Raw genomic sequence first — 54,558 nt, 5'->3', positions numbered from 1 at the left:
GCACCCAAACCCACACAACAGATCCGAAAGACCCAGGAAGATTCAGTGCCCGAAGGGCGAGACCCCCAATCCTAACGCTTCATACCGAAGTGCTTCAACCGTGAGGAGTTGGGGCGGTTCGCTGCTTGAGGGGGCGGGGCCTTCCGGCCGCTCCGCTCTCCCCTTTGGGGCGAACAACAAGAACACTACGTCCCCACCCACCCCCACGCAAAACCACACCACACCCCGGGCGTGTCGTGAGCGTTCAGGCCTCGATGAAGAGACCCGCGAGCGTCTTCTTGCCGCGACGCAGCACCGCCAGCCCGCCCGGCAGATCGCCGGAGACACCGGCTGAATCGTCGGCCACCTTGACGCCGTTCATCGCAACACCGCCCTGGGCGATGGCGCGACGCGCCTCCGACAGGCTGGAGACCAGTCCGGTCGCGACCAGCGCGTCGACGACGGGGCTGCCGGGCTCGACCGACGCGTGCGGCAACTCCCGAAGAGCCTGACGCAGGGCTACGGGGTCGAGTGCCGTCAGATCCCCCTTGCCGAAGAGCGCGTCCGACGCAGCGACCACCGCATCCGTGGTCTCGACACCGTGCACGAGCGCAGAAACCTCGAGTGCGAGTCGGCGCTGTGCGGCACGGCGGAACGGCTCCTTCTCGACGAGCTCCTCGTACTGTGCGATCTCTGCGCGGGTGAGGAACGTGAAGACCTTCAGACGTTCGATCACATCACGGTCATCGGTATTGAGCCAGAACTGGTAGAAGGCGTACGGGCTCGTGAGTTCTGCGTCGATCCAGATCGCGTTGCCCTCGCTCTTGCCGAACTTCGTCCCGTCGCTGTTCGTGATCAACGGCGTTCCGATCGCGTGCACGGAGACGCCCTCGACGCGATGGACCAGGTCGGTGCCGCTGGTGAGATTGCCCCACTGGTCACTGCCCCCGGTCTGCAGCAGGCAGCCGTACTGGCGGTAGAGCTCGAGGAAGTCCAGCCCCTGCAGGATCTGGTAGCTGAACTCGGTGTAGCTGATGCCGGCGTCGGAGTTCAGACGCGCGCTCACCGCATCCTTCTTGATCATCGTGCCGACGCGGTAGTGCTTGCCGATCTCGCGCAGGAAGTCGATGGCTGACAGCGGGGCCGTCCAGTCGAGATTGTTCACCATGCGCGCGGCATTCGCACCCTCGAAGCTCAGGTAGCGCTCGACCTGTGCCCGAAGCCTCTCGACCCACTCCGCGACGGTCTCGCGCGTGTTGAGCGTGCGCTCCGCGGTGGGACGAGGGTCTCCGATGAGCCCGGTCGAGCCACCGACGAGGCCGAGGGGACGGTGGCCGGCCAACTGAAGACGGCGCATGGTCAGCAGCTGCACGAGATGACCGAGATGGAGGCTCGGAGCAGTCGGGTCGAAGCCGCAGTAGTACGTGATCGGATCCCCGGCGAGCAGCGCGCGAAGCGCATCCTGATCGGTGGACACCTGCACGAGACCCCGCCACACCAGTTCGTCCCAGACGTTCTCGAACGTCGGGTCGTTCGTGGGGGTCACCGCTTTCACAACGGTTTCAGACACCGTGAAAGGCTATCAGCGAGCGTATCGGCTCCAGACTCACGTCCGGGACTCTTTAGCTTATAGACTATATATGATCTTGATTATGCTTTTTAGCTAAACTGCTTCGCATGTTCGTCCTGACGATCGACCAGCGAGACAGCCGCCGCGGCGCTGATCTCGTGCCCGCCGCCCTCGACGACCTCACCGAACTCGGGGGCGACGGCTGGGCGGCGAGACCCGAACGTACCGCGGGTGACGAGATGCAGATGGCGACGACCGACGCGGCGCTGGCGCTTCGTGTTCTCCTGACGAGCACGAGGAGCGGAGCCTGGAGCGTCGGCGTCGGCGTCGGCGCGGTGGAGGCGCCGCTCCCCCGCAGCGTGCGTGCCGGCCGGGGAGCGGCGTTCATCGCCGCTCGTGACGCGGTCGACCGCGCCAAGACCACGGCCCTGCGGTGTGCGGTCTCCGGCGGCGCCGCTGCCCAGGACGGCGAGGCCCTCGTGCACCTCCTCGTCGACGTGCGGGACCGGCGCAGCGACGAGGGATGGGAGGTCTACGACCTGCTCGCCGAGGGACTCACCCAGCGCGAGGCCGCCGAGCGGCTGGGCATCAGCGCCGGAGCAGTGAGCCTGCGGGCGAAGGCCGCTGCGCTCCGCCTCGAAGAAGCCGCTGTCCCCGCACTCGTCCACGTGTTGGAACGCGCCGACAGCAGCGCCGAGGACGAGCCCGCATGACAGACTGACGCCATGATGCTGCCGGAGTCGCTTGCGACCGCTACCGTATCGGCGGGCCTCCTGCTCGGCATGGCGATGGCGCTCATCGCCGTGATCGTGACGACGCGTCGCTCGTCGGCGGTGTTCGTCATGATCGCCGCGGCCATCGTCGCGGCGATGCTCATCACCGTCGTCGTCGTCCCGACCGACGTGCCGCTCCCGATCGCGCTGCCCCTCGCTCTCCTCGGCGCGTCGGTCGCCGTCGTCGGAGGAAATCCGCTGACTCGCGAGGTGCTCCGTCTCGCCACCAAGGGCACCGTCCGCGACGGCGAGCACGGCGGAATCCTTCTGCGTTCCGCACGGGAGGATGACGCCGCCGCGGTCCGCGAGGTGCTCCTCGGGGGGACGACGATCGGGTATCTGGAGCGCGTCGCGACGACACTCACGATTCTCGTCGGCTTTCCGGAAGGTCTCGCCGTCGTCGTCGCCCTCAAGGGCATCGGACGCTTCTCGGAACTCGCGTCTGCGGAGGCGCGGGAACGGTTCATCATCGGAACGCTCGCGAGCCTCGTGTGGGCGAGCGCCGTCGCGGCCACCGTGCGCCTCGCGATCTGGTAGGCCGCGCCGCGCGGGTCAGATTCCCAGGGCGTGAGCCGCGGTCTGCGAACGCTCGATGAGTTCCACGCGCTGCTCAGCGACCCGCACCGGCGCCGTGCCGCCGACCCCGAGGCGGCTGCCGACCGAACCCTCGACCGTCAGCACGTCGCGAACCTCCGGCGTCAGATGGGGCGAGACGGCGGCCAGCACCTCGTCCGAGGCCTCGTGCAGCTCGATCTCACGATCCTCGCACGCACGCACGAGGCTGCCCGAGATCTCATGCGCCTCGCGGAAGGGCACCCCCTGCTTGACGAGCCATTCCGCGACGTCGGTGGCCAGCGAGAAGCCGGCAGGGGCCAGTTCGGCCATCCGCGACGTATCGAAGCGCAGCGTGGCGACCATGCCCGCGAAAGCCGGCAGGACGAGCTCGAGGGTGGCGACCGAGTCGAAGACGGGCTCCTTGTCTTCCTGAAGGTCGCGGTTGTACGCGATCGGCAGCCCCTTGAGGGTCGCGAGCAGGCCGGTCAGATTGCCGATCAGGCGCCCAGACTTGCCGCGGGCCAACTCGGCGATGTCGGGGTTCTTCTTCTGGGGCATGATGCTCGACCCGGTCGAGTATCCGTCGTCGAGCGTCACGAATCCGAACTCGCGGGTGTTCCAGAGGATGATCTCCTCCGACAGCCTCGACAGATCGACGCCGATCATCGCCGCGATGAAAGCGAATTCCGCCACGACGTCACGGGACGACGTGCCGTCGAGGGAGTTCTCCGCCGGGCGCGCCAGGCCGAGTTCGTCGGCGACGAGCTGCGGGTCGAGCCCGAGCGTCGATCCGGCGAGCGCGCCGCCCCCGTACGGCGAGACGGAGGCGCGGACGGACCAGTCGCGCAGGCGCTCAAGATCGCGCACGAGAGGCCAGGCGTGCGCCTGGAGGTGATGCGCCAGCAGGACCGGCTGCGCGTGCTGAAGGTGTGTTCGCCCGGGCATGATGGCATCCGGGTGCGCCTCGGCCTGCGAAGTGAGCGCATCGATGACACGGAGGATGTCGCGCGCGATCGTGCGTGAGTGATCCAGCAGGTAAAGCCGCACGAGGGTGGCGATCTGGTCGTTGCGACTGCGACCGGCACGGAGCTTCCCGCCGAGGTGAGCACCGACCTCCGCGATCAGCGCCGCTTCGAGGGCGCCGTGCACATCTTCGTCGTGCGGAGCCGGAAGCAACGTGCCGTCGGCCACACGTCGAGCGAGAGCATCCAACCCCGCGTGCATCGCAACTTCCTCGTCCGCCGTGAGATACCCCGCAGCGGCGAGCGCCTTGGCGTGGGCATGGGAACCGGCGAGGTCATACGGCGCCATCGCCCAGTCGAAGTGGGTGGAACGGCTCAAGGCCTCCAGCTCGGGCGACGGACCCGTCGCGAAGCGTGCTCCCCAGAGGGCGCCCTCGTTCGTGCCTTCGGTCTTGCTCTCACTCACCGTGTCAGCCTAGCGAGGTCCGAGACGGGTCTCCGCCGCCGTGTCCGCACGACCGGGCACGAGCACTCGCGTGACCCGGTCGGTCGCCGCCTCCAGCGGTCCGCGTCCGATCGTCAGCGCCCAGACGGTCGCGGCGACGATCAGGACCGCCGTGATCGGCCAGAACGGGTCGAGGTCGCGGAAGCCCTGAAGGTCGGACGGATCCCCCAGGATCACCGCCGCTGCGATCGCCCAGATCACGAGCTGCGCGGTGTACGCACTCAGCGGCATCGCTCCGACGGCGCGCACGGGCAGGACGATCCACCCCGCCGGGCTCATCACGCTCCCCCGCCACCAGGGACCGCACACCAGCACGCACCCGCCGATGACGGCGAGCGCGAAACCTCCGGAACCGATGACCTCCAGCAGCCCGCTCGAATGCGGTCGAGCAGTCCACACCGCGCCGCCGAAGGAGGTCCACTCGTCGGCCGCGGCGAGCCCGCTCGCAGCATTCAGCCCGTAGCCGAGGGCAGCGAGAGCTCCGCCGGCGAGCACAGCGCCGACCTGGACGCTCCTGCGCTGCAGACCCGCGCGCGCGATGCCGAGGCCAGCCAGCACGAAGGCCATCCACACGGGGAACGGATACTGCCATCCGATCATGAGCGCGGCGGATTCGCCGATCGGCGTGCCCCAGAACGGGAGGGCATCCAGCAGGACCTGTGCGAACGGCATCACCACGGCGAGCACGGCTGCCAGGACGAGCACGACGCGGGCGGACAGGGTGAGAGCGGGCAGCGCGAGCAGGAACAGCACCGCATATGCCGGGAGGATGACGTAGACGGGCACGCCGGTTCCGATCAGGAGAACCCCGAGCACCCACAGCAGCGCTGCACGCAGCGCGATCCGGCGTCGTGCAACACCCATGGCTGCGCCGCGGGCCGGATGACGCCCTCCCGTCATGAGGCCGAGCGACACGCCGGCAAGCGTCGCGAAGAGAATCGATGACCGTCCGGCTGCGATGTTCGACCAGGTCGACGGATCGGCGAGGACCACGTCGTCCCCCAGCCAGAGCAGGTGCGCCGCCAGCATCCCGATGATCGCCAGCCCGCGGGCGAAGTCGAGGCCGGCGATGCGGCCCGCACCGTTCAGCTGGATCCCGTTGCGCGACAGGCGCGGACGAACCGCTCCGGTCGCATCCGATGCCGGATCGGTCACCTGTCCTCCATCCCGCCCCGTCAGCCCTGACGCAGAAGCCAGACCAGCAGGGCCTTCTGCGCGTGCAGGCGATTCTCCGCCTCGTCCCATACGACGCTCTGGGGGCCGTCGATCACCTCGGCGTCGACCTCGTATCCGCGATCGGCGGGAAGACAGTGGATGAAGATCGCATCGTCCTTCGCGAGGCGCATGAGTTCGGTGGTGACCTTGTACTCGCCCAGATCGTGCAGACGCGCGAGCTTCTCCTCCTCCTTGCCCATCGACACCCAGGTGTCGGTCACGACGACGTCGGCACCGGCCGCGGCCTCGTTCGCGTCGGTGTACAGCGTCACCGAACCACCGGTCTCCGCGGCGCGACGATCGGCGTCGGCGATCACATCGTCGCGCGGGGCGTAGTGCTCCGGGGATGCGACGCGCACGTGCATGCCGGCGGTGACGCCCGCGAGCACATACGAGTGCGCCATGTTGCTGCGACCGTCTCCGAAGAAGGCGAGCGTGAGACCGTCGAGATCTCCCTTGTGCTCGCGGATCGTCAGCAGATCGGCGAGCAGCTGACACGGGTGGAAGTCGTCGCTGAGCGCATTGACGACCGGCACCCGGGTTCCCGCGGCCATCTGCTCAAGTCCCGCCTGGGCGTACGTGCGCCAGACGATGGCGGCCACCTGTCGCTCGAGCACCCGGGCCGTGTCGGCGGGAGTCTCCTTGCCGCCGAGCTGGCTGCTTGCGGTCGAGATGATCAGGGGCGAGCCGCCGAGGTCGGCTATTCCCACCGCGAACGAGACCCTGGTGCGCGTGGACGACTTGTCGAAGATGACCGCGACCGTCTGCGGACCTTCGAGGGGCTTGAGCTTCCAGCGGTCCTTCTTCAACGCGACGGCGAGGTCGAGGATCTCGGTCTGCTCGTCCGTGGTCAGGTCGTCGTCGCGCAGCAGGTGGCGGGTCATGCGGGTACCTCCGTCGTGGCCGATTCATCGGCGTCCAGCAGAACGGACGTCTCCACCGTGGCGAGGGCGCGGGCGAACAGTCCGATGAAGTCATCGATCTCGACGTCGCCGATGTTCAGCGGCGGTGCGACGCGAACGGTCGACGGGTTCGCCGCGTTCACGATCAGGCCGTGCTCCTGCGCCGCGGCGACGACGGCACCGGCGACCGGATGCTTCAGGGCGACCCCGATCAGGAGTCCGCGGCCACGCGTTCCCGCGACGAGGGGCGAGCCGATGGCGGAGATCCGCTCGCGCAGCTGCGTGCCGCGCGTCGCGGCGTTCTCGACCAGGTCGGCCCGCTCGATCTCGCACAGCACCGCGAGGGAGACCGCGGTCCCGAGGGCGTTGCCACCGAAGGTCGACCCGTGGGTTCCCGGGTAGAAGAGCTCGCTGCTGTCGCCGAAGGTCACCAGAGCGCCGATCGGGAAGCCGCCTCCGATCCCCTTCGCGACGGTGATCGCGTCGGGGGTGATCCCGGCATGCTGGTAGCCGAACCACTCCCCCGTGCGGCCGGCACCGGTCTGGATCTCATCGACGATGAGAAGAGCACCGTGGCGAGCCGTGAGCTCGCGTGCGGCCGCCAGATATCCCTCCGGCAGGTCGACGACACCCGCCTCGCCCTGGATCGGCTCCACCACGAGCGCCGCGACGTCGTCACCCATCGCATGCTCGAGCGCTTCGATCGTCGGGGCGATGTGCTCGACGCCCGCCACCATGGGCAGGAACGGCTCCTGCATCGCGGGCTTCCCGGTGAGCGCGAGCGTTCCCATCGTGCGCCCGTGGAAGGCGTTCTCCAGGGTGAGGATGCGCAGCCGTGCGGGACGTCCATCTCGCGCCGCACCGTGGAGCCGCGCCAGCTTGAAGGCGGCCTCGTTCGCCTCCGCACCGGAATTGGCGAAGTAGACGCGTCCGCTCGGCCCGGTCCCCGCGAGATCCTTGAGCTTGGCGGCCAGGGCGAGCTGAGGCGGCGTGGCGAAGTAATTCGACACATGAGCGAGCGTCGCCGCCTGAGTGGCGACGGCATCCACGAAGACGGGATGCGCGTGCCCGAGGGAGTTGACGGCGATCCCCGCCAGGAAGTCGAGATATCGCGTACCGTGCTCGTCCCAGACGTACGCCCCCTCCCCTCGGACGAAGAGCGCGAAGCGATCTCCCGCGTTCCGGATCAGATCGCGTCCCGCGTCATCCCGCCACGTCGCCGTCCCGGTCATCCGTCCACCACCTCGGTTCCGATTCCCTTGTTCGTGAAGATCTCCACCAGCACCGAATGCGGCACCCGGCCGTCGATGATCGCCGCCGTCTCGACGCCGCCCTGCACTGCGTGCAGACACGCCGTCATCTTCGGGATCATCCCCGACTCGAGGGTGGGCAGCAGTTCGGTGAGCTCGGTCGAGGTCAGGTGCGACACGAGGGAGTCGCGGTTCGGCCAGTCGGCGTAGAGCCCGGCGACATCGGTGAGCACGACCAGCTTCGCCGCCCCGAGCGCCACGGCGAGGGCGGACGCTGCCGCATCCGCATTGACGTTGAGCGAATGCCCGGGGTTGTCGCTGTCCGGGGCGATGCTCGAGACCACCGGGATCCGGCCGGCCTCGAGCTGGTCGAGCACCGGCTGCGGGTCCACGCTCACCACGTCGCCGACGCGCCCGAGGTCGTGTTCCACCCCGTCGAGCATCACGCCGCGACGTCGCCCGGTGAACAGGCCCGCGTCCTCTCCGGACAGGCCGGTGGCGAGGGGCCCGTGGGCGTTGATCTTGGCCACCAGCTGAGGGTTGATCTGGCCGGTCAGCACCATCCGCACCACCGAGATCGCTTCGGTCGTCGTGACGCGATAGCCGCCCTTGAACTCGCTCGGGATCGCGAGGCGGTCGAGCATCGAGGAGATCTGCGGGCCTCCGCCGTGCACGATCACCGGCTTCACGCCGACGTAGCGCAGATAGGCGACGTCGGCGGCGAAGGCCTCCTGCAACTCGTCGGAGACCATGGCATTCCCGCCGTACTTGATGACCACCGTCTGGTCGCGGAAGCGCTGCAGCCACGGCAGCGACTCGATCATCGCCTCCACGCGCGCGCTGGCAGCGGTCGGGTCGGTGTCCTGGATGTCGGTCATGAGGAGTACGCGCTGTTCTCGTGGACGTAATCGTGGGTGAGGTCGTTGGTGTAGATCGTCGCGAAGGCGTCGCCGACCTTCAGATCGATCAGGACATGGGTGGCGCGCGGCGACAGGTCGACGTCTTCACGCGGCCGGTCGGGGCCGCCGGAGGTGCATACGCGCACACCGTTCATCGACACGTCCACGTCGTAGGGGTCGAACGCGGCATCGGTGGTGCCGATCGCGGCGAGCACGCGCCCCCAGTTCGGGTCCTTGCCGAAGACGGCGGCCTTGAACAGGTTGTTGCGAGCGACCGAGCGACCCACCTCGACGGCGTCGTCTTCGGAGACGGCACCGACGACCTCGATCGTGATGTCGTGGCTCGCCCCCTCCGCATCGGACTGCAGCTGGATCGCGAGGTCGGTGCACACGTCGATGAGCGCGGCGCGGAACGCATCGGGCTCCGGCGTGATCCCGGATGCGCCGCTCGCCATGAGGGTCACCTGGTCGTTGGTGGACATGCAGCCGTCGGAATCGAGCCGATCGAAGCTCACTCGGGTGGCCGCGCGCAGGTGCGCATCCGCCTCGGCCGGGGTCACGATGGCGTCGGTCGTCACGACGACGAGCATCGTCGCCAGGCCCGGTGCGAGCATCCCCGCCCCTTTCGCCATGGCACCGATCGTCCAGCCGTCGACGGAGCGGACCGACCGCTTCGCCCGCGAGTCCGTCGTCATGATCGCAAGCGCGGCGTCTTCTCCGCCGTCTGTGGACAGCGCGGCGATCGCCTTCTCGGTCCCTTCGAGCACTTTGCCGCGGAAGACGGCGTCGCCGGTGCCGATTAGCCCGGTCGAGCACACCACCACGTCGCCGGCGCCGATCTCGAGCAGTTCCGCGGCCTTCTCGGCGGTCTGATGCGTGGTCTGGAACCCGAAGCTGCCGGTGAAGCAGTTCGCCCCGCCGGAGTTGAGAACGATCGCCGCGATCGCCCCGTCCTTCACGACCTGCTCGGACCACAGGATCGGGTTGGCCTTCGCGCGATTGGACGTGAAGACGGCCGCGCCCGCGGTGAGCGGGCCACGATTGACGACCACCGCGACGTCCGGCTTGCCGGTGGACTTCAGACCGACCGCGACGCCGGCCGCTTCGAATCCCTGGGGGGCGGTGACGCTCACGGTGCCACTCCGTTCACGGTGAGGGCTCGGTCCTCGGGGAGTCCGAGCGCGATGTTCATGGACTGGACAGCGGCACCGGCGGTGCCCTTGACGAGGTTGTCCACCGCGGTGATGACCACCACGCGGTTGGCCGCGCGATCGACCGCGAGGCCGATCAGCGCCGTGTTCGCGCCGATGACATCGGCCGTGCGGGGGAAGGAGCCGGCGGGCAGCAGCTGGACGAAGGTCTCGTCCGCGTAGGCCTCTTCCCACGCGTCGCGGATCCGCGCATCCGTCACGCCCGGCGCGATCGGCGCCGTCGAGGTGGCGAGGATCCCGCGCGCCATCGGCACGAGGACGGGCGTGAAGGAGATGCCGACGGCGCGATCGTCGGAGATCGAGCCCGATGTCGGAGAATTCGGCGCGATCCCTCCGACATCAGCGCGATTCTCCGACATCGCCGCGGTCAGCGCCTGCCGGATCTCCGGGATGTGGCGGTGCGTGCCGCCGACGGCATACGGGTTCGCCGTGCCCAGGATCTCCGCCGCCAGCAGATTCGTCTTCATCGCCTTGCCCGCTCCCGACGGTCCGACGGCGAGCACGCTCACGATGTCGGACGGATCGATGACCCCGGCCGCGACACCCGGCGCGAGGCTCAGGCTCACGGTCGACGCGTTGCAGCCGGGTGCGGCGATGCGGGTCGCGTCGACGAGCCGGTCGCGCTGCTTTCCGCCGTCGACGATCAGCTCCGGCACGCCATAGGTCCACGGCTCATGGAAATCGCCCCCGTAGAAGGCGTTCCACGCATCCCTCGAGGCGAGTCGATGGTCAGCGCCCGCGTCGATCACCAGCGGCGTCTCCGCGAGCGCATCCGTGTACTGTCCCGACTGCCCATGGGGCAATGCCAGGACGACGACGTCATGCCCGGCGAGCACCTCGGGGGTCGTCTGCTGGATCGTCAGATGCGCCAGCGAGCGCAGGTGCGGCTGGTGCTGGACCAGAGGCTGCCCCGCGGTCGAATGCGCCGTCACGGTGCGGATCTCCACGTCGGGATGGGCGGCCAGGAGCCGGAGGATCTCACCGCCGGCATAGCCGGATGCGCCGGAGACGGCGACCGAATAGGTCATGCGTTCCACCTTAGTTTCGAAGGAGTCGGAGCCTGAAGGCGGCGACACCCGCCGGCCCAACCGGACCGCGTGCGGGGTCGCCTAGAGTCGGCGGCCGCGACGGAGCGAACCGAGGTGGCGTCGGTGCGACGCGGTGCCCGCGACGAGCACCGGGCCCGTGAGGGGCGCCGTCGGGACCGAGGCTGCCGGAAGCATGGGGCTGACGATAGTCGCAGCCTCGCGCGACCCGCAAATCGTGTCGCCGCGGCGGCATGCGGACTCAGTCGCGGATGACGGCGCCGTGACGGCGGCCTGCCATCGTCACTCCGGCGAGCTTCGCCTCGGTCGCCTCCGCCGCCGTCAGGGTGCGGTCGGCCGCCCGGAAGCGCATCGCGAAGGTCAGGCTCTTGCGTCCGTGCTCGATTCCCGCGCCCCGGTAGTCGTCGACGAGGTGGAGGTGCTCGAGAAGCTCCCCTGCCCCTTCCCTCAGCGCCGAGGCCACATCCGCCGCCGGCACATCGGCGGAGACGACGAGGGAGACATCCTGCGTGGCAGCGGGATACGTCGACAGCGACCCGACGACCACACGATCGCCCGCGAGTTCGAGCACGAGGTCGAGGTCGACCTCGGCGACCACCACACGGCCGGGCAGATCCGCGGCTGCGGCGACGTCCGGCAGCAGCTCGCCGACATAGCCGACGGTCTCCCCTCGCACGTCGAGCGTTCCGGTGCGTCCGGGATGCAACGCCGCGCGCGTTCCCTGCGTCACGCGGATGTCGACACCGGCCGCCAGCCCTACCGTTCGCACGGCGTCGAGGGCGTCGGCGAGGTCAGCGGCACGTGCCGGCTCCCCCGGCTGCTTGGCGATCAGAGAGCCGGTGAGCAGCACCGCGACGTGACGGCGCTGCGGCGGGATCGCGTCATCGAGTTCCGCGAGGGTCGCCGCCGACGGACGCACCGCGGGAGGCGGAACGTGCGGCGTGCCGTAGACCACCCCGGAACGAGGGAGGAAGACGGTCCCGGACTCGTAGAGCGCGAGGTCGGTGAGTCCGCGCGACACGTTCCGGTGCGCGACCTGCACGAGGCCCGGAACGAGCGAACGTCGCAGGAACGGCGCCTGACCGTCCAGCGGATTCGCCAGGCGGATGCTGGGCAGGTGCTCACCGCTCGCCGAGCCGTGCAGGTCGTTCTGCTCCTCTGTGGTGAAGGGGAAGGAGGGCGTCTCGACGTAGCCGGCCGCGGCGAGCGCGTTCGAGACGCGGCGACGACCGCGCTGCGCCCCCGTGAGGCCCCGGCCGGACGGCGGCACCGGCACCTCCGACGGGATCCGGTCGTACCCGGTGATCCGCGCGACCTCCTCGGCGAGCGTCCAGGTGTCGGTGAGGTCGGGACGCCACGTGGGCGCGACGACGGTCCACCCCTGCTCGGTGGCGGCGACGGCGCATCCGATCATCTCCAGCGAGGCGACGATCTCGTCGTCCGAGTACTCGACCCCGATGAGGCCCGCGACGAAGCCGCTCGGCAGGTCGATGGAGGTGCGGACCGGGTCCGAGCCGACCGCCCCGCCCACGCGCTCGTCGGTTCCGCCCGCGAGTTCGACCATGAGGTCCACCACCCGCTGGGCTGCCACATAGGGCAGGCCGGGGTCGACGCCGCGCTCGAAGCGACGCGACGCCTCGCTGGGAAGCTTGTGCCGTCGCGCCGTCCGCGCGATCGTGATCGGCTCGAACACGGCGGCCTCGACGAGAACGTTGCGCGTCGACGCACCCATCTCCGTCGTCCCGCCGCCCATGACGCCGGCGAGGCCGATGGGTCCGGACTCATCGGTGATGAGGAGGTCCTCGACATCGAGGTCACGCAGCTTGCCGTCGAGGGTCTGCAGCTTCTCCCCCGCTGTCGCACGGCGCACGGTGATGCCGCCGGTGAGCGCATCGAGGTCGTAGCCGTGGATCGGCGTGCCGAGCTCCAGCATCACGTAGTTGGTGATGTCGATGAGGATGCCGAGCGAACGCACTCCCGCAAGCGTCAGACGGGCGATCATCCACGACGGGGTGGGCTTGGTGGGGTCGACGTCGCGCACCACACGAGCGACGAATTCCGTCGCTCCCACGCGCCCCCGGATCGGTGCGCGGTCGTCGACGGCCACGGAGAACTCGTGTCGATCGATGCGCACGTCGGCGGCATCGCGTGCCGCCGGGTCGCGGAACACCGCGCCGGTCGCGTGCGAATACTCCCGCGCCACGCCGCGAAGGGACAGCGCGTAGCCGCGGTCGGGGGTGACGTTGATCTCCACGGCGACGTCGTCGAGGCCGAGCAGACCGATCGCGTCGGTGCCTGCGGGCGCGTCGATGCCGATCTCGACCAGGCGCAGGATGCCGTCGCTCTCCTCGCCGAGGCCGAGCTCCTTCGCCGACGCGATCATGCCGTCCGACACGTGACCGTAGGTCTTGCGCGCGGCGATCGGGAAGGGGCCAGGCAGGACGGATCCGGGGAGGGTCACGACGACCTTGTCACCGGCGAAGAAGTTGCCCGCACCGCACACGATCCCGCGCACGCCGTCGCCGACGTCGACCTGGCACCAGCGGATGGTCTTGCCGTTCTTCTGCGGCTCCTCGACGAACTCCAGCACCTCGCCGACGACGATGGGTCCGGAGAGCTCGAACCGATGCACGTCCTCCTCCTCGAACCCGACGGCGACCAGAGCCGCGAGAACGTCCTCGGGCGTGGACTCGGCGGCGACGTCGACGTACTCACGCAGCCATGACAGGGGGACGCGCATCAGACCACCATTCCGAACTGCTCGCTGAAGCGCACATCGCCCTCGGCCATGTCGCGCATGTCCTTCACGTCGCTGCGGAACATGAGGGTCCGCTCGAAGCCCATGCCGAAGGCGAAGCCCGAGTACTCCTCCGGGTCGATCCCGGCCGCACGCAGCACGTTCGGGTTGACCATTCCGCATCCCCCCCATTCGATCCATCGGGCGCCGCCGGTGAAGGTCGGGTGCCAGAGGTCGAACTCGGCGGACGGTTCGGTGAACGGGAAGTAGTTGGCGCGCATGCGCGTCTTGGCCTCACTGCCGAACAGCACGCGTGCGATGTGGTCGAGCGTTCCCTTGAGGTGCGCCATCGTGATGCCGCGGTCGATGACCAGTCCCTCGAACTGCGAGAAGACGGGAAGGTGCGTGGCATCGAACTCGTCGGCACGGTAGACGCGCCCCGGGGAGAGCACGTAGATCGGGATGTCGCGTTCGAGCATCGACCGCATCTGCACCGGGCTGGTGTGGGTTCGCATCACGAGGTGCCGCTCGAGGGGGTCGACGTAGAAGGAGTCCTGCATCTGCCGCGACGGGTGATCCGGTGCGATGTTCAGCGCGTCGAAGTTGAACCACTCGTGCTCGAGCTCGGGTCCTTCGGCGATCTCCCACCCCATGCCCACGAAGATGTCGGAGATCTCCTCCTGGAGCAGGGTCAGCGGATGGCGCGCGCCGATGCGCGCGCGATGCGCGAGGGCCGTGATGTCGACGCGCTCGGCCTCCAGGCGCGCCGCGGTCTCGGCTTCGACGATCTCGGTCTCTCGTGCGGCGAGCGCCTGCGAGACCTGTCCGCGAGCCTGACCGACGAGCTTGCCGAACTCCGCCTTCTTGTCCTTGGGCACATCGCGCATTCGTGCGTTCAGCCGCGCCAGGGGCGAGCCTTCGCCCGCGTGCGCGGCGCGCACCGCCTTCAGCTCTGCGGAGTCGGGAGCCTCGGCGATGGCGGACAGCGCGGCGGTCACCGCGGCCTCCACCGCCTCGGGGGTGATCTCGGGGGCAACCTCGTCGGACACGAGAGACGAGTCTACCGACGTGGCGCCTCACCCCCGACCCGCAGGACCCTTCGCATACGCGACGCATTCACTTCGGCGTCTGCGACTCCGACAACCGCGCCTTGGCGTTGGCCTCGGCGACCAGGAGTGCCTGATCGGGATCCTCCGGCGTGGATGCTCCCTTCCGCGCCCTGCCGCCCCCGGACGCCGTGCGCCGCGACAGCCATCGCGCGAACCACGACAGGCTCAGGTTGATGGCCAGGTAGAGCACGAGGGTCACCACGAACAGCGAGAACATGTACCGATTGCCGTAGAAGCTGCCCAGATTGTTCATCGTGGTGCGGATGAGCTCGTTGTATCCCACGATGTATCCGAGAGACGTGTCCTTCAGCAGCACGACCAGTTGCGCCACGATGATCGGGAGCATCTGCCGGAACGCCTGCGGGAACTCCACGAGCATCTTCGATTGGAAGTAGCGCATGCCGACGGAGAGCGCCGCCTCACGCTGACCGCGTGGCAGCGCGGCGAGTCCCGCTCGCAGCGCCTCGCCGATGAGGGTGCCGTTGTAGATGATCAGGGCGATCACGACCGCCCAGAACGCACCGGTGGATGCGACGAGGAGGATGAACAGCATCATCAGCAGCACCGGCATGCCGCGGAAGAACTCCAGCAGCCACGCGGTCGGCACGCGGATCCACGCGTGCTCCGAGCTCCGCAGGAGCGAGAAGACGACTCCGAGGGCCACGGCACCGACAGCCGCCACCGCCGCGGCTTGCAGCGTCGCCAGCACCCCTCGCCCGATGAACTGCCACACCTCGGGATCGGTGAAGATGTCCCATCGACTCCCGTCGAACATGCCCGGAAGGGTGATGCCGCCGGATTGACGGGGCGCGGCGAGGATCAGGAAGACCCAGACGGCGAGCGCGATCAGCACCGCCCCCGCGACGACGGAGGCGATCAGCGAGTTGCGACGAGCCTTCGGGCCCGGCGCGTCGAAGAGGACGCTCGATCCGCTCATCGTGACACCACCCATCGCTTCTCGAGCTGGCCGGCCGCGAAGCCGAGCGGCACCGTGATGACGAGGTACAGGGCCGCGGCCACCAGCAGGATCGGGATGACGATGTTGCCGTTGTCGTTCGCGAGCTGCCGGGTCGTGGCGAACAGTTCCACCACGAAGAATCCGCCCGCCACCGAGGTGTTCTTGGTGAGGGCGATGAAGACGTTGATCAGCGGCGGCACCGTCATCCGGAACGCCTGCGGAAGCACCACGAGCGAGACCGTCTGCCGGAATCCGAGCCCGATGCTGCGCGCCGCCTCGGCCTGACCGACGGGCACGCCGTTGATGCCCGAGCGAAGGGCTTCAGCCACGAAGGGCGACGTGTAGTAGGTGAGCGCGACGAAGGCGAGCAGCACGTAGGGGGCACGCACGCCGAGCATCGGCATGACGAAGGCCGTGAAGAAGAACACCAGCGTCAGCGGGGTGTTTCGCGCGATCTCGGTCCACGCCGCGGCGAATCCGCGCAGCACCGGAACCGGCGAGATGCGCATCGCCGCGATCGCGGTGCCGAGCACGAGGGCCAGCACACCCGAGACGACCAGCAGCAGCAGGGTGACGCGGAATCCCTCCCAGAACTCGGGCATGAGCGACCAGAGCTGCTCCATCGGCCCTCCTCTCGATCGGTGGGATGAGGGTGTCCCGCAGGCGAGTGCGGGACACCCTCATCGGGTCAGTAGCGGTCCGGTGTCGGCGGCTCGACGTAGGGCAGCACGGCACCGGCGGTGTCGTTCCACGCCTGCTCGTAGCTGCCGTCGGCGTACGACTCCTCCAGCACGTCGTTGATCCACATGCGGAAGTCCGTGTCATCCAGCGCCAGGCCGATGCCGTAGGGCTCGTCGGTGAACGGCTCGCCCACGACCTTGAACTCGCCCTCGTTCTGCGCGGCGAGGCCGGCCAGGATGACGTTGTCGGTCGACACCGCGACGACCTGACCGTTCCGCAGGGGCTCCAGGCAGTTCGAGTAGGTGTCCGTGAGGACCGGCTCCGCACCGATCTCCTCCAGCATGGCCGCCGGAGTCGACCCCGTCACCGAGCACACCGGCTGCCCGACGAGGTCCTCTTCGCTGGTGATGTCCTCGTTGTCGGCGAGAACGAGGATGGACTGCCCGGCCATGTAGTAGGGCCCGGCGAAAGAGACGACCTCCTTGCGGGCGTCGTTGATCGTGTACGTCGCGACCACGATGTCGACCTGGCCGTTCTCGATGAACGGCTCACGGTTTGCCGACACGGTCTCGACCCACTCGATGTCTTCTTCGGCGATGCCCAGCTGGGCGGCGATGATCTTGCCGATCTCGACGTCGAAGCCCTCGGGTTCGCCGCTGGGACCGACCAGGCCGAACAGCGGCTGGTCGAACTTCGTGCCGATCGTGATGGTGCCGGCCTCGTTGAGCGCCGCCATCGTCGTGCCCTCGTCGAAGGTGACGTCTTCGGCCGGCTCGGGAGCGGCATCGTCACCGGCGGTGTCCCCGCCACCGCAGGCCGTCAGCGCCAAGGCGCCGGCGGCGGCCAGCGCGATGAGCGGGAGTCTCGCTCGCTTCATGTCTCGTCCTTTGCTGTGTGCGGTCGCCGAAGCGACCTCTTCTCGATTCCCGCCCCGCGTCGCGGAGCGGTCCTTTCAGTGCTCGAGGATCTTGGACAGGAAGTCCTTGGCCCTCTCGCTCTGCGGGTTCGTGAAGAACTGCTCGGGTGCGGCTTCTTCGACGATGGCTCCATCGGCCATGAACAGCACGCGGTCTGCGGCCTTGCGTGCGAATCCCATCTCGTGTGTGACGACGATCATGGTCATGCCCTCCTGGGCGAGACCGACCATGACGTCGAGGACCTCGTTGATCATCTCAGGGTCGAGTGCGCTGGTGGGTTCGTCGAGGAGGATGAGCTTGGGATTCATCGCCAGCGAACGGGCGATGGCGACACGCTGCTGCTGGCCACCCGAGAGCTGACTGGGCATCTTGGCCGCCTGATTGGCGACACCCACGCGATCCAGGAGCTCCATCGCCTTCTTCTCGGCATCCTTCTTCTTGAGGCCCCGCACGCGCATCGGACCGAGAGTGACGTTCTCGAGCACCGTCTTGTGGGCGAAGAGATTGAACGACTGGAACACCATGCCGACGTCGGCACGCAGCTTCGCGAGCGCGCGCCCCTCTTCGGGCAGCGGTACGCCGTCGATGGTGATGGTGCCCGAATCGATCGTCTCGAGACGGTTGACGGCGCGACACAGCGTTGACTTCCCGGACCCGCTGGGCCCGATCACGACCACGACCTCGCCGCGGTTGACCACGGTGTTGATGTCGCGCAGCACATGGAGGTCGCCGAAGTGCTTGTCGACGTGGTCGATGACGACGAGCGGCTCACCGCGTCGCACGGTGATGTTCGACGTTCGGGCCGCCGGTGAGGCATCGGATGTCGTCATGGCCTGAACATAGCCCCGGGCGCACCCCCGCTCCAGGGGTGACGCGCGACCTTAACCGAGCTGTAATCGACCCGCGCTGGTCAGATGGCTCAATCGGCGCGCTGCGCGAACGCCGTTTCGTAGAGGCAGACGCTGGCAGCGGTAGCCAGATTGAGCGACTCGGCGCGTCCGTAGATCGGCAGCCGCATCGACATGTCGACCAGCGAGACGGCCTCGTCATGAAGGCCCCGCGCCTCGTTGCCGAAGACCCAGGCGGTCGGTTCGGCGAGGATCTCACGTCGAGCGAGGAAGTCCTCTCCTCCGACGTCGGCGGCGACCACCCGCACGCCGGCGGCGTGAGCGAGCCCGACGACGGTCTCGAGGTCGGTGCCGATGGCGATCGGGAGGTGGAACAGCGAACCGGTCGTCGAACGCACCACCTTCGGGTGGTAAGGATCGACGGTGTTGCCGGTGAGGATGACGGCGTCGGCGCCGACCGCGTCGGCGGCACGGATGATCGTGCCGAGATTGCCAGGGTCGCGCACCTCTTCGCACACCGCCACCAGCCGAGGCGAGCCGGCGAAGATCTCACGGACCGGCGTGGGAGCCTGCCGCGCGACCGCGACGATCCCCTGGGGTGTCACCGTGTCGGCCATCGCGTCGAGCACGGGCTCGGTCGTGTAGACCGGCTCGATTCCGGCGGACGCGGCCGCATCGCGGATGTCGGTGTGCTTCTCCAATGCGGCCGGTGTCGCGAACAGTTCGACGACCGTTCCGGGTTGGAAGGCGAGCGCCTCCCGTGCGGCCTGCGGACCCTCGAGGAGATAGAGCCCCGTCTCTTTGCGTGCGCTGCGCTTGGTGAGCTTCGCCACGGCGCGCACGCGCGGCGACCGGGGGTTCTCGAGCACGCGACCAGTCTAGGGGCGGCGCCCCGCGGCGCCCCGCATCCACCTGCCCGCCCGATGTCGGAGAATCGTGTCGATGTCGGAGGATTCCGACGCGATCATCCGACATCGGGCTGAATCTCCGACGATGCGGCCGCGCGGGGCGGGGCACGGGATGCCGAAAGGGCGCCCTCCCGGGGGAGGACGCCCTTTCGAGATAGAGAGCCTTACGCCGTCTTCTTGGCGTTGACGTTCTCGGGCAGCGCCTTCTTGGCGGTCTCGACGAGCGACGCGAACGCGGTCGGCTCGTTCACGGCGAGCTCGGCCAGCATGCGACGGTCGACCTGCACACCCGCGAGGCCGAGACCCTGGATGAAGCGGTTGTAGGTCATGCCGTGCTGACGGCTGGCTGCGTTGATGCGCTGGATCCACAGACGACGGAAGTCGCCCTTGCGCTTGCGACGGTCGCGGTACGCGTAGACGAGCGAGTGGGTGACCTGCTCCTTCGCCTTGCGGTACAGACGCGAGCGCTGACCCCGGTAACCGGAGGCGCGCTCGAGGATGACGCGACGCTTCTTGTGGGCGTTGACGGCCCGCTTGACTCTAGCCATTTCGTTTCGTTCCTATTCGTGCACGGGCCGCGTCAGCGACCGAGAAGCTTCTTGGCCTGCTTGGTGTCGGCCGTCGACAGCACCTGGTCCTGGTTCAGACGGCGGGTGCGACGGCTCGACTTTCCCTCGAGGTTGTGGCGCATTCCGGCCTGCTGCTTCTTGAGCTTGCCGCTGCCGGTGATCTTGAAGCGCTTCTTGGCACCCGAGTGGGTCTTCTGCTTCGGCATGTTTCTTCCTTCGTGTCTCTTCCCGCTCGGGCGGGAACGGGGTCCCGACGGAGCGGGAGTCTGGGCAGCGTTACTGCGCCGGGGCGGTGTCGCCGTCGGCGCTGGTGCGCGATGCGCGCGAGGCTTCCTTGTTCGCGGCGCGCTGAGCGTTCTGCTCCGCCTTCGCCTCGGACTTGTTCTTGTGCGGGGCGATCACCATCGTCATGTTGCGGCCGTCCTGCGTCGGGTTGACCTCGACGGTGCCGAACTCGGCGACGTCTTCGGCGAACTTGCGGAGCAGTCGCACGCCCTGCTCCGGACGCGACTGCTCGCGCCCGCGGAACAGGATCATGGCCTTCACCTTGTCACCGGCCTGGAGGAAGCCCTCGGCGCGCTTGAGCTTGGTGATGTAGTCGTGCGCCTCGATCTTCAGTCGGAACCGGACCTCCTTGAGGACCGTGTTCGCCTGATTGCGACGCGCCTCCTTGGCCTTCTGCGCAGCCTCGTACTTGAACTTGCCGTAGTCCATGATCTTGACCACGGGCGGCTTGGAGTTGGGCGCGACCTCGACCAGGTCGAGATCCGCCTCCTGAGCCAGACGCTGCGCAACCTCGATGCGGACGACGCCGACCTGCTCGCCGTTGGGGCCGACGAGACGGACCTCAGGCACGCGGATGCGCTCGTTGGTGCGGGGATCGCTGATGCGGAACTCCTCTTCGTGCGGGTGGTGGCCACCGCGACACGGTATGTCGCGGGCGGAAGAGTCCCCATTCCACCCGACGCGGCGTCCGAACGCCGACATCGCGCACCCGTACCTCGGCCGACATGCATGTCTCCGGGTCGACTCCGACATGGTGTCGCCGGAGCGGAGTGCGTGGACCCGGTAGCCTGGAGCGGCAAGCGCGGGTGGGATGTGATCCTCTTTCGTTCCAGAGCACAGTGCTCTGAAGCCCGCTGAAGTCTACCAGAAAGCACCACGTGTCCACGATTCCCCCCGACCACGGCCACGCAGAAGACGAACGTCACGCTCGGTGGGCCTCTCAGGAAGCCGCCGCCGAGTCGGCGACCCGCGACATCGCGGATGTCCCCGCGGTCGAGGTGATCACCACCGCCGCGGTGCATCTGATGAGCGCGGCCGCCGTGAAGGTCGGACTCGCCGACGACCCCGACACGCAGAAGGATCTGGACGAGGCCCGCAAGCTCATCAACGCCCTCGCCGGGCTCATCACCGCCGGCGCCCCCGAGATCAGCGACATGCACGCGCGGTCCCTCCGCGACGGACTGCGCTCGGTGCAACTCGCCTTCCGCGAGGCATCGACGATTCCCGACCCCATCGGCAAGGGGCCGGGCGAGAAATGGACCGGACCGGTCAGCTGAGCGGCTCCGAGCGCACGAGCTTCACGGCGAGCGAGTCCACCAGCACGGCGACGCGGTCATCCGCGGCCCATCGTCTCGCCAGGCGTGCGAGGACGGCATCGAGCTGCGACTGATCGAGTCCGGCAGCCACGTGCAGGCGCACGATCAGCTCGGGCCCCCGTCCACGTGCCTCGGGGTCGCCGGGTTCGAGTGCGAGGTCGATGATGGCCAGCTCCCCGCCGACGCTCTCGTTGAGTCCGGCCGCCACCTCGGGCGAGCGATGACTCGGCTCCCACTGCTGCGACTGGGCGATCGCCCAGACCGCCGGACGACGGATGACGAACTCGGTCTCCGAGCCGGGATCGATGACGATGAGGTCGGTGTCGTCCGCCGATGCCGCCAGTGCGGTCCTGATGCCCTCCGCGGGCACCGGACGCGCCTGCGCATCCCACACCCGCATGGTGTCGACCGACGTGAAGACCGGAAGCACGTGTCGCCCGTCCGGTGCGGCGACCGTGACGATCGACAGCTCCTGCGTCTTGTCGACCGCGAGTCCGTGTGCACCGACCGCGTCGCCGTCACCGTCGCCCTTCTGCGCGATGAGGGGGATCAGCAGACGGGCTCTCCGGTACGCGTCGACGACCTGCACCTCGGAGCCTTCGCCCGCCCGGAAGTCCCGCAGCGCCCGCTCGAGAGCAGGATCAGCACGGCCGTCGTCAGCGGCGTGGGGATTGTCGGAGAAGCGGCGTCCCTCCCACGGGACTCCCGCCGAGTCCGAGCCGCCGTCGGGCTGCGCGGGATCAGCGCCCGGCGACATCCAGCGCCTCAGCGAGGGTGAAGTTCCCCGCATAGAGGGCCTTGCCGACGATCGCACCCTCGACGCCGAGGGGCACGAGCTCTCGGAGAGCGGCGATGTCGTCGAGGCTCGAGATGCCTCCCGACGCCACGACGGGCTTCGGGGTGCGCGTCACCATTTCGCGAAGCAGCTCGGTGTTCGGGCCCTGCAGGGTGCCGTCCTTCGTGACGTCCGTCACGACGTAGCGACTGCATCCGGCTGACTCGAGGCGATCGAGCACCGTCCACAGGTCACCGCCTTCGCGGGTCCAGCCCCGCGCGGCGAGCGTCGTACCACGCACATCCAGGCCGACGGCGATGAGGTCGCCGTAGCGGCCGATCACGTCAGCCGCCCACTCGGGGTTCTCCAGCGCGGCGGTCCCGAGGTTCACGCGCGAGGCGCCGCTTTCGAGAGCCGCCTCCAGCGAGGCATCGTCGCGGATGCCGCCGGACAGCTCGACCTGAACACCGCGCACCGACTTGATCACCTTGCGCATGATGCCGGCATTGCTGCCCCGGCCGAAGGCCGCATCCAGGTCGACGAGATGGATCCACTGCGCCCCCTGGCGCGCCCAGTCGGTCGCGGCGTCGACGGGGTCGCCGTAGTTCGTCTCCGAACCGGCCTCACCCTGCGTGAGTCGAACGGCCTTTCCCCCGGCGACGTCCACCGCGGGAAGCAGAACAAGCTGGGGCGTTGATGCGAAATCGTTCATAGCTCCTCGTGCGTCTCGGCACCGGATCCGGGCGGCCGGGCGCAGGCACGGATTCAGAGGTTAGTCGGCGCCAGCCCGTCGATCCAATTGGCGAGCAGCCGGATGCCGGCCTCCCCCGACTTCTCGGGGTGGAACTGCGTCGCCGAGAGCGGCCCGTTCTCCACGGCGGCAAGGAAGGGCACGCCGTGTTCGCTCCAGGTCAAGACCGGTTCAGCGAGGGGGCGCTGCGTCTGCATCGTCCAGTGCTGGGCGGCGAACGAGTGCACGAAGTAGAACCGCTCGTTCTCGATTCCGCGGAACAGGCGACTGCCGGCCCCCGACGCGACGGTGTTCCATCCCATGTGCGGAAGGACAGGAGCATCCAACTCGGTGACCGCGCCCGGCCACTCGCCCAGTCCCGGAGTGTCCGCGCCCCGCTCCACACCGTGTTCGAAGAGGACCTGCATCCCCACGCAGATCCCCAGCACGGGCCTACCGCCGGCCAGACGTCGTCCGATGAGCTCGTCGCCGCAGCGCGAGCGCAGTGCGGCGACGACCGCCTCGAAGGCGCCGACGCCGGGCACCACGAGTCCGTCCGCGTCTTGGATCAGCCCGCGGTCGGCCGTCAGCCGCGCGTCGGCTCCGGCAGCGACGAGAGCCTTGACCGCGGAATGGACGTTCCCGGATCCGTAGTCGAGAACGGCGACGAGGGGCCGGTCGGTCACAGGGCGCCCTTCGTGCTCGGCACGCCGTCGACGAGTGGATCGAGCGCTTTCGCCTGGCGGAAGGCACGCGCGAATGCCTTGTATTCCGCCTCGGCGATGTGGTGAGGGTCCCGGCCGCCCAGCACCCTTACGTGGACGGTCAGCGCCGCCTGGAAGGACAGCGCCTCGAAGGTGTGGCGCACCAACGACCCCGTGAAGTGGCCGCCGATGAGGTGGTGTTCGAAACCGGCCGGCTCGCCCGTGTGCACGAGGTAGGGCCGCCCACTGATGTCGACCACTGCCTGGGCGAGGGCTTCGTCGAGCGGGACGAGCGCATCCCCGTAGCGGCTGATGCCGGCCTTGTCGCCGAGAGCCTGCCGGATCGCCTGCCCGAGCACGATCGCGACGTCTTCGACCGTGTGGTGTGCGTCGATGTCGGTGTCGCCCGACGCGCGAACCGTGAGGTCGGTGAGCGAGTGCTTCGCGAACGCGGTCAGCATGTGGTCGTAGAACGGCACCGACGTGTCGATGCTGCTGCGCCCCGTGCCGTCGAGGTCGAGCTGGAGCTCGACCGTCGACTCGCTGGTCGATCGGGTGAGCGAGGCGGTGCGGGTCATGACGTCGATCCTAACGACGCCAGCGCATCCAGGAACGCGGTCGTCTCCGCCTCTGTTCCTGCCGTGACGCGGAGGTGGTGCGGGATGCCCACGTCCCTGATGAGGATGCCGCGGTCGTAGAGGGCACCGAACGTCGCCGCCGGGTCCTCGACTCCCCCGAACAGGACGAAGTTCGTCCACGACGGGTGCGGCTGGTAGCCGAGCGCCTCGAGGGTGGCGGAGATGCGGTCGCGCTGCGCGACGATCTCGTCGACCATGCCGAGCATGACCGGCGCGTGACGCAGCGCCGCGAGCGCGGCGGCCTGCGTGATGGCACTCAGGTGGTACGGCAGGCGCACCAGACGCAGAGCGTCCACGACCGCGGGGTCGGCAGCGAGGTAACCCACGCGAGCTCCGGCGAAGGCGAATGCCTTCGACATCGTGCGCGACACGATCAGTCGCTCGCGCCCGGGGAGCAGGGTGATCGCTGATGGCTCGTCGTGAGGCGCGAACTCCTGGTACGCCTCGTCGACCACGACCATCGCCCGGCTCGCGTCGTAGACCGCTGCGATCACGTCAAGTGGCAGCGGCGTGCCCGTCGGGTTGTTCGGGGCGCACAGGAACACCACATCCGGATCGGCTGCTGCGACCTGGTCGGCCGCCGAATCGGCGGTCACCGAGAAGTCGTCTTCGCGCGTTCCCGCGACCCAGGCAGCACCGGTCGCTCGCGTCAGCAGCGGGTACATCGAGTAGGTGGGCGCGAAGCCGAACGCCGTCCTCCCCGGTCCAGCGAAGGCCTGGAGCACGTGCTGAAGCACCTCGTTGGAACCGTTGGCGGCCCACATCTGCTCAGGAAGCAGCCCTTCACCCAGGTAATCCGCGAACGCCTCGCGAAGCGGCAGGAACTCGCGATCGGGGTATCGGTTGACGTCCCGAAGCGCCAATGCGATCGCATCGAGGATGTCGGCGGCGATCTCATCCGGCACGGGATGGGTGTTCTCGTTCACGTTCAGCGCAACCGGAAGCGGTGCCTGAGGCGCACCGTACGGAGTCATTCCGCGCAGATCGTCACGGAGAGGAAGGTCGTCGAGGCGAGCGGTCACCCCTCCCATGGTACGGGCGCGCTTCGCCCGGCGGTCTACGGTGCCGTGTCGTAGCGCGCAGGGATGGCCAGCTCCTGACCAGCCGAGACATCGACACCGTCGAGAGCATTCAGGCGCGCGATGTCGTCAACGACGTCTCGAGGATCGCTCTCCGGTGCCACGCGCTCCGCGATCGCCCAGAGCGATTCACCTGCACTCACGACGACCGTGGAGAACGAGGCAGCGTCGCCGGCGTCATCGCGCGACGCGAGCGCGCTGCCGCCACTGATGACCGCGACCGCCACGCATGCGGCGGCGGGCAGTGCCGCCGCGGCGGCAAGAACGCGACGGCCGCGCACGGTCATGCGCAGGCGGGTGCGGTGGTGCGGCGTGATGCTGATCGCGGTCATCTCTCCTCCTTCTCGGCGAGAGGTTCGCATCGCTGAACTCGGCCGGGAGCCGGCGATGCGAACCTCTCTTCCGAAGCTATCTTCGATCTCGTAAGCTGTCAAGCGGGCCGACCGGTGGACTTCTCTCGAACACGACACGCGGAGCGCTTGCAGACCGTGTCGGACGAGGGCGGATACCGTTTCGATGAGCAGAGCCCATCACCGACCTCCGACATTCGAAGGCCGGTGCCCCTCGGACGACGAGGGGTGAGGAGACAGGAGCACGAGATGACCGAGCCGACGAGCCGCGCGCGACCCCAGACACGGCGGCGCCGCAGCCTCAGCGACAAGCAGCTCGCGATCCTCGAAGTGATCCAGCGATCGATCGCACGGCACGGGTACCCGCCGAGCATGCGTGAGATCGGCGACGCGGTCGGGCTGAAGTCGTTGTCGAGCGTGACGCATCAGCTGAATCAGCTGGAGCTGAGCGGCTACCTGCGCCGCGATGCCGGCAAGACTCGCGCGATGGAGGTCCTCATCGACCTCCCCGGCGCGAGCACGGAAAGCCCCGCCGACGCGGCGCCCCCCGTGGGCGATGCCGCGATGGTCCCCCTCGTCGGGCGCATCGCCGCCGGGGTGCCGATCACCGCCGATCAGCAGATCGACGAGGTCTTCCCGCTGCCGAGGCAGCTGGTCGGCAAGGGCGACCTGTTCATGCTCAAGGTGTCCGGCGAGTCGATGATCGACGCGGCCATCTGCGACGGCGACTGGGTCGTAGTGCGCTCGCAGCCGACGGCCGAGAACGGCGACATCGTCGCCGCGATGCTCGACGGGGAGGCGACCGTCAAGACCTTCCGCCAGCGCGACGGTCACGTGTGGCTGCTGCCGCGGAACTCCGCGTTCGAGCCGATCCTCGGGGACGAGGCCGTCGTGCTCGGCAAAGTCGTGGCGGTGATGCGCGCCGTCTGACGGCCGTCTCCTCAGCCGGCCAGCGCACCGCGCGTGCAACAACTCAGGCTGTGCTGGCGATTCTGGTGCCGTGGCGGCATCCCGATGGTGTCTCAGCCTGAGTCGGGTCCGCAGGAGGCCGAGTAGGACGGAACTCGCACCCCGACGCCTCACCTCGCACGAGGCCAGGATCCAGAGAACGGGCGCCAGAATTCGGGGACGAAGGTGTCCGACCGCTTGAGGGCGTCGGAGAACCTGATCTGGGGCACACGTGCGAACGGGGCGGCGTTCCCGCCACAATGGGGCTGACCCGACAAGAGGGAGCCCTCGCCATGGCCACGACAGACATCACCGATCTCCGCGCGGAGATCGAACGGCTGAAAGCGGAGAACGCCGATCTTCGTTCCCAGGCGTCCTCGGATCTCAGCGGAGAAAGACCTGTCTCAGACCGCGCTGGTCACACCGGATGGTGGCGTGCCCTCATCTCGGCCGTCTGCATCGTGCTCGCCGGCATCCTCGTGCCCGTCTCCGTCCTCGGCACGTGGGCGCGCGCGGAACTCGTGAGCGAGGACGCGTTCGTGCAGACCTTCGGTCCCCTCGCGGACGATCCCGATGTGCAGCAGCTGGTGATCGACCAGGCGTCCACCGCCGTGAACGCGGCCGTCGACGTCGAGGGCATCACGAACGACGTCATCGACGGCGTGCAGAGCCTCGATCTTCCGCCCGCCGCGTCGTCGGCGCTCGACCTCCTCCGGCAGCCCGCCGTCCAGGGCGTGCAGGGCCTCATCGACTCGGCGATCACCGGAGTGGTCCAGTCCGACGCCTTTCCCGAGGTGTGGCGAACGGCTCTCGTCGCCAGCCATCGTGCGCTCGTCGCCGCAGCGACGGGCGACGACTCCACCGCGATCGCGATCGACGACACCGGCGCCCTCGGCATCCAGCTCGGCCCCATCATCGAGGAGCTGAAGTCACGACTGGCCGCGCAGGGTTTCGGCTTCGTCACCTCCATCCCGGCGATCGATCAGACCATCGTCATCGTCCAGGCCGATGGCCTGCTTCTGGTGGGCACCGTCTACAACCTCGCCGTCACAGCGGGCTACTGGATCCCCTTCGTAGCCCTCGGCCTCGCCGCCGTCGGGGTGCTGATCGCGCGCCGACGGTCGACGGCCGTGCTCGGGGTCGGCGTCGCCATCACGATCGGCGCAGGTCTGCTCGCGGTAGCCCTCGCGAGCGCGGGAGCCGTCCTCAGCCTCAACGCACCCGGTCTGGGCATCCCCGCTCGCACTCTGGAGTCGATCTACGACACGGTGATCGGCGCCGTCCGCGATACGGCGGTCGTCCTGACCTTCCTCGGCATCGTCGTCGCCGTGGCGGCGTGGCTGAGCGGCCGTTGGGCGCCGGCGCGGCGCATCCGCTCCGTGGCCGGCTCGCTCACCGCGTCGGCGCGATCGGGACTGCGCAGTCGAGGGCTCGACACGGGCGCCTTCGGGGACGCGATGCATCGCCAGCGCGTGCTCGTGCGCGTCGTCATCCTCGTGCTCGCCGTGCTCGTGCTGTTCGCGCTGCGGCCCCTGACTTTCGGCGACATCGCCCTGGTCATCGTGCTCGCCCTCGCCGTGTGGCTCGTCACCGCCCTGCTCGAGAGATCACCGTCTGATGGCCAGGCGGCCATCGACGCCGACGACGTCCTCGAGGCGGAACCGACGGCCGACGTGGACACGGCGGCCGATGTGGAAAGCGACACGGCGGTCCTTCCCGGCAACGCACCCACACAGCCGTTGCGCTGAGCCCGCAGGGAGGTCACCGCGTCGTACGGTGGGACGGTGACCTCCGAACTCCCCTACGGCTCCTGGCCCTCTCCCATCACCGCCGAGGCGGCCTCCGCGGCGTCGCCCCGGATCGACGGAGCTCGTTTCGTCGGGGAGGACGTGTGGTGGGGCGAGCCCGTTCCGGCCGAAGCCGGTCGCGTCGCCGTACGCCACCGCGGCGACGACGGCGACGTTGAGGATGTGTTGCCCACCCCCTGGAACGCGCGAAGCACCGTGCACGAGTACGGCGGCGGCGCGTGGACCGCCGACGAAGCCGGAACGCTGTTCTTCGTCGAGAAGACGGATCAGCGCGTGTACTCCGTCGTCGACGGGACCGTGCGTCCTCTCACTCCCGTGGCAGGCCACGCGCGCCACGGCGGCCTGGAGTGGCGCGACGGCGTTCTGCTCGCCGTCCGCGAGGAGCACGATCCCGGGCTGACCGTCCCCCGCCGCGCGATCGTCCGCATTCCGGTGGACGGATCAGCCGCGGACGACGACGCCGCGATCGTCGTGCTGGTGAGAGGGAGCGACTTCGTCGCACAGCCCGCGCTCTCCCCCGACGGAACCCACCTCGCGTGGGTGGCCTGGAACCATCCGAACATGCCCTGGGAACGCGCCGAGGTGCGCGTCGGACGCATCGAGGACGGCACTGTAGGCGAATGGACGGCTCCCGTCACCGGCGACCGCTCCGTCCTTCAGCCGCGCTGGCTGGACGAGCAGACCCTGCTGTACCTCGACGACGCGTCCGGTCGGTGGAATCTCATGCGGTGGCGGCTCGGGGACGAGGCCCCGGTCGCTTCGTTCGCCCCCGCCGACGCCGACACCGGAGGCGGACTGTGGGTGCTCGGCCTGTCCTGGTACACCGTTGCGGGTGATCACGTCGTGGCGGTTCGCACGGACGGCGCAGATCACGTGGTGGCGGTCGATCCCGAGACCGGGGCGACCGCGCCGCTGCCGGTCCCTGTCGTCTCGGGGGTCGTGATCGAGGACGCTCGGGGGACGCGGGCGCTCGTCTCCGGCGCGGTGCCCGGAGGTGGGACAGGCGTCTGGAGCGTCGACGCGTCGGACGGGACGATCACCGCGGTGCGCGAATCATCCGCGCCGTGGGCGGACGAATGGACGCCGCGGGCCACGGCTGTCACGGTGGACGGTCCGTCGGGCCCCGTTCACGCGTTCGCGTACCCGCCCACCAACCCGGATGTCACCGCTGCCGACGGTGAACGGCCCCCCTACGTCGTCTTCGTCCACGGTGGCCCCACTTCGCATGTCGGTCCGGTCGCCTCCTCGCGGGCCGCGTACCTCACCAGCCGCGGCATCGGCGTCCTGGATGTGAACTACGGCGGCTCGACCGGGTACGGGCGCGCCTACCGCGAGCGCCTGCGCGGGCAGTGGGGCGTCGTCGACGTGGCCGACGTGGTGGCCGCTGCCCGGGGACTCATCGACGGCGGACTCGCGGACCCGGATCGCGTCGCGATCGCCGGCGGTTCGGCCGGAGGGTGGACGGTGCTCGGTGCCCTGGTCACGGGAGACGTCTTCAGCGCCGGCATCTCCCGCTATGGCGTCGGCGATGCCCGCGCCCTCGCCGAAGACACGCATGACTTCGAAGCCCGCTACCTCGACGGTCTGATCGGGCCGCTGCCGGAGGCCGAGCAGCTCTACATCCAGCGATCCCCGCTGACCCACGCCGAGCGCTTCTCGGCGCCCCTGCTCCTTCTGCAGGGCAGCGAGGACGCGGTCGTGCCTCCCGCCCAGTCCGAAGCCATTCGCGATGCGCTATCGGCGCGCGGCGTGCCGCACGCATACGTGCTGTACGAGGGCGAGGGACACGGATTCCGTCGTGCGGAGACCATCGTCCACGCGCTGGAGTCTGAGTACGCCTTCCTCGGCGCCGTCTTCGGGTTCGACACCCCGGGGGTCGCGCCGATCGAGCTGCAGCGGTGAGCAGCGCCGCCTGCCGACGGTTCGGCGATCGGCCGGTCAGGCGGTGAGGAACGGTGCGAGTCGCGCGCCCAGGATCGCCGGCACATGAGCATGGATGGCGGTGCCGTCCGCGACGTGCTCCTGCGTCAGGATGATGCCCGTCTCGTGCACGGCCGAGACGAGGTCGCCGCGGTCGTACGGCACGAGCACGCGAACCTCGACCGGAGGAAGCGGCAGCATCCGCTCGATCCGGGCACGGATCTCGTCCACGCCCTCGCCGGTCCGCGACGAGGCGAACACCGCATCGGGCTCGAGTCCGCGCAGCACCAGCCGCGTGTCGTCATCGATGAGGTCGGCCTTGTTGAACACGACCAGCTCGGGCAGCTCACGCGCACCGACGTCACCGATCACATCCCGTACCGTCGCGAGCTGCGCGGCGGGGTCCGGATGAGCTCCGTCGACCACGTGCAACACGACGTCGGCCTCACCGACCTCTTCGAGCGTCGAGCGGAAAGCCTCGACGAGCTGATGCGGCAGATTGCGCACGAAGCCGACCGTGTCGGTGAACGTGTAGACGCGCCCGTCGGAGGTCTGGGTGCGCCGCACCGTCGCGTCGAGAGTTGCGAAAAGGGCGTTCTCGACCAGCACGCCAGCGCTCGTCAGGCGGTTGAGAAGACTCGACTTTCCGGCATTGGTGTATCCGGCGATCGCCACCGACGGCACGGTGTGACGGTCTCGCTCGGCCCGTTTGGCGGCCCGTGCGGGGGCGAACGACGCGATCTGGCGACGCAATTGCGCCATGCGGGTGCGGATGCGGCGGCGATCCAGCTCGATCTTGGTCTCACCCGGTCCGCGGGAGCCCATCCCGGCGCCCGCGGCTCCGACCTGACCTCCGGCCTGGCGGCTCATCGAGTCACCCCATCCACGAAGGCGCGGAAGCAGGTACTCGAGCTGCGCCAGCTCGACCTGCGCCTTTCCCTCGCGGCTCTTGGCATGTTGGCTGAAGATGTCGAGGATCACCGTCGTGCGGTCGATGACCTTCACCTTCACGACGTCTTCGAGCGCGCGCCGCTGGCTGGGGGCCAGCTCCGTGTCGGCGATCACCGTGTCGGCGCCGACAGCGGCGACGAGGTCGCGCAGCTCCTCGGCCTTGCCTCGACCCAGGTAGGTCGCGGGGTCGGGATGCGGCCGGCGCTGGAGCACGCCGTCGAGGACGACCGCCCCGGCGGTCTCAGCGAGCGCCGCCAGCTCGCGCAGCGAGTTCTCGGCGTCTTCCTGCTCCCCCTGGGGGTGCACCCCGGCGAGGACGACGTTCTCCAGGCGCAACTGGCGGTACTCGACCTCCGTGACGTCTTCGAGTTCGGTCGACAGCCCCGGGACGCGTCGCAGCGCCGCGCGGTCTTCGCGATCCCATTGGTCGCCATCGTCGTCGCCGCGGCCGGCGGTGCGCACATCCTGCAGCGCCTGCGCTCCCGAGAACACCGTGACACCCGACCGCCCGTTCGCTCGCGCCAGCACGCGTTCGACGGGGTCGAGCGGTGCGTCGTCGGCCCCGTGCGTCGTGGTGGTATCGGTCATCCTCGCCTTTCATCATCGTGGCCGGCGGCATCGCAGCGGCCTCTCGTCACACCCGGGGAGCGCTTTCGCGCGCCGAGCGGGCATCGGTGAATTCTAGCTCCCCCTGAGGCTGTCCGCTCCGCTACGCTCGTGCTCCATGGGGAGCGACCACTACTTCACCGCGACTCCCGCAAGTCCCGAGAACCTCCGCACGATCCGCGTGACCCTGGCGGGCCGCGATGTGGATGTCGTGACCGCCGGCGGGGTGTTCAGCCCAGACCACGTCGACGCCGGAACGGCGGTTCTGCTCGCCAACACGCCGATGCCGCCGCAGGGCGGCCATCTGCTGGACATCGGCTGCGGGTGGGGGCCGATCTCCCTCAGCATGGCCATGGAAGCCCCGCACGCGACGGTCTGGGCCGTCGACGTCAACGAGCGCGCGCTCGATCTGACACGCCGGAACGCCGCATCCCTGGGCCTGGAGAATGTGAACGCCGTTACACCCCAGGATATTCCCGCCGATATCGCGTTCCGGGCGATCCGATCGAATCCGCCGATCAGGGTCGGCAAGGATCAGCTCCACGGGCTGCTCGAGACGTGGATCCCCCGCCTCGACGAGCGCTCCGACGCGCATCTCGTGGTCTCCCGCAACCTCGGATCGGACTCGCTCCAGCGCTGGCTCGCAGCGACGTTCGAACGGGGCTACAGCGTGCACCGGGTGGCCACCGGCCGCGGGTTCCGGGTGATCAAGGTACGGCGGCGCGGCGCGGCGGCGACCGGCGTCATCCCCCTGCCCTGAGGTCCGAAGCACCGGTGGGCACACGTGGGCACGCGTGTGCAGGCGTGGGCACCAACTCAGGCTGAGCCTCGCCCGGCCGCCGTGATTCGGCGGCAACGTGCGGGGCACGCCCTCCTCAGCCTGAGTCAGGGCACGGCGAGCAGACTGAACCAGGGCACCGCAGGCAGCGGGTCAGGGCACGGCGAGCAGCCTGAGTCAGGGCACGGCAGGCAGCGGATCAGGCGAGGGTGATCTCGCCGGTGTAGACGAGGGCGGCCGGACCCGAGAGCAGCACGTGCGAGCCGTCGGCGTGCGGCACGAGGCGCACGCCGAGACGACCGCCGGGGACATCCACGCTCCACTGCTCGGGCGCGCCGGCTCCGGCCCAGTGACGCACGGCGAGGGCGGCGGCGGCGACGCCCGTTCCACAGCTGAGGGTCTCCCCCACGCCCCGCTCGAACACGCGCATCCGGATGCGGCCGACACCGTCGTGGACGAGAGGGTCTTCGGGCACGACGAACTCGACGTTCGCTCCCGCCGGCGGCGCGGGATCGAGGATCGGAGCCACGGTGAGGTCGAGGTCCTGCAGCTCCTCCACCGACGACAGCGCGACGACCACATGGGGGTTGCCGAGGTCGGCATGCTGACCCGGTCGCGGGACGCTCAGCCCGCGGGCACGCACGAGCACGTCGTCGTCCACGACATCCCACCGGCCGAGGTCGACCTCGAATCCGAGGGTGCTGCGCGTCAGGGTCTTCACGCCCGCGCGCGTGCCGATGCGCAGCGGCTCTTCCAGGGACGCCAGGCCGGTGTCGACGAGGTACTTCGCGAACACCCGCGTGCCGTTGCCGCACATCTCGGCCACCGAGCCGTCGGCGTTGCGATAGTCCATGAACCATTCCGCTCCGGAGGCGGCGGCGGTGGCGCCCTCCTCGATCGACGTCGAGCGGATGACGCGCAGCAGGCCGTCTCCTCCGATGCCGAAGCGTCGATCGCACAGGATGGCGACATGGTCGTCGGTGAGATCGAGCGCACCGTCGGGGTCGGCGATCACGACGAAGTCGTTCCCCGTGCCGTGGCCCTTGGTGAACGCGACGGTCTGCGGCATCCTGTCAGTCTACGGGCGCGGCGCCCCGCACGCGTGCGACGGCGTCGCGGGCAGCATCGGGCGCCGGCTCTACCCACGTCAGCGCGTCATAGCGCCGGAACCACGAGACCTGGCGACGGGCGTAGCGCCGCGTGAGGGCCTGGGTCTGCGCGATCGCGTCGCTCTCAGCGATGCGGCCGTCCACCTGCGCGAGCGCCTGGGCGTAGCCGATCGCGCGACGTGCCGTCACCCCGTCTTCGAGGCCACGCGCCCGCAGCCGCTCCGCCTCCGCCACCAGCCCCTCCGCCCACATCGCCTCCACACGGCGATCGAGCCGTTCGACCAGCTCGGCACGGTCGACGTGCACGCCGAGGAGCGTCGTCTCCGGATGCCACAGCGACGGCGTCTCCGGCAGCGCGGCACCGTGGGTGCTCTCGCCCTGCATGACGATCTCCAGCGCCCGGACGACCCGACGACCGTTGCGTGGATCGATGCGCGCGGCGGTGGCGGGGTCGAGCTCACGCAGCCGCGCGAAAAGGATGCCAGCTCCGTACCGGTCGAGGTCGGCCTCCAACTCGGCACGCACGGCGTCGTCGTGGGGCGGAAAACGGAAGTCGAAGACCACGCTCGAGACGTACAGTCCCGATCCGCCGACCAGCACCGCATCCGCACCACGCGCGAAGATGTCGGAGATGGTCTCACGCGCGGTCGGCTGATACCAGGCGACCGCAGCCTCCTGGGTGACATCCAGCACGTCGAAGAGATGATGCGGGATGCCGCGACGCGCCGACTCGGCGAGCTTCGCCGTCCCGATGTCCATGCCGCGATACAGCTGCATGGCATCGGCGTTGACGATCTCCGCCGGGCGCCCCCGTCCGATCAGCTCCTCGGCGAGAGCGAGCGAGAGCGACGTCTTGCCGGTGCCCGTCGCGCCGGCGATCACCCACAGCCGCGCGGCGCTCACCCGCCGATGCGCAGGCTCGGGAGCCCGAGGGAGACCGCCCGGATACCGTCGGCGGCGGACGTCGCCGTCACACCGCACGATTCGGCCTGCGAACGATCCCAGGCATCCCCTGCGCGCGTTCGGCGGATGCGCAGCGGCTGCCCGTCCGGAGCGTCCGCCAGCAGGTGGAACGGCGCGGCATGGGTCACCGTCACCGACACGACATCGCCGGGCCGCGGAGCCTCGGACCCGCGTGGAACCTCGAAGTGCACGAGGCGGTTGTCCTCGGCGCGGCCGGTGAGCCGGTGCGTCTCCGCGTCCTTCTTGCCCTCACCGGTGGAGACGAGGACCTCGAGCTCGCGACCGAGCTGGGCGTGGTTCTCCTCCAGACTGATGCGTTCCTGCAGGGCGACGAGACGCTCGTAGCGCTCCTGCACGATGGCCTTCGGCAGCTGGTCGGGCATGGTCGCCGCGGGCGTGCCCTCACGGATCGAGTACTGGAAGGTGAAGGCCGACGCAAACCTGGACTGCTCGACGACGCGCATCGTGTCCTCGAAGTCCTCGTCGCTCTCCCCCGGGAAGCCGACGATGATGTCGGTGGAGATGGCCGCGTGCGGGATGCGCTCGCGCACACGGTCGAGGATGCCGAGGAACTTCGAACTGCGATACGAGCGTCGCATCGCCTTGAGGATCCGATCGCTTCCGGACTGCAGTGGCATGTGAAGCTGCGGCATGACCTGCGGCGTCTCGGCCATCGCGTCGATGACGTCGTCGGTGAAGGCCGCCGGGTGCGGGCTGGTGAAACGGATCCGCTCGAGGCCCTCGATCTCCCCCGCGGCGCGGAGCAGCTTGCCGAACGCCTGGCGATCCCCGAACTCGACGCCGTAGGAATTGACGTTCTGTCCGAGCAGGGTGACTTCGATGGCCCCGTCGTCGACGAGCATCCGGATCTCGTTCAGGATGTCGCCGGGGCGTCGATCCTTCTCCTTGCCCCGCAGACTCGGCACGATGCAGAAGGTGCAGGTGTTGTTGCACCCGACGGAGATCGACACCCATCCGCTGTGAACGGCGTCACGCTTGGTCGGGAGCGTCGACGGGAAGACGTCGAGGGATTCGAGGATCTCGAGCTCGGCCTCGCCGTTGTGACGAGCTCGCTCGAGCAGATTCGGCAGCGAGCCCATGTTGTGGGTTCCGAAGACGACATCCACCCACGGCGCCTTGTCGATCACCGCCTGCTTGTCCATCTGCGCCATGCAGCCGCCCACGGCGATCTGCATGCCCTCGTGACGATCTTTCCGGGACTTCAGATGCCCGAGCGTGCCGTACAGCTTGCCGGCGGCGTTGTCACGCACCGCGCAGGTGTTGATGACGATCACGTCAGCCTCGTCGCCTTGTTGCGCTTTGACGTACCCAGCGCTCTCGAGGGAGCCGGAGAGACGCTCGGAGTCGTGCACGTTCATCTGGCATCCGAACGTTCGCACCTCGTAGGTGCGGGCTCGACCGTCGGCGGTCGTGGCGGCAGGAGAGGGTGCGATCAGCGTCGGCGCGGAGGAGGGCATGGACATGATCTGCTCAGTCTACGATCGCCCATCGTGACCTGCCGAGCACACGCTCGGCATCAAGCCCCACCAAGGCAACCATGGCACTCCCGGGGCGGCGGCGATCAGGAGAACCTGACGCCTCGCGCGCCACGATGCTCGTCAAGCGCACGCCGCGCGGCCTCCATGGCGACCGAACCGGCGTATCCCCGGCGCGAAAGCTGGCCGACGAGCCGCCGCAGCGCGACGTCCTGTTCGACACGGTCCAGCTGCCGAGCCTTCGTGCGCGCGAACTCGAGCGCGCGATCGCCGTCGTCGTCGGGCAGGCCCGCGAGCGCCGCGTCGACGACGTCACGGGGAATGCGACGCTTCTGCAGCGCCATGGCGATCGCGGTACGCCCCTGACCCTTGCGATCGACGGCGACATGGATCAGGTGCTCGGCGAGCGACGAATCGTCGAGGTAGCCACGGCGACACGCATGGTCGATGATCGACGCAGCGAGACCGTCGTCGAGTTCGTGAGTCGCGAGGAACGCGCGGGCCTCCGCGATCGACAGAGGCTTGCTCCGAAGCTTGCGCAGAAGCTGCTTCTCCGCGGCGTCACGGGCCTCGTCGGCGTCGGCATGACCGACGACCTCGGTTTCGTCGGCTTCTCGAGAAAGACCCAGATCCGACGTCCAGGTGCGATCCCATCCACCGGCCCGGTCGGGCGGAAGCTCATCCGCGGCCGCCGATGCGGCCATACGCGTCGTGTCTGCGCCACTGCCACGCGGGCCGAAGAGGGGCGTGACGGGGGCGAGGCGCTCATCCGCCTCCTCGCCCCCGTCATCGGCGAACCGGACCATCAGGCCGGTCGGCGGGCGGCCAACTCGTCGGCCGAGGCTTCAACGCGGGGCTGGCCGATCCCGAGCTTCTCTTTGATCTTCGTCTCGATGTCCGCCGCGATATCCGCGTTCTTGATCAGGAAGTTCCGGGCGTTCTCCTTGCCCTGGCCGAGCTGCTCACCGTCGTAGGTGTACCAGGCTCCCGACTTCTTGACGATGCCGTGCTCCACACCGAAGTCGATCAGGCTTCCCTCCCGAGAGATACCGACTCCGTAGAGGATGTCGAACTCGGCCTGCTTGAACGGCGGGGCCATCTTGTTCTTGACGATCTTCACCCTCGTGCGGTTTCCGACCGCGTCGGAGCCGTCCTTCAGCGTCTCGATGCGACGGATGTCCAGGCGCACGGAGGCGTAGAACTTCAGCGCTTTTCCACCGGCTGTCGTCTCGGGCGAGCCGAAGAAGACGCCGATCTTCTCACGCAGCTGGTTGATGAAGATCGCGGTGGTCTTGGTGGTGTTGAGCCCACCGGTCAGTTTGCGCAGCGCCTGCGACATCAGGCGCGCCTGCAGACCCACGTGCGAATCGCCCATCTCTCCTTCGATCTCGGCCTTCGGCACGAGAGCCGCGACGGAGTCGATGACGACGAGGTCGATGGCACCGGAACGGATAAGCATGTCGGCGATCTCGAGCGCCTGCTCGCCCGTGTCGGGCTGCGACACGAGGAGCGCATCGATGTCGACGCCGAGTTTCTGCGCGTAGTCGGGGTCGAGGGCGTGCTCCGCGTCGATGAACGCGGCGATCCCGCCGGCGCGTTGGCAGTTCGCGATGGCGTGCAGGGTCAGCGTCGTCTTACCCGACGACTCCGGCCCGTAGATCTCGATGATGCGCCCGCGAGGAAGCCCGCCGACGCCGAGCGCCACGTCGAGCGCGATCGATCCGGTCGGGATGATCTCGACCGGGGCGCGTTCGTCGCTGCCCAGGCGCATGACCGACCCCTTGCCGAACTGGCGGTCGATCTGGGCGAGAGCCGATTCGAGGGCCTTCTCGCGGTCAGCGGGTGATGGCATGGCGTGCTCCTTATGCTCGCAATCCGTCGCCTGTAGGCTGTCGCGCTCCTCTCCGGCGGATCGGATGCTGCGACAAGGCGTGGGTCGTCTCGATGACGTGATCCACGGTAGGAGGGGGCTCCGACATCGCGTCGGAGATCCGGCGCCGGCCGGGGATCACCGGGTCGAAACGGCCCGTGTGCAGCACATTACGCCACGATTCGAACACATCTTCGAGGCGCGCGGCGTGTCGTCAGCGACGAGGTTCGAGTCGGCCGACACCGTGACGTCGCTCCGGCGGAACATCCATCTCGATGCAGAGGGCGATCCACACCTCACGCGGCGGCACGCCGGCATCCAGCGCATCCGTCGCCGTGCGGTCGCCGATCCCCGGGATGACCAGATCGTCGAGGAGCGCACCGCCACGGGGGCCGAACTCATCGTCGACGGCGCGACGGAATTCACTGCGCCGCATGGACTCTCCCGTGAGGGAGGGCGGTCACCGCAGCGTCAGCTCGGCGTCGACGGAAGCGACGAGGTCGTCCGGGACCACGTCGGGGAACGTCTGCAGACCTTCGAGCACGGACAGGCGATCGCCCACCTCGCGCATGATCGTGGAGATCGGCACGTCGAGAGCCTCGGCCAGGGACGCGAGGATCTCGCTCGAGGCCTCCTTCTGGCCGCGCTCCACCTCGCTGAGGTAGCCGAGCGCGACACTGGCGCGACTCGCGACCTGACGGAGGGTCTGCCCCTTCTGCTGACGGAAGTCCCGCAGGACTTCCCCGATCTCCTGACGCACAAGGATCATGTCGGGCCCCTCCTCACTCGTGATTCCGATCGCCGGGTGCACCACAGTACAACACCGTGATGTCCAATCTAATCCCGGCCCCTTTGCATGAGGTGGGAATCACCGAATGTAACCGAAGGGAAACACCAGGCATTCCCGAACACCCTCGGCGAGCGTCGAATTCGGTCAGATCATCGACGTCGCGAGCGCGAGCGCGCGGACGACGCTTTGCCGACGGATCTGATCGCGCTCGCCCTGCAGCGAGAGCTCCTCGACACGGCGGCCGTTCGGCGACGCGACCGCGACATAGACCCGGCCTACGGGAGATTCGCCCTGTCGAGCGGGACCGGCGACGCCCGTCGTGGCCACGCCCACGTCGGCACCGAGCCGTCGACGCACTCCCTCGGCCATCGCGGCCGCCACCTCCGGATGAACCGGACCGTGCGCGGCGAGGAGATCACCGGCGACATCGAGGAGTTCCGCCTTGAGTTCGGTCGCATAGGCCACGACGCCACCGCGCACGACCTCTGATGCTCCCGGCACGGCGGTCAGCTCCGCGCACACCAGCCCGCCGGTGAGCGATTCAGCGGTGGCGAGGGACCACCCCCTCCGCCGCAGCGCCTCGACGAGCGTCGCCGCGTCGTTCATCGGCGGGGTCGGCGCGCTCCGCGCACCTCGGACACCACGTAGTCGACGCCGCTGGCGATCGTGAGGACGAGGGCAATCGCCATCGCGACGCCGTTGACCCAGAAGATCCCGTCGCCGACCACGGTCCACAGCGGCAGCAGAGCGAGCGCCAGCGCGACGCCCTGTGCCACCGTCTTGAGCTTTCCCATCCAGGCGGCGGCGAGAACATGGTCGCTCACGACGACGAAGCGATAGACCGTGATGCCGATCTCGCGGACCAGGATGACGATCGTCACCCACCACGGAAGCTCACCGAGAATCGAGAGCCCCACGAAGGCGAAGCCGGTCAGCACCTTGTCGGCGATGGGGTCGAGCAGCTTGCCGAGATCGGTCACGATGTCGTTCGCCCGCGCGAGGTGTCCGTCCAGACCGTCGGTCGCGATCGCGACGACGAAGAGGACCGCGGCCGCCCAGCGCAGACCACCGTCGGCGCCATCGTCGGCGAGGAGCATCCACAGGAAGACCGGCGCGCAGAGGATGCGCACGATCGTGATGGCATTGGGGAGCTGACGAGGAACGGCCATGGTCATCATTCTCGCCCGGTCAGGCCCCAGGCATCCTCATCCTCATCCACCTGGACCACCGGCTTGCCCTCGTACTGAGCCTCCAGCGGATCGGCCTCGTAGGGGTCAGCCGGCGCAGCGGAGGGCTTGGGGGTCTCTGCGGGTCCGTCCTCGCCCCGCAGGCGCGCGAGCACCCCCGGGAGCTGCTCGTTGGTGACGAGAACATCGCGGGCCTTCGAGCCCTCAGAGGGCCCGACGATCTCCCGTGACTCGAGCAGGTCCATCAGCCTCCCGGCCTTGGCGAAGCCGACACGCAGCTTGCGCTGGAGCATCGAGGTCGAACCGAACTGGGTCGACACGACCAGCTCGGCTGCGGCCAGGAGGAGCTCGAGGTCGTCGCCGATGTCGGCATCGACTTCCTTCTTCTCCACGGCCGCTTCGACGTCCGAGCGGTACTCGGGGCGAGCCTGATTGGTCACGTGCGAGACGACCTTCTCGATCTCGCTCTCGCTGACCCACGCGCCCTGCACACGGAGGGACTTCGAGGCTCCCATCGGCAGGAAGAGCCCGTCGCCCTGGCCGATGAGCCGATCGGCCCCCGGCTGGTCGAGGATGACGCGCGAATCGGTCACGCTCGTGACGGCGAAGGCGAGGCGCGACGGCACGTTGGCCTTGATGAGGCCCGTCACGACATCGACGCTCGGTCGCTGCGTCGCGAGCACGAGGTGGATGCCGCTCGCGCGGGCCAGCTGCGTGATGCGGACGATGGAGTCCTCGACGTCGCGCGGTGCGACCATCATGAGATCGGCGAGCTCATCGACGACGACCAGCAGATAGGGATAGGGCTTCAGCACGCGCTCGCTGCCCTCGGGCAGTTTCACCTCACCGGCGACGACGGCCTTGTTGAAATCGTCGATGTGGCGGAAGCCGAAGGAGGCGAGGTCGTCGTAACGCATGTCCATCTCCTTCACGACCCACTGCAGCGCCTCGGCCGCCTTCTTGGGATTCGTGATGATGGGCGTGATCAGGTGGGGAACCCCGGTGTAGGAGGTCAGCTCGACCCGTTTCGGGTCGATCAGCACCATGCGCACATCGCTGGGCTTCGCACGCATCAGCAGGCTCGTGATCATGGAGTTCACGAAGCTCGACTTGCCCGAGCCGGTGGATCCGGCGACCAGCAGGTGAGGCATCTTCGCGAGGTTGGCCACCACGAAGCCGCCCCCGACGTCCTTGCCGACGCCGATGGTCATCGGATGCGTCGATTGGACGGCCGTCTGCGAACGCAGCACGTCACCGAGGGTGACGATCTCCCGGTCGGTGTTCGGGATCTCGACACCGATCGCTCTCTTGCCCGGGATCGGCGCCAGGATGCGCACCTCGTTCGAGGCGACGGCATAGGCGATGTTGTTGGTGAGCGCGGTGATGCGCTCGACCTTCACGCCCGGCCCGAGCTCGATCTCGTACTGCGTGACGGTCGGGCCGCGCGAGAAGCCGGTGACGGTCGCGTCGACCTTGAACTGTTCGAAAACGCCCGTGATGGCGGCGACGACCGCATCGTTCGCCTCGGACCGCGACTTGTGGGGCGTCCCCTGGGCGAGTGCGGTGACGGACGGCAGGCGATACGGCGCGCTCGGCTGGTCCCGCGGCGCGTCGCCGCCGATGCCGGACAGGCCGGGCAGATCATCATCCGACTCGCTGTCGGCGTCGTCGCGCAGCGACGTCTGCGAGCCCGACGCGGACAGTCCGGCCAGCGACACCGGATCGATGACCTCGGTGACCGCGTCGTCGGCGGGGCGGGGCATCGTCGTCGGCTCCGGTGCCGGCGGCTGGATCGCCTTCTCGAAGCCGCCCTCGGGCGCGCCCGGCGCGAGCAGCTCGGTGAGGTCCTGGGATCCGAGCTCTCCGTCGGCGTCCTTCTCACGGCCGCTCTTGTTCCGCCGCCACCAGGGCACACCATCGTCGGAGCCGTCGCCGTCGCCGTCGGCGGCGTCGCCGTCGTCTGTGAACCGCGGCGATCCCGCCTCGGTGCGCTCGGCGCCGAACATCCACGCATAGAGGTCGCCGAGACGTCGGCCAATGCGGTTCGGCGGGGTCTTGGTCAGGATGAGCACGCTCAGCAGCGTCAGAACGCCGAGCACGATGCATCCGCCGACGTCGGTGAGCAGCATCGCGAGCGGCTCGCCGATCATCCACCCGAAGACGCCGCCGGCGCCGCTCAGGGCCGGGAGCCCCTCACGCGGCTGCGGCCGTCCGCCGGCGATATGGCAGAAACCGGCGATGGTGACCACGAAGAGGCCGAAGCCGATGCCGATACGGCCGTTGTCGTGCACCGAGGACGGGTGGCGGAACATCCACCCCGCGAGGAACACCAGGAGCACCGGCATGACGAACGCGACGCGCCCGACGAGGCCGCCGACGGAGTAGGCGCTGATGGCGGCGCCCGCCTCGGTGCCGATGAAGAACCACTCCACGACCGCACCGATCACCGCGAGGAGGACGAGCAGGAGCGGCAGGCCGTCACGGCGCTGGTCCTTCTCGAGCGTCTCCGGACCGAACGCCCGGAACAGGCCTCCGACCCCGTGGGCGAGTCCCATCCACGCGCGCACGGTCAGAGCCGGCTTGTCCTCGTCTCCCACGTAGCGCGTGGGCGTCGGGTCGGGCTTGCGGGCGCGCGTCGAGGAGCCCTTCCCGGGCGCCCGCCCGCGCGAGGTGGAGGTGGAGCTCTTGGCCATGCGATCCACGGTAGGCGAGGGCGCCGACGTTCCCCGGGAGCGACTCGGCGGTGCACAGGCACCGCGCCGCGCGGGCGATTAGGCTCTGCGGGGAGAGTTTCCCGTCCCGCCCATCGAGAGAGAACGAATGGCATCGCGCAGTCTCGGCCTCCGGTCGCATGTGAACTACCTCGTCTACCGCGTCCGCAACCTCAACGCCGGATCCGTCGTCGAGCGTGCGCGCGAGGTCTCTCGACAGTTCGGCAAGCCCGTCGCGACGGTGGTCGCGGACATGTACTGGCAGGCGGCGTTCCACAAGGTCGGCTTCCAGGACTACGTCGACTACGACTTCGCCATGCTCACCCGCGCCGAGCGCAAGACGTTCATGACGCATCCGATCTCGAACGCGATCTCCCAGAAGTACGACCACCCGGACTACCGGCACCTCTTCCACGACAAGTTCGCGTTCGTGCGCGAGTTCTCCGATCTTCTCGGCCGCGACTGGATGATGCTCGACGCCGGCAACGCCGACGAGCTCGCGGCGTTCATGGCGACGCACCCCACGATCATCACCAAGCGCCAGACCGGCCAGGCGGGCTCGGCCATCACCCGCTACACGATCGACGACGTCGACGACGCTGCGGCCTTCCACCGCGGACTCCTCGAGCGCGGTGAGCTGCTCATCGAGGAGAACATCGTGCAGCACCCCGACCTGGCCGCCGTCTGTCCCGGCACCGTCAACTCGACGCGCATCGCGGCCTTCTTCGACGGTGAGAAGACCCACATCCTCGCCATGGCGCAGAAGTTCGGGCGCGGACAGGCCGCCGACCAGATGGACTTCGGCGGCTTCTACACGATGCTCGACGAGCACGGCAAGGCGATGGGCGACGGATACGACTCGCACGGCCACGTGTGGGAACGACACCCCGACACCGGATTCCCGATCGCCGAGTTCCGCCTGCCGATGCTCGAGGAGGCGCTCGACCTCATCGATCGCGCCGCGCGCGTCGTTCCGCAGGTGCAGTACGTCGGATGGGATGTCGCGATCACCGAGAAGGGTCCCGTGCTCATCGAGGGCAACTGGGGCACGGGTGTCTACGAGATCAAGCCCTCGGTCCTCGGCCGCCGCACCGGTCACCGCCCGCGCTACCGTGAGGTGATCGGCTTTTGACGCCGGCCGGGCTCTCGGTCGAGGTCTCCGACGGGGCCCTCGTCACCGGCGCCCGAGCCGCGGCCGCCGCCGGCATCGTCGTCGACCTCCGTCGCGACGCCTGGGGCCATGGCATCGACGCCGGAGTGCGGGCCCTGCTGGCCGCGGGGGTCGACCGGGCGTGTGTGGAGCCCGCCGACGCCCCCCGCCTGCGAGCGGCCGGGCTCCACGGGGTCGCGCCGCACGGGGATTCCGCGGTCTTCTATGGGCTCTCCGCGGGCGCCGACCCCGCGATGCACGCTTCATCGTGCATCCTCTCGACGAAACCGCTCCGGGCGGGCGAAGGCGTCTCGTACGGGTACACCCACCGTGCAGCCGCCGACACCTGGATCGGGCTCGTCGCCGGCGGCTACGGGCAGGGCGTGGCCCGAGCGCTCGGAAACCGCATCTCGGTCTGCGTCGAGGGCCGGATGTGCCCGGTCGTCGGTCGCATCGCCATGGACGTATGCGTGGTCGACCTCGGGCCCGACGGCTCGTCCGTCGTCCCCGGAGCGCCCGTCTCGCTGTTCGGAGGCGACGGCCCGGCTCGGCGCAGCCTCGACAGCTGGGCCGAGGCGACGGGGTGGACGCGGGCGGAGCTGGCCGGGGTGATCGGCGCGTGCGTGCCGCGACGGAGCGTGGCCTGATGCCCGCGCGCCTCGCGGTCGATCTCGACCGCCTCCGCGAGAATCTGGCCACGGTGCGCCGCACCGTCTCCCCCGCCGAGACGCTCTTCGTGGTCAAGAACGATGCCTACGGGCACGGTCTCGAGCCCGTCGCGGAAGCGGCCTCGGCGGCCGGGATCGACTGGTTCGGATCCTTCGACATCGACAGTGGACTGCGCGTGCGCCGCGTGGTCGGCGGCGGTTCGCGCATCTTCGCGTGGACGACGATCCTCGACGCCGACTCGCTGCAGGGTGCCGCCGACGCCGACCTGGATCTCGGCGTCGGCGACGCCGCCTACCTGGAACGGATCATCGCCGCGGATCGGCACCTGCGTGTGCATCTGAAGGTCGACACCGGCCTGCATCGCAACGGCGTGCGCCCGGAGGAGTGGTCGGATGTCGTCGCACGCGCCGCACGGGCGGAAGCCGACGGACGCATCCGCGTCGTGGGCCTGTGGACCCACATCGCCGAGACCAGTGACGCCGACGACGACGCCTCGCGTGCCCTGTTCCTCGATGCGGTCGCGATCGCTCGCGCGGCCGGCCTCACCCCGGACGTGCGGCACCTTGCGGCGAGCGCGGCCGCGTTCGCCCGTCCGGAGTTCCGCGATGATCTGGTGCGTGTCGGCGCCTTCGGATACGGCATCCGCTCCGCGGGCGGCCCGGATCTGCCGGGCATCTCGCCGGCCGCGACGCTCGTCGCCGACGTGATCGACGTGGCCGGGGACCGGGTGGTGATCGACATCGGATCGCTCGACGGCGTCCCGTCGGCCCTCGGCGGCCGCGTGACCGTCGGCACCGACGCCGGCGCGCGCCGCCTGCTGACGGTCGACGGCGCGACCTCGACCGTCGCCGGATATCCGGGCGCGCGCGTCGAAGACCGCGTGTACATCTTCGGGCAGGGAGCGCACGGCGAGCACAGCGCTACGACCGTCGCGGAATCGATCGACACGGTCGGCGAGGAGCTCCTCGTGCGCCTGCGCCCGGGGCTGGAGCGGTCCTACACCGGGGCGATCACGCCTCGATGACCAGCGGAACGATCATCGGACGACGCCGCAGACGCTGATTGACCCAGCGTCCGATCGTCCGCCGCACCACCTGCGACAGCGCGTGCTGGTCTCGCACTCCCGACTGCGCCGCTTCGGCCAGCGCGGCGGCGATCTTCGGCTTGACGTCTTCGAAGACCTTGTCGTCCTCGGCGAAACCGCGCGCGTGGATCTCCGGACCGCTGATGATCTTGCCCGTCGCGGCATCGACGACGACGATCACGGAGATGAAGCCCTCCTCGCCCAGGATGCGACGGTCCTTCAGGTCGGCGTCGGTGATCTCGCCGACCGACGAGCCGTCGACGTAGACGAAGCCGAGATCGAGCTGACCCACCGCGAGCGCCTCGCCGTCGCGAAGATCGATGACCGTGCCGTTCTCGGCGAGCAGCGTGCGCTCGGCGGGAACGCCCGTGTCCTGGGCGAGTTTGGCGTTGGCCATCAGGTGGCGGTATTCGCCGTGGATCGGCAGGACGTTGCGCGGGCGCAGGATGTTGTAACAGTAGAGCAGCTCGCCTGCCGCTGCGTGGCCGGACACGTGCACCTTGGCATTGCCCTTGTGCACCACGTTGGTGCCGAGCTTGGTGAGACCGTCGATCACGCGGTACACGGCGTTCTCGTTGCCCGGGATGAGGCTGGAGGCGAGGATGACGGTGTCGCCGGGGCCGGGCTCGATCTCGTGATCGAGGTTGGCCATGCGGCTGAGCACGGCCATCGGCTCACCCTGCGAACCGGTCGACATGTAGACGATCCGGTCGTCGGGGAGATCGCGCGCCTTCTTGTAGTCGATGAGCACACCGGAGGGCACCGTGAGATAGCCCAGCTTCTCGGCGATGGTCATGTTGCGCACCATGCTGCGTCCGAGGAGGGCGACGCGCCGGCCGTGGGCGTGGGCGGCATCCAGCACCTGCTGCACGCGGTGCACGTGGCTGGAGAAGCTCGCCACGATCACGCGGCGCGGCGCCTTGCCGATGACCTGGTCGAGGACCGGCCCGATCTCCCGCTCCAGCGGGGTGAACCCGGGCACGTCGGCATTCGTGGAGTCGACCATGAACAGATCGATCCCCTCCTCGCCGATACGTGCGAAGGAGCGCAGGTCGGTCAGGCGCCCGTCGAGCGGGAGCTGGTCCATCTTGAAGTCGCCCGTGGCCAGAACGGTGCCGGCGACCGTGCGGATGGCCACGGCGAGCGCATCCGGGATGGAGTGGTTGACGGCGATGAACTCGAGGTCGAACGGACCCACCTGCTCGCGCTGGCCCTCGGCGACCGTGAGGGTGTAGGGCTTGATGCGGTGCTCTTTGAGCTTCGCCTCGGTCAGCGCGAGGGTGAGCCCGGATCCGATGATCGGGATGTCTCCCTTGAGCTTCAGGAGGTAGGGCACGGCGCCGATGTGGTCTTCGTGGCCGTGGGTGAGCACCACCCCGACGATGTCGTTCAGGCGCGACTTGATCGGCTCGAAATCGGGCAGGATGAGGTCGACACCCGGCTGATGCTCCTCGGGGAACAGCACACCGCAGTCGACGACGAGCAGCTTGCCGTCGATCTCGAAGACGGTCATGTTGCGACCGACCTCCCCGAGACCCCCGAGCGGGATGACGCGGAGCGTGCCCTTCTCGAGTGCGGGCGGCATGGCGACCGACGTGGGAGGGGTCATCGGGTGGTCCCCGAGACCTTCGGGAGCGCTCCGCCGGCGGCGGCGTTGCGGTCGGGGCGGAAGTTGCGGAACTCCGCACCGTCGACTCCGCTCACCAGCGCGAGCTCGTCTTCGATCATGGCCGCCTCCCATTCCTCCGGGCCGACCAGCGGCAGGCGCACGCGAGGGCTGGAGATGCGTCCCAGGCCGTGCAGGATGTACTTCGCCGCGACCGTCCCGGGAACATGCGTCATCACCGCTCGCACGAGAGGCTCGAGGGTCTGATGCTGCGCCGTCGCGGTGGCGAGGTCGCCGGCGTTGACGGCATCGACGATTGTGCGGTAGGGCGCCGGAGCGATGTTGGCGGTGACCCCGATGAGTCCGCTGGCGCCGATCGACAGGTGCGGCAGGACATTGGCGTCGTCGCCCGAGAAGTACATCAGGTCGGTCTGATTGAGCACCCGGCTGACCTCGCTGAAGTCTCCCTTGGCGTCCTTCACGGCGAGGATGTTCGGGTGCTTGGCCACGCGGAGGAGCGTCTCGTAGGCGATCGGCACGCCGGTGCGGCCCGGGATGTCGTAGAGGATGACCGGCAGATCGGTGGCGTCGGCAACGAGCCGGAAGTGGGTCAGAATGCCGGCCTGGGTGGGCTTGTTGTAGTACGGCGTGACGATCATGATGCCGTCGGCACCGGCCTTCTCACTGGCCTTGTACAGCTCGATCGCGTGCGCGGTCTCGTTGGAGCCTCCGCCGGTGATGATCTTGGCTCGACCGGCCGCGACGTCTTTGCCGACCTCCACCAGACGCAGCTTCTCCGCGTCGGTGAGGGTCGAGGTCTCCCCCGTGGTGCCGGTCACGACGACCCCGTCCGCACCGGCGGACACGACGTCATCGATGTGCTTCTCCGTCGCCGGCCAGTCGACCTCTCCGTCGGCCGTCATCGGGGTGATGAGGGCTACGAGCACCTGGCCGAAGGGATTGGCGTCGAGCGTCATGCCTCCAGGCTATCGTCTCGCGGCGTCCGCTCAGCGACCGCGCGTGCCGACGCTCGCGCCGAGCGATGCCGGCAGGAGAGCAGCCACGCGCGCGAGCGCCTGGTAGCGCAACGACGGAATCGAGACCCCGCGTCCCTTCGCGGCGGCGCGCAGTGACGCGGTCACGACCTCGCGCGCGTCCAGCCACATCCACCCGGGCACGCCCTCGCGCCCGGGAGCCAGCCCCATCCGCTCGTGGAAGCCGGTGTGCGTGAAGCCCGGGCACACCGCGGTCACCGTCACGCCACGCGCCGCGTAGGCGGCGTTCGCCCAACGACTGAAGTCCACCAGCCAGCGCTTGCACGCCCCGTAGGTCGACCGCGGCAGATAGGCGGCGACGGATGCGACGTTGACGATGCGGCCGTGACCGCGCGCGAGCATGCCCTCAAGAGCGGCGTGGCACAGACGAAGCGGCGCTTCGACGTGGACGCGCAGATGATCGACCTCGCGTGCGACGTCGTTCGCCGCGAAGTCGAGAGGGAGACCGAAACCGGCGTTGTTGACCAGGAGCTCGACCGGCGCATCGGCGGCCGTGAGCCGCGCGACGACCCGATCCACCTCGTCGGAGACGGCGAGGTCGGCGCTGACCACCTCCACCTTTACGCGGTGGCAGGCACGAATGGCTCCGGCGACCGCGTCGAGCGCCTCGAGATCCCGCGCGACGAGCACGAGGTCGGCGCCGCGCGCCGCGAGCTGGCGCGCGTATTCCGCACCGAGTCCCGAGCTTGCTCCGGTGATCAGCGCCGTGACCATGGTTACGGCGCCACGCGTCCGTTGGCGTTGAACGACGCGTGGGTCAGCGGCATGAGTTCACGCCACTGCGCCTCCATCTGCTCGGCGCACATCTCGATCTCCCGCTGGGGGAACGACGGGAAGTGCGTGCCCTCGACCTTGGTGCGCAACGAGAGGAAATTCATCAGCGCACGGGCGTTCATCGTCACGTACATCGACGAGTAGATGTTCAGCGGGAGCACGATGCGCGCCACCTCGCGGGCGACCCCGGCCTCCAGCATGCGCTGATACGCCTCGAACGCCTGCACACTCGCAGCACGCGTGGCCTCGTCGACCAGGGCGAACTGCTCGTCGTTGCCGGGAAGGAACTCATACGCTCCCGGCCGGCCGACCTGCACCAGGTTGCGCTCGCGAGCAGGCACGTAGAACACCGGCCGAAGCTCGCGGTAGCGTCCGGACTCCTCGTTGTACGACGCGATGCGATGCCGCATGAACTCGCGGAAGACGAAGATGGGCGCCTGCACGTAGAAGGTCATGGAATTGTGCTCGAACGGCGAGCCGTGGCGATCCCTCATCAGGAACTTCACGAGACCCCGGTCACGACCCGAGGCCTCCTCGCCGCTCTGCGCGGACTCGAGCGTCTGCTCACCCTGCGTCGACACGCGTGCCGCGAACAGAACGTCGGAATCCGAGGCGCTCGATCTGACGAGATCGACGGTCATGTCACTGCGGAACTGGATGTCGGCGTCGGTCACCGTGCCACCCTACCCGCGCCGCGCCGGGTCGCCGTGTTACGACGGTGGTCGCGTTCGCACCGGATTCGGCCTCCCGCGGCGCGCGAACGTCTAGCCTTGTCGGTTGTGGACATCCTGGCCTCCCTCCTCGGCGTCGCTGTGCTGATCGCCGTCACCGCCGGCATCGGAATGCTCGTGCGCGCCCGCCAAGGTCGCCTCCGTCGCGGCGTCGCACACGAGGTCATCCAGCCGCGGCGCCTGGGGGCCGACAGCCTCGGCGAGCGCGCGACGCTGCTGCAGTTCAGCACCGAGCTGTGCGCCAAGTGTCCCGGCGTGCACCGCACGCTCTCGCAGATCGCCGAAGCACGCGACGGCGTCCGCCACCTCGACATCGACCTCACTCACCGTCCGGACATCGCCAAGCACTTCCACGTGCTGCAGACGCCGACGACGCTCATCCTGGACGCCCGCGGCGCCGTGCAGTCGCGCGTGGGCGGCGTGCCGAACCGTCACATGCTCGAGCTGGAGCTGGCGCGCCTGACGGGGAGCAGCGCCCATGTCTGACACAGGCATCGACCCGCGCGGCCCTCGTTTCGCCGCCGCCATCACCTCGCTTCTGCTGCTGATCGACGTCTTCCTCGCGTTGAGGGGACTCGCGACGCAGCGAGCCGGCGAATGGTTCGCCTATCAGCCCCTGGCCGCGGCGGCGTTCACGCCCGACGCAGGGTGGGCGATTCAGGAGGCGAGCCTCGCGCAGCGCGCTCTGGACCCGGCGTTCCTCCTGCTGATCGTGATCGCCCTTCTCTTCCTGTGGGGCGTGATCGCGCCGCGCACCGCGCCGTGGAGCGTGCTGTTCCGCCGCGTGATCGCGCCGCGTCTGCCGAAGCCCACCGAACGCGAGGACCCGCGCCCACCGCGCTTCGCCCAGGGCGTCGGCCTCTTCGTCTCGGTCATCGGTCTCGCGCTGCACCTCGCCGGTGTGCCGTGGGCACTGCCCGTTGCCGCATCGCTCGCGTTCGCGGCCGCTTTCCTCAACGCCGTCTTCGGGCTGTGCCTCGGCTGCCAGCTCTACCTCGTGCTCCAGCGGGCGGGCTTCGTGGGGCGCGAGCGCCCCGCGGTCTGACCGACCCGCCGCACGCCAGCTGTCAAGCCGTCGCGGACGGCTGAGCGCCCCGTTAGGCTGACGGCGTCCGCCACCGGCGGATCATCCGTCACCGCCACGAGGAACAGGGGCATCATGACCGTCACGAGCGAAGCGACCACCGCCTGGAAAGGCTCCCTCACCGACGGCGAAGGCACCGTCTCGCTGGTGTCTTCCGGGGCTGCTTCCCTCCCGGTGAACTGGAAGGCGCGCAGCGAGGGATCCACGTCGACCACCACGCCGGAGGAGCTCATCGCCGCCGCGCACGCTTCGTGCTTCAGCATGGCGCTCTCCCACGCACTCGCCGGGAACGGCACCCCTCCGGAATCGGTCGACACGACCGCATCGGTCACGTTCCAGCCCGGCACCGGCATCACCGGCAGCCACCTCAACGTCAACGCGGTCGTGCCCGGACTGGATGCGGACGCGTTCGCCCGCATCGCCGAGGAGGCGAAGACCGGATGCCCCGTGTCACAGGCCCTCGCCGGGATCGACATCACGCTCGAGGCGACGCTTGCCTGATTCTTCACCGGGTCGCATCGTCATCGGGGGCGCGAGCGGACTGATCGGGCGAGCGCTCGTGGACGACCTGCGCGCCGACGGCCACGAGGTCGTCCGCCTCGTGCGTCGCACCGCCACGGCTCCCGACGAGGTGGAATGGCTCACGGACACGCGCCCGCTCGATCCCGACGTGCTCGCCGGCGCTCGCGCCGTGGTCGGCCTCGGCGGCGCGAGCATCGGACGCCTTCCGTGGACGCGGTCGTACCGCAGCACTCTGCTCTGGTCGCGGATCACCCCGACCCGCGCCCTGGCCCGAGCCGTGCGAGAGCTCGGCGACGACGCCCCCGCGTTCCTGTCGGCCTCCGCCGTCGGGTACTACGGAGCGTTTCCGCCGGGCGACGTCGACGAGACGACGCAGCGCGGCGAGGGTTTCCTCGCGGATGTATGCGGCGAGTGGGAGCACGCCGCACTCGGGGCCGGTGATCGCGCGCGCGTGTCGCTGCTGCGCACGGCGCCCGTCGTGCACCCGGAGGGCGTCTTGAAGCCGCTCATGCTCCTGACCCGCCTCGGTCTTTCCGGTCCGATCGGTCGCGGGACGCAGGTGTGGCCGTGGATATCACTGCAGGACGAGGTGCGCGCCATCCGCCACATCCTCGACACCGGGATTCTCGGCCCGGTCAACCTCACGGGGCCGACCCGAGCGACCGCGAACGATCTGGGCTTCGCCCTGGCGGTGCGTATGAATCGCCCGTATCTGCTCCGGGCACCCGCCTGGGCGCTGCGCGCCGCACTCGGCCGCGATGCTGTGGAGGCGCTGCTCACAACCGATGCGAACGTCGTTCCGGCCGCTCTGGAGGCATCCGGCTTCTCCTTCACCCATTCGACGGTCGAAGCCGCTGTCGCAGCCGCGCTGGCGGAGGCTGATTAGCGCCGACTGTCCGCCTCGAGCGTGATGGCCCGTCGCACAGCCTCCCTGGCGCGCCGCCGGTCCCCCGACGCGTCATAAGCCAGTCCGAGGCGATACCACGCGCGCCAGTCGTCCGGGCTGGCCGTCACCTCGTCCCGATATCGCGGGAAGACGGCGTCGGCATCCTCGCGCAGCACACGACCGCTCGGTCGCACCCCCACCGCATCCTCGGGGAGGTCGTGTTCGGCTTCGAGCCGCAGACCGAGCTGCTGGGCACGCCATCCGAACCACAGTTCGCGTCCGAGCGCCCACACCGCCACCACGGGCAGCACGATCAGCGCCACGCCCATCGTGATGCCGACGGGATCGCCGGTGCCGAGCAGCAGCACCGCGCGCCATCCCACGAGCGCGATGTAGAGCGCCAGCAGGACCGCCATGACGACGACCCCGATCTTGACGCTCATGCTCCGGTTGTGCGCGCCACCTGGCCGGGCACTCCACCCTCGTCGACCGGGGGCCCGCCACCGGAATGCGGGGTGCGGATGCCGATGTCGAGGAAGCTGTCGAGGCCGATCACGACGCCCCGGCTCACGATCGCGTTCCGAAGGGCCAGGCGGATGCCGGGGGCATAGGCGCGTGCCGGCTCGATCGTGTCGTGGGTGATCGTCAGCGACTCCCCCGGGCCCGAGAGCACGACGTCCTGCTTGGCCACCACACCCGGGCGACGCAGCGAGTGGATCGGGACGCTCGCCACCCGCTGCCCGCGAGCGCGCTGATCGACGTGCGGGGACTCGACCGGGCCCACCGCACTCCGCGCCGCCGCGACGAGCTCGGCCGTGCGCACGGCGGTGCCGCTCGGAGAGTCGACCTTGGACTCCCGGTGCGCCTCGACGATCTCGATCGAGGGGAAGAAGGGTGCCGCGGCGCTGGCGATAGCCGACCCGATGACGGAGCCGAGCGAGAAGTTGGGAATGAACACGGCGCCGGTGCCGGCCGCATCCACCAGGGGCCGCACGAGGGCGATGCGCTCGGCTGACCACCCCGACGTGCCCACGAGCACGTTGATCCCGCGCTCGACGGCCCCGCGCACCACGTCGATCGACACCGCCGGGGTGGACGCATCGACGACGAGGTCGGCGCCGTCGATCTCGTCGATCTCGGAGCGGGAGGTGAGCACGGCGTGCTCGACATACGCGTCGTCGGCGTTCACGATGTCGCGGATGATGCCGCCCAGCTTGCCGGTCCCGCCCACGATGGCCACGCGCGTCGTCATGTCTCCACCGTAGCCCGCCCGCACCTCCCGGGCGCGCACGCGCACCGACTACTCTTCAGGGATGCTCCGCATCACCGCCGAACCGGTCGACTCCGAGGTGTCGCGCATGCTGCTCTCGGAATACTTCGACGCGCGCGCGGCATCCTTCCCGTCTCGCACCTACACCCGCTCGTCGCCGGACGCCGCGATGTTCACGGCGCCGGCGGGTGTCTTCGTCGTGGCCGCGGACGAGGACCACCCGGTCGGCTGCGGCGGCATCCGCCGGCTCGAAGAGCAGGGCGACGCGATGCGCTACGAGGTCAAGCATCTCTACCTCCGTCCCGAGACGCGGGGCCGAGGGTGGGGCCGGGCGCTGATGGAGGATCTCGAGCGTCGCGCACGTGCGTTCGGCGCAGACGAGCTGGTCCTCGATACCCATCACACCCTGGATGCCGCCGCCGGGCTCTACGCCGCCACCGGGTTCTCCGCCATCCCGGCCTACAACGACAACCCGAACGCGACGCGCTGGTACGGCAAGGCGTTGTCCTGACGGCGAGCCGCCCCGCGCCGGTCAGACGGGATGGGTCTCGGGGAGGCCGGTGCGCAGCTCGACCGGAAGGTGGGCGAGGTCGTTGTGTGTCAGCAGCATCCACGGGCGGCCCTGCTTCTGAGCGATCACCGTCAGACCGCAATGGGCCTGATTGAGGGTCATCCACTTCCACTCCGGAGCCTGCAGGATCTCGCGCACGAACCACGCGATGACGGTGTTGTGCGTGATGATCAGCTCGTGGACGTCGCCGCTTCGACGGCGAAGGAATTCACTCACGGCGTCCGCCATCTGGGCTCGCCCGGCGTCGATCTCCGCGTCGGTCACGCCGCCGAAGAAGGGTTCGAAGACCGCGGGCGTGTCGGGCGTCATGCCCGTCGGTACGCAGTCGAACAGGAGGGCCGAGGGCTGCGGCGACAGCGAAGGCATGCGCTCGGCGAACGCACGCGCGGTCTCACTCGCACGCTCGAGGGGCGAATGCCACACGCTGTCGAACGGCACTCCCGAGAGCCGGTCCGCGAGGGCCGCTGCCTGTCGACGACCGCGCGGTGACAGCGGTCCGTCGACCAGTCCGTGCTCGGCATCCTGGTGCTCGCCATGTCGCACGAGGT

Annotated in this window: 57 protein-coding genes (1 of these 57 only partly in view); 15 read left to right on the top strand and 42 right to left on the bottom strand. The window is 69.1% G+C overall.

The genetic code is table 11. The features are described from left to right. Positions 1-244: 244 nt before the first annotated feature. The gene (gene tyrS, locus ACGG9C_RS09080) at positions 245-1,549 is read right to left on the bottom strand and encodes a tyrosine--tRNA ligase (RefSeq protein ID WP_390178584.1); all 1,305 of its coding nucleotides are present in this window, start codon (positions 1,547-1,549) and stop codon (positions 245-247) included. Between the two features lie 107 nt (positions 1,550-1,656). On the opposite strand from tyrS, the gene ACGG9C_RS09075 reads away from it, so the two are divergent. Further along, positions 1,657-2,262: a DNA-binding protein gene (locus ACGG9C_RS09075; protein WP_390178583.1), complete on the top strand. Its 606-nt coding sequence runs from the start codon at positions 1,657-1,659 to the stop codon at positions 2,260-2,262. A gap of 12 nt (positions 2,263-2,274) precedes the next feature. Continuing rightward, the gene (locus ACGG9C_RS09070; RefSeq protein ID WP_286721178.1) at positions 2,275-2,859 is read left to right on the top strand and encodes a hypothetical protein; all 585 of its coding nucleotides are present in this window, start codon (positions 2,275-2,277) and stop codon (positions 2,857-2,859) included. 15 nt (positions 2,860-2,874) lie between these two features. Here the strand turns inward: ACGG9C_RS09070 and argH are convergent, their stop codons facing one another. The 17 genes from argH to infC all read right to left on the bottom strand — a co-directional run bounded on the left by argH (position 2,875) and on the right by infC (position 20,449). Beyond that, a complete protein-coding gene (gene argH / locus ACGG9C_RS09065) occupies positions 2,875-4,305 on the bottom strand; it encodes an argininosuccinate lyase (protein WP_194383350.1) in 1,431 nt (476 codons plus the stop codon). Positions 4,306-4,314: 9 nt separating this feature from the next. Beyond that, positions 4,315-5,499, bottom strand: a complete 1,185-nt coding sequence (locus ACGG9C_RS09060; RefSeq protein WP_194383351.1) for a heparan-alpha-glucosaminide N-acetyltransferase domain-containing protein — start codon at positions 5,497-5,499, stop codon at positions 4,315-4,317. Positions 5,500-5,519: 20 nt separating this feature from the next. Beyond that, entirely contained in the window at positions 5,520-6,443 is a 924-nt protein-coding gene (gene argF / locus ACGG9C_RS09055; RefSeq protein ID WP_390178582.1) for an ornithine carbamoyltransferase, read from the bottom strand. Further along, the gene (locus ACGG9C_RS09050) at positions 6,440-7,693 is read right to left on the bottom strand and encodes an acetylornithine transaminase (RefSeq protein ID WP_194383353.1); all 1,254 of its coding nucleotides are present in this window, start codon (positions 7,691-7,693) and stop codon (positions 6,440-6,442) included. The genes argF and ACGG9C_RS09050 overlap by 4 nt, the downstream gene beginning before the upstream one ends. Then, positions 7,690-8,589 (bottom strand): acetylglutamate kinase, encoded by a 900-nt coding sequence (gene argB, locus ACGG9C_RS09045; protein WP_071046088.1) that lies wholly within the window; start codon positions 8,587-8,589, stop codon positions 7,690-7,692. Before argB ends, ACGG9C_RS09050 begins: the two co-directional genes overlap by 4 nt. Further along, positions 8,586-9,743, bottom strand: a complete 1,158-nt coding sequence (argJ, locus tag ACGG9C_RS09040; RefSeq protein WP_194383354.1) for a bifunctional glutamate N-acetyltransferase/amino-acid acetyltransferase ArgJ — start codon at positions 9,741-9,743, stop codon at positions 8,586-8,588. Before argJ ends, argB begins: the two co-directional genes overlap by 4 nt. Then, positions 9,740-10,849 (bottom strand): N-acetyl-gamma-glutamyl-phosphate reductase, encoded by a 1,110-nt coding sequence (gene argC, locus ACGG9C_RS09035; RefSeq protein WP_194383355.1) that lies wholly within the window; start codon positions 10,847-10,849, stop codon positions 9,740-9,742. Before argC ends, argJ begins: the two co-directional genes overlap by 4 nt. A gap of 259 nt (positions 10,850-11,108) precedes the next feature. After that, entirely contained in the window at positions 11,109-13,607 is a 2,499-nt protein-coding gene (gene pheT, locus ACGG9C_RS09030) for a phenylalanine--tRNA ligase subunit beta (protein WP_390178581.1), read from the bottom strand. Then, a complete protein-coding gene (pheS, locus tag ACGG9C_RS09025; RefSeq protein ID WP_194383357.1) occupies positions 13,607-14,653 on the bottom strand; it encodes a phenylalanine--tRNA ligase subunit alpha in 1,047 nt (348 codons plus the stop codon). The genes pheT and pheS overlap by 1 nt, the downstream gene beginning before the upstream one ends. Positions 14,654-14,720: 67 nt before the next feature. After that, positions 14,721-15,650, bottom strand: a complete 930-nt coding sequence (locus ACGG9C_RS09020; RefSeq protein ID WP_194383358.1) for an amino acid ABC transporter permease — start codon at positions 15,648-15,650, stop codon at positions 14,721-14,723. Next, positions 15,647-16,294, bottom strand: coding sequence for an amino acid ABC transporter permease (locus ACGG9C_RS09015; protein WP_071046073.1), 648 nt, complete (start codon positions 16,292-16,294; stop codon positions 15,647-15,649). The genes ACGG9C_RS09020 and ACGG9C_RS09015 overlap by 4 nt, the downstream gene beginning before the upstream one ends. Before the next feature lie 65 nt (positions 16,295-16,359). Beyond that, entirely contained in the window at positions 16,360-17,229 is an 870-nt protein-coding gene (locus ACGG9C_RS09010; protein WP_194383359.1) for a glutamate ABC transporter substrate-binding protein, read from the bottom strand. 75 nt (positions 17,230-17,304) lie between these two features. Next, the gene (locus ACGG9C_RS09005) at positions 17,305-18,099 is read right to left on the bottom strand and encodes an amino acid ABC transporter ATP-binding protein (protein ID WP_194383360.1); all 795 of its coding nucleotides are present in this window, start codon (positions 18,097-18,099) and stop codon (positions 17,305-17,307) included. Between the two features lie 89 nt (positions 18,100-18,188). After that, entirely contained in the window at positions 18,189-18,986 is a 798-nt protein-coding gene (locus ACGG9C_RS09000; RefSeq protein ID WP_194383361.1) for an RNA methyltransferase, read from the bottom strand. Positions 18,987-19,189: 203 nt separating this feature from the next. Continuing rightward, on the bottom strand, positions 19,190-19,573 hold the full coding sequence (gene rplT, locus ACGG9C_RS08995) for a 50S ribosomal protein L20 (protein ID WP_071045733.1): 384 nt from the start codon (positions 19,571-19,573) through the stop codon (positions 19,190-19,192). 32 nt (positions 19,574-19,605) lie between these two features. Continuing rightward, on the bottom strand, positions 19,606-19,800 hold the full coding sequence (gene rpmI, locus ACGG9C_RS08990) for a 50S ribosomal protein L35 (RefSeq protein ID WP_194383362.1): 195 nt from the start codon (positions 19,798-19,800) through the stop codon (positions 19,606-19,608). A gap of 70 nt (positions 19,801-19,870) precedes the next feature. Continuing rightward, positions 19,871-20,449, bottom strand: coding sequence for a translation initiation factor IF-3 (gene infC, locus ACGG9C_RS08985; RefSeq protein ID WP_237673305.1), 579 nt, complete (start codon positions 20,447-20,449; stop codon positions 19,871-19,873). A gap of 308 nt (positions 20,450-20,757) precedes the next feature. On the opposite strand from infC, the gene ACGG9C_RS08980 reads away from it, so the two are divergent. Next, complete coding sequence (locus tag ACGG9C_RS08980) at positions 20,758-21,156, top strand: DUF1844 domain-containing protein (RefSeq protein WP_194383363.1); 399 nt, start codon at positions 20,758-20,760, stop codon at positions 21,154-21,156. Here the strand turns inward: ACGG9C_RS08980 and ACGG9C_RS08975 are convergent. From ACGG9C_RS08975 to ACGG9C_RS08950, 6 genes are read right to left on the bottom strand one after another with little or no spacing between them, the layout of a single operon-like run. Then, positions 21,149-21,952 carry an SseB family protein gene (locus ACGG9C_RS08975; RefSeq protein WP_194383364.1) on the bottom strand — a complete coding sequence of 268 codons (804 nt, stop codon included), beginning with the start codon at positions 21,950-21,952 and terminating at the stop codon, positions 21,149-21,151. The two genes, ACGG9C_RS08980 and ACGG9C_RS08975, sit on opposite strands and share 8 nt — an antisense overlap. Then, positions 21,936-22,682 (bottom strand): bifunctional 1-(5-phosphoribosyl)-5-((5-phosphoribosylamino)methylideneamino)imidazole-4-carboxamide isomerase/phosphoribosylanthranilate isomerase PriA, encoded by a 747-nt coding sequence (gene priA / locus ACGG9C_RS08970; protein WP_194383365.1) that lies wholly within the window; start codon positions 22,680-22,682, stop codon positions 21,936-21,938. The genes ACGG9C_RS08975 and priA overlap by 17 nt, the downstream gene beginning before the upstream one ends. A gap of 53 nt (positions 22,683-22,735) precedes the next feature. After that, positions 22,736-23,386 (bottom strand): imidazole glycerol phosphate synthase subunit HisH, encoded by a 651-nt coding sequence (gene hisH / locus ACGG9C_RS08965; protein ID WP_194383366.1) that lies wholly within the window; start codon positions 23,384-23,386, stop codon positions 22,736-22,738. Then, positions 23,383-23,982: an imidazoleglycerol-phosphate dehydratase HisB gene (hisB, locus tag ACGG9C_RS08960; protein ID WP_071045723.1), complete on the bottom strand. Its 600-nt coding sequence runs from the start codon at positions 23,980-23,982 to the stop codon at positions 23,383-23,385. Before hisB ends, hisH begins: the two co-directional genes overlap by 4 nt. After that, positions 23,979-25,073 (bottom strand): histidinol-phosphate transaminase, encoded by a 1,095-nt coding sequence (locus ACGG9C_RS08955; RefSeq protein ID WP_194383367.1) that lies wholly within the window; start codon positions 25,071-25,073, stop codon positions 23,979-23,981. The genes hisB and ACGG9C_RS08955 overlap by 4 nt, the downstream gene beginning before the upstream one ends. 26 nt (positions 25,074-25,099) lie before the next feature. Continuing rightward, entirely contained in the window at positions 25,100-25,453 is a 354-nt protein-coding gene (locus ACGG9C_RS08950; RefSeq protein ID WP_194383368.1) for a LysM peptidoglycan-binding domain-containing protein, read from the bottom strand. A 267-nt stretch (positions 25,454-25,720) separates the two neighbouring features. On the opposite strand from ACGG9C_RS08950, the gene lexA reads away from it, so the two are divergent. The 3 genes from lexA to ACGG9C_RS08935 all read left to right on the top strand — a co-directional run bounded on the left by lexA (position 25,721) and on the right by ACGG9C_RS08935 (position 30,129). Further along, complete coding sequence (gene lexA / locus ACGG9C_RS08945) at positions 25,721-26,401, top strand: transcriptional repressor LexA (protein WP_071045718.1); 681 nt, start codon at positions 25,721-25,723, stop codon at positions 26,399-26,401. 311 nt (positions 26,402-26,712) lie between these two features. Continuing rightward, positions 26,713-28,167, top strand: a complete 1,455-nt coding sequence (locus ACGG9C_RS08940; protein WP_194383369.1) for a hypothetical protein — start codon at positions 26,713-26,715, stop codon at positions 28,165-28,167. 36 nt (positions 28,168-28,203) lie between these two features. Further along, positions 28,204-30,129, top strand: a complete 1,926-nt coding sequence (locus tag ACGG9C_RS08935) for an alpha/beta hydrolase family protein (RefSeq protein ID WP_390178580.1) — start codon at positions 28,204-28,206, stop codon at positions 30,127-30,129. Between the two features lie 36 nt (positions 30,130-30,165). On the opposite strand, the gene hflX is transcribed toward ACGG9C_RS08935, so the two are convergent. Further along, a complete protein-coding gene (hflX, locus tag ACGG9C_RS08930) occupies positions 30,166-31,686 on the bottom strand; it encodes a GTPase HflX (protein WP_390178579.1) in 1,521 nt (506 codons plus the stop codon). A 136-nt stretch (positions 31,687-31,822) separates the two neighbouring features. Between hflX and ACGG9C_RS08925 the strand changes: the two genes are divergently transcribed. After that, positions 31,823-32,464 carry a class I SAM-dependent methyltransferase gene (locus ACGG9C_RS08925; protein ID WP_390178578.1) on the top strand — a complete coding sequence of 214 codons (642 nt, stop codon included), beginning with the start codon at positions 31,823-31,825 and terminating at the stop codon, positions 32,462-32,464. 217 nt (positions 32,465-32,681) lie between these two features. Here the strand turns inward: ACGG9C_RS08925 and dapF are convergent, their stop codons facing one another. The 10 genes from dapF to ACGG9C_RS08875 all read right to left on the bottom strand — a co-directional run bounded on the left by dapF (position 32,682) and on the right by ACGG9C_RS08875 (position 42,590). Next, positions 32,682-33,551: a diaminopimelate epimerase gene (dapF, locus tag ACGG9C_RS08920; RefSeq protein ID WP_071045712.1), complete on the bottom strand. Its 870-nt coding sequence runs from the start codon at positions 33,549-33,551 to the stop codon at positions 32,682-32,684. Between the two features lie 4 nt (positions 33,552-33,555). Then, complete coding sequence (gene miaA / locus ACGG9C_RS08915; RefSeq protein ID WP_390178577.1) at positions 33,556-34,494, bottom strand: tRNA (adenosine(37)-N6)-dimethylallyltransferase MiaA; 939 nt, start codon at positions 34,492-34,494, stop codon at positions 33,556-33,558. Beyond that, positions 34,491-36,038 carry a tRNA (N6-isopentenyl adenosine(37)-C2)-methylthiotransferase MiaB gene (miaB, locus tag ACGG9C_RS08910; protein WP_390178576.1) on the bottom strand — a complete coding sequence of 516 codons (1,548 nt, stop codon included), beginning with the start codon at positions 36,036-36,038 and terminating at the stop codon, positions 34,491-34,493. Before miaB ends, miaA begins: the two co-directional genes overlap by 4 nt. Before the next feature lie 98 nt (positions 36,039-36,136). Then, complete coding sequence (locus ACGG9C_RS08905) at positions 36,137-36,754, bottom strand: regulatory protein RecX (RefSeq protein WP_390178575.1); 618 nt, start codon at positions 36,752-36,754, stop codon at positions 36,137-36,139. Between the two features lie 101 nt (positions 36,755-36,855). Next, entirely contained in the window at positions 36,856-37,902 is a 1,047-nt protein-coding gene (recA, locus tag ACGG9C_RS08900) for a recombinase RecA (RefSeq protein ID WP_071045708.1), read from the bottom strand. Positions 37,903-38,134: 232 nt separating this feature from the next. Continuing rightward, the gene (locus tag ACGG9C_RS08895; protein ID WP_071045707.1) at positions 38,135-38,356 is read right to left on the bottom strand and encodes a DUF3046 domain-containing protein; all 222 of its coding nucleotides are present in this window, start codon (positions 38,354-38,356) and stop codon (positions 38,135-38,137) included. Positions 38,357-38,380: 24 nt separating this feature from the next. Beyond that, entirely contained in the window at positions 38,381-38,689 is a 309-nt protein-coding gene (locus ACGG9C_RS08890; protein ID WP_071045706.1) for a helix-turn-helix domain-containing protein, read from the bottom strand. 165 nt (positions 38,690-38,854) lie between these two features. Beyond that, positions 38,855-39,316: a CinA family protein gene (locus ACGG9C_RS08885; protein WP_390178574.1), complete on the bottom strand. Its 462-nt coding sequence runs from the start codon at positions 39,314-39,316 to the stop codon at positions 38,855-38,857. Then, complete coding sequence (gene pgsA, locus ACGG9C_RS08880) at positions 39,313-39,879, bottom strand: CDP-diacylglycerol--glycerol-3-phosphate 3-phosphatidyltransferase (protein ID WP_390178573.1); 567 nt, start codon at positions 39,877-39,879, stop codon at positions 39,313-39,315. Before pgsA ends, ACGG9C_RS08885 begins: the two co-directional genes overlap by 4 nt. A gap of 5 nt (positions 39,880-39,884) precedes the next feature. Then, positions 39,885-42,590 carry a DNA translocase FtsK 4TM domain-containing protein gene (locus ACGG9C_RS08875; protein WP_390178572.1) on the bottom strand — a complete coding sequence of 902 codons (2,706 nt, stop codon included), beginning with the start codon at positions 42,588-42,590 and terminating at the stop codon, positions 39,885-39,887. 127 nt (positions 42,591-42,717) lie between these two features. Here ACGG9C_RS08875 and ACGG9C_RS08870 point away from each other — a divergent pair, with 127 nt between their 5' ends. From ACGG9C_RS08870 to ACGG9C_RS08860, 3 genes are read left to right on the top strand one after another with little or no spacing between them, the layout of a single operon-like run. Then, a complete protein-coding gene (locus tag ACGG9C_RS08870) occupies positions 42,718-43,740 on the top strand; it encodes a sugar-transfer associated ATP-grasp domain-containing protein (protein ID WP_286721233.1) in 1,023 nt (340 codons plus the stop codon). Next, complete coding sequence (locus tag ACGG9C_RS08865) at positions 43,737-44,405, top strand: alanine racemase C-terminal domain-containing protein (protein ID WP_390178571.1); 669 nt, start codon at positions 43,737-43,739, stop codon at positions 44,403-44,405. Before ACGG9C_RS08870 ends, ACGG9C_RS08865 begins: the two co-directional genes overlap by 4 nt. Beyond that, positions 44,405-45,451: an alanine racemase gene (locus ACGG9C_RS08860; RefSeq protein ID WP_390178570.1), complete on the top strand. Its 1,047-nt coding sequence runs from the start codon at positions 44,405-44,407 to the stop codon at positions 45,449-45,451. The genes ACGG9C_RS08865 and ACGG9C_RS08860 overlap by 1 nt, the downstream gene beginning before the upstream one ends. Here ACGG9C_RS08860 and ACGG9C_RS08855 read toward each other — a convergent pair. The 4 genes from ACGG9C_RS08855 to thyX are packed head-to-tail and all read right to left on the bottom strand — an operon-like array spanning position 45,438 to position 49,587. Continuing rightward, positions 45,438-47,120, bottom strand: a complete 1,683-nt coding sequence (locus ACGG9C_RS08855) for a ribonuclease J (RefSeq protein ID WP_071045702.1) — start codon at positions 47,118-47,120, stop codon at positions 45,438-45,440. The two genes, ACGG9C_RS08860 and ACGG9C_RS08855, sit on opposite strands and share 14 nt — an antisense overlap. Further along, the gene (gene dapA, locus ACGG9C_RS08850; protein ID WP_390178569.1) at positions 47,117-48,094 is read right to left on the bottom strand and encodes a 4-hydroxy-tetrahydrodipicolinate synthase; all 978 of its coding nucleotides are present in this window, start codon (positions 48,092-48,094) and stop codon (positions 47,117-47,119) included. The genes ACGG9C_RS08855 and dapA overlap by 4 nt, the downstream gene beginning before the upstream one ends. 30 nt (positions 48,095-48,124) lie before the next feature. Next, positions 48,125-48,886, bottom strand: a complete 762-nt coding sequence (locus ACGG9C_RS08845) for an SDR family NAD(P)-dependent oxidoreductase (RefSeq protein WP_390178568.1) — start codon at positions 48,884-48,886, stop codon at positions 48,125-48,127. Positions 48,887-48,888: 2 nt separating this feature from the next. Next, a complete protein-coding gene (gene thyX, locus ACGG9C_RS08840) occupies positions 48,889-49,587 on the bottom strand; it encodes an FAD-dependent thymidylate synthase (RefSeq protein ID WP_390178589.1) in 699 nt (232 codons plus the stop codon). 138 nt (positions 49,588-49,725) lie between these two features. On the opposite strand from thyX, the gene ACGG9C_RS08835 reads away from it, so the two are divergent. From ACGG9C_RS08835 to ACGG9C_RS08820, 4 genes are all read left to right on the top strand, one after another. Further along, positions 49,726-50,163: a thioredoxin domain-containing protein gene (locus ACGG9C_RS08835; RefSeq protein ID WP_071045699.1), complete on the top strand. Its 438-nt coding sequence runs from the start codon at positions 49,726-49,728 to the stop codon at positions 50,161-50,163. Beyond that, complete coding sequence (locus ACGG9C_RS08830; protein WP_390178567.1) at positions 50,156-50,722, top strand: DUF4395 domain-containing protein; 567 nt, start codon at positions 50,156-50,158, stop codon at positions 50,720-50,722. The genes ACGG9C_RS08835 and ACGG9C_RS08830 overlap by 8 nt, the downstream gene beginning before the upstream one ends. Before the next feature lie 114 nt (positions 50,723-50,836). Then, positions 50,837-51,262 carry an OsmC family peroxiredoxin gene (locus tag ACGG9C_RS08825; protein WP_194383388.1) on the top strand — a complete coding sequence of 142 codons (426 nt, stop codon included), beginning with the start codon at positions 50,837-50,839 and terminating at the stop codon, positions 51,260-51,262. Then, on the top strand, positions 51,255-52,169 hold the full coding sequence (locus tag ACGG9C_RS08820) for a TIGR01777 family oxidoreductase (protein WP_390178566.1): 915 nt from the start codon (positions 51,255-51,257) through the stop codon (positions 52,167-52,169). The genes ACGG9C_RS08825 and ACGG9C_RS08820 overlap by 8 nt, the downstream gene beginning before the upstream one ends. On the opposite strand, the gene ACGG9C_RS08815 is transcribed toward ACGG9C_RS08820, so the two are convergent. Together ACGG9C_RS08815 and dapB are read right to left on the bottom strand one after the other, a co-directional pair. Continuing rightward, positions 52,166-52,612 (bottom strand): hypothetical protein, encoded by a 447-nt coding sequence (locus tag ACGG9C_RS08815; protein WP_390178565.1) that lies wholly within the window; start codon positions 52,610-52,612, stop codon positions 52,166-52,168. The two genes, ACGG9C_RS08820 and ACGG9C_RS08815, sit on opposite strands and share 4 nt — an antisense overlap. Further along, a complete protein-coding gene (gene dapB / locus ACGG9C_RS08810; protein WP_390178564.1) occupies positions 52,609-53,421 on the bottom strand; it encodes a 4-hydroxy-tetrahydrodipicolinate reductase in 813 nt (270 codons plus the stop codon). Before dapB ends, ACGG9C_RS08815 begins: the two co-directional genes overlap by 4 nt. A 61-nt stretch (positions 53,422-53,482) precedes the next feature. Between dapB and ACGG9C_RS08805 the strand changes: the two genes are divergently transcribed. Beyond that, on the top strand, positions 53,483-53,950 hold the full coding sequence (locus tag ACGG9C_RS08805; protein WP_071045693.1) for a GNAT family N-acetyltransferase: 468 nt from the start codon (positions 53,483-53,485) through the stop codon (positions 53,948-53,950). A 21-nt stretch (positions 53,951-53,971) separates the two neighbouring features. Here the strand turns inward: ACGG9C_RS08805 and ACGG9C_RS08800 are convergent, their stop codons facing one another. Then, a protein-coding gene (locus ACGG9C_RS08800; RefSeq protein WP_071045692.1) for a histidine phosphatase family protein crosses the window boundary here: on the bottom strand, positions 53,972-54,558 show its 3' portion. Its footprint extends 16 nt past the window's final position; 587 of the gene's 603 nt are visible here — the last part of the coding sequence; the start codon falls outside the window, past its right edge — the gene reads right to left on this strand; the stop codon is at positions 53,972-53,974.

The sequence above is a fragment of the Microbacterium sp. MTN4-26 genome (assembly GCF_042846595.1).
Classification (GTDB): Bacteria; Actinomycetota; Actinomycetes; order Actinomycetales; family Microbacteriaceae; genus Microbacterium; species Microbacterium luteum.
Note: the sequence above shows the minus strand (reverse complement) of the source record. Positions and strands in the feature narration are given on the sequence as shown.

Excerpts from the sequence above, each read along its gene's own strand:
- ACGG9C_RS09075 (WP_390178583.1), top strand. The coding sequence starts at position 1,657 with ATGTTCGTCCTGACGATCGACCAGCGAGACAGCCGCCGCGGCGCTGAT.
- ACGG9C_RS09070 (WP_286721178.1), top strand. The coding sequence starts at position 2,275 with ATGATGCTGCCGGAGTCGCTTGCGACCGCTACCGTATCGGCGGGCCTC.
- argF (WP_390178582.1), bottom strand. The coding sequence starts at position 6,443 with ATGACCCGCCACCTGCTGCGCGACGACGACCTGACCACGGACGAGCAG.
- ACGG9C_RS09050 (WP_194383353.1), bottom strand. The coding sequence starts at position 7,693 with ATGACCGGGACGGCGACGTGGCGGGATGACGCGGGACGCGATCTGATC.
- argB (WP_071046088.1), bottom strand. The coding sequence starts at position 8,589 with ATGACCGACATCCAGGACACCGACCCGACCGCTGCCAGCGCGCGCGTG.
- argC (WP_194383355.1), bottom strand. The coding sequence starts at position 10,849 with ATGACCTATTCGGTCGCCGTCTCCGGCGCATCCGGCTATGCCGGCGGT.
- pheT (WP_390178581.1), bottom strand. The coding sequence starts at position 13,607 with ATGCGCGTCCCCCTGTCATGGCTGCGTGAGTACGTCGACGTCGCCGCC.
- ACGG9C_RS09020 (WP_194383358.1), bottom strand. The coding sequence starts at position 15,650 with ATGAGCGGATCGAGCGTCCTCTTCGACGCGCCGGGCCCGAAGGCTCGT.
- ACGG9C_RS09015 (WP_071046073.1), bottom strand. The coding sequence starts at position 16,294 with ATGGAGCAGCTCTGGTCGCTCATGCCCGAGTTCTGGGAGGGATTCCGC.
- ACGG9C_RS09010 (WP_194383359.1), bottom strand. The coding sequence starts at position 17,229 with ATGAAGCGAGCGAGACTCCCGCTCATCGCGCTGGCCGCCGCCGGCGCC.
- ACGG9C_RS09005 (WP_194383360.1), bottom strand. The coding sequence starts at position 18,099 with ATGACGACATCCGATGCCTCACCGGCGGCCCGAACGTCGAACATCACC.
- rplT (WP_071045733.1), bottom strand. The coding sequence starts at position 19,573 with ATGGCTAGAGTCAAGCGGGCCGTCAACGCCCACAAGAAGCGTCGCGTC.
- rpmI (WP_194383362.1), bottom strand. The coding sequence starts at position 19,800 with ATGCCGAAGCAGAAGACCCACTCGGGTGCCAAGAAGCGCTTCAAGATC.
- ACGG9C_RS08975 (WP_194383364.1), bottom strand. The coding sequence starts at position 21,952 with ATGTCGCCGGGCGCTGATCCCGCGCAGCCCGACGGCGGCTCGGACTCG.
- priA (WP_194383365.1), bottom strand. The coding sequence starts at position 22,682 with ATGAACGATTTCGCATCAACGCCCCAGCTTGTTCTGCTTCCCGCGGTG.
- hisB (WP_071045723.1), bottom strand. The coding sequence starts at position 23,982 with ATGACCCGCACCGCCTCGCTCACCCGATCGACCAGCGAGTCGACGGTC.
- ACGG9C_RS08955 (WP_194383367.1), bottom strand. The coding sequence starts at position 25,073 with ATGGGAGGGGTGACCGCTCGCCTCGACGACCTTCCTCTCCGTGACGAT.
- ACGG9C_RS08950 (WP_194383368.1), bottom strand. The coding sequence starts at position 25,453 with ATGACCGCGATCAGCATCACGCCGCACCACCGCACCCGCCTGCGCATG.
- lexA (WP_071045718.1), top strand. The coding sequence starts at position 25,721 with ATGACCGAGCCGACGAGCCGCGCGCGACCCCAGACACGGCGGCGCCGC.
- ACGG9C_RS08940 (WP_194383369.1), top strand. The coding sequence starts at position 26,713 with ATGGCCACGACAGACATCACCGATCTCCGCGCGGAGATCGAACGGCTG.
- hflX (WP_390178579.1), bottom strand. The coding sequence starts at position 31,686 with ATGACCGATACCACCACGACGCACGGGGCCGACGACGCACCGCTCGAC.
- ACGG9C_RS08925 (WP_390178578.1), top strand. The coding sequence starts at position 31,823 with ATGGGGAGCGACCACTACTTCACCGCGACTCCCGCAAGTCCCGAGAAC.
- dapF (WP_071045712.1), bottom strand. The coding sequence starts at position 33,551 with ATGCCGCAGACCGTCGCGTTCACCAAGGGCCACGGCACGGGGAACGAC.
- miaB (WP_390178576.1), bottom strand. The coding sequence starts at position 36,038 with ATGTCCATGCCCTCCTCCGCGCCGACGCTGATCGCACCCTCTCCTGCC.
- ACGG9C_RS08905 (WP_390178575.1), bottom strand. The coding sequence starts at position 36,754 with ATGGCCGCATCGGCGGCCGCGGATGAGCTTCCGCCCGACCGGGCCGGT.
- recA (WP_071045708.1), bottom strand. The coding sequence starts at position 37,902 with ATGCCATCACCCGCTGACCGCGAGAAGGCCCTCGAATCGGCTCTCGCC.
- ACGG9C_RS08895 (WP_071045707.1), bottom strand. The coding sequence starts at position 38,356 with ATGCGGCGCAGTGAATTCCGTCGCGCCGTCGACGATGAGTTCGGCCCC.
- ACGG9C_RS08890 (WP_071045706.1), bottom strand. The coding sequence starts at position 38,689 with ATGATCCTTGTGCGTCAGGAGATCGGGGAAGTCCTGCGGGACTTCCGT.
- ACGG9C_RS08885 (WP_390178574.1), bottom strand. The coding sequence starts at position 39,316 with ATGAACGACGCGGCGACGCTCGTCGAGGCGCTGCGGCGGAGGGGGTGG.
- pgsA (WP_390178573.1), bottom strand. The coding sequence starts at position 39,879 with ATGGCCGTTCCTCGTCAGCTCCCCAATGCCATCACGATCGTGCGCATC.
- ACGG9C_RS08875 (WP_390178572.1), bottom strand. The coding sequence starts at position 42,590 with ATGGCCAAGAGCTCCACCTCCACCTCGCGCGGGCGGGCGCCCGGGAAG.
- ACGG9C_RS08870 (WP_286721233.1), top strand. The coding sequence starts at position 42,718 with ATGGCATCGCGCAGTCTCGGCCTCCGGTCGCATGTGAACTACCTCGTC.
- ACGG9C_RS08860 (WP_390178570.1), top strand. The coding sequence starts at position 44,405 with ATGCCCGCGCGCCTCGCGGTCGATCTCGACCGCCTCCGCGAGAATCTG.
- ACGG9C_RS08855 (WP_071045702.1), bottom strand. The coding sequence starts at position 47,120 with ATGACCCCTCCCACGTCGGTCGCCATGCCGCCCGCACTCGAGAAGGGC.
- dapA (WP_390178569.1), bottom strand. The coding sequence starts at position 48,094 with ATGACGCTCGACGCCAATCCCTTCGGCCAGGTGCTCGTAGCCCTCATC.
- ACGG9C_RS08845 (WP_390178568.1), bottom strand. The coding sequence starts at position 48,886 with ATGGTCACGGCGCTGATCACCGGAGCAAGCTCGGGACTCGGTGCGGAA.
- thyX (WP_390178589.1), bottom strand. The coding sequence starts at position 49,587 with ATGACCGTCGATCTCGTCAGATCGAGCGCCTCGGATTCCGACGTTCTG.
- ACGG9C_RS08830 (WP_390178567.1), top strand. The coding sequence starts at position 50,156 with ATGTCTGACACAGGCATCGACCCGCGCGGCCCTCGTTTCGCCGCCGCC.
- ACGG9C_RS08825 (WP_194383388.1), top strand. The coding sequence starts at position 50,837 with ATGACCGTCACGAGCGAAGCGACCACCGCCTGGAAAGGCTCCCTCACC.
- ACGG9C_RS08815 (WP_390178565.1), bottom strand. The coding sequence starts at position 52,612 with ATGAGCGTCAAGATCGGGGTCGTCGTCATGGCGGTCCTGCTGGCGCTC.
- dapB (WP_390178564.1), bottom strand. The coding sequence starts at position 53,421 with ATGACGACGCGCGTGGCCATCGTGGGCGGGACCGGCAAGCTGGGCGGC.
- ACGG9C_RS08805 (WP_071045693.1), top strand. The coding sequence starts at position 53,483 with ATGCTCCGCATCACCGCCGAACCGGTCGACTCCGAGGTGTCGCGCATG.